Below are 57671 nucleotides of genomic sequence, written 5' to 3' on the forward strand. Positions count from 1 at the left end.
TCTTGTTTCTCGTATCAATTAACACTCATTAAAGTGTTTCTCGAAGCGGGTGCAAAAGTACAACTTCTTTTTTCAACTGGCAAGAAAATTTTGAAGTTTTTTTGAGAAATATTTTATCTCTTTTTCTTCGCTTTTTCTTATCAATTTGTCAAGGAACGTTGCGCGTTTTGCGGGGTGCAAATGTAACATCCGTTTTCTATTCTCACAAGCTTTATCGAATCTTTTTTTGAAAATAAATTTTCTCTTTTGATTCCTATTACTTGCCAGTCTTTTAAAGAACGTCTGCGTCATTGCGGGTGCAAAACTACACCCTTTATTCGCTTTTACAAGCTTTTTTAAACCTTTTTTTTAACCTTTTATTGTCTTTTTCTTTAACTCACTGATATCACGTTTTTTGAAGGAAGAAGTTTTTTATACAAAACTACAATCCAGTACCCATTACACTCGTTTTCTTGTCGAAATCCCCTATTCCAATAACGGAAGAGTACCTTCACCAGCATTTTTTCGTTTAGTACATCTTTCGAAATTCAAACACTATTGCATTATTTGTAGCTCATCAGTACGCTTTGCTTCTTCATATGGTACTTCCGTGCCATTATTCGAGTACAAGATTAAACCAACTAAAGGTTTTTGACGTTTACATTAAATCATACTAATTCTCTTTTCTATTCTCTCCTATATATAAGGGGCCAAAATATTCGTCGAAATAACTAAAAACGCTGGCTTACCAAAGTTCGCGTTAGGGATAGCAGCGGAAAGCCCACAGGAAAACGAAATGAAATGGAGTTTTGCGAGGACTTATAGCGAATAGCCCGACCGTTTATAAAAAAGAGGCTATTATCGATATCGATAATAGCCTCTTTTTTATAAACGGTAACGCCCAAATGAAAATCTAATCGAAACGTATGGCTTTAACCGGTGAAATTTTGGTTATTATATAGGAAGGAATTAATAAAACCAAAAAACAAATCGTCACGGTAAGCAGGTTTAATAAAAGTATGTATCCCCAATTTAAGTATACCGGCGCTTCATTGACGTAATAGTTCTCAGGAGGAAGTTGAATTATACCAAATTGTTGTTGGATTAGCAATAATGAGATACCTACTAAATTCCCCCAGAAAAGTCCCCTTACTATAAGATAGAAGGCGTTGTATAGAAATACTTTTCGTACTGACCAATTATTAGCTCCTAACGCTTTTAGAATTCCTATCATTTGGGTTCGCTCGAGAATCAGCACCAATAAAGCTACTACCATATTGATTGTGGCGACAAGAATCATAACTACTAATATAACGATGATGTTGAAATCAAATAGTTGAAGCCATTCGAATATGTAGCTGTATTTCTCGATTATCGTTTTAGAATCTAAAGTAGAGGCTGTTTGAGCATAGACCTGTTCTCCGGTCGATTCGATAGCATCAAAATCATTAACAAAAACTTCGAAAGCTCCGATTTGATCTGGAGCCCATTTATTAATACGCTGTATATGGCGAATATCTCCTATTATATAGGTAGCATCAAATTCTTGAAAACCTGAATTAAAAATCCCAACAACATCAAAATTCCTCAAGTTATACCCTTTTTCCTTCATGAAAAAAGTATTGAATGCATCGCCTACTTTTAAATTTAATCTATTTGCAATAAACTGCGAAATCACAACTTCTTCATTTAACTTCCCTTTGTCATTTGGAATTCTCCCTTCAACAATATATTCCTTGATATTATCCCACCTATAGTCACTCCCAACTCCTTTAAAGATAATTCCTTCAAAAGCATTTTCAGTTCTAATCATTCCGGCCTTGCTGGCAATGGCCTGAATATGCGCCACTCCAGGAACCGATTTAAATTTTGGATAAAAATCTTGTTTTTTAGAAATGGGTGTCAGCGTAACTTCGGATTGATTATTGTCATAATTTGAAATAATGATGTGTCCATTAAAGGCTGAAACTTTTTCACGGATTTTTTGCTGCAGTCCAATTCCGGTTGCTACTGAAACAATCATCATAATCATACCGATGGCAATTGCCGAGATTGCAATTTTTATAATTGGCGCAGATATGCTACTTTTATAATCTTTAGCAGTTATAAGTCGTTTGGCTATGAAATATTCTAAATTCAACTTGATTGTGTTTCTAATTTGGATTTGCTTCGCCAGTTTGCGTTGCTAAAGCCAAAAATACAGCTAAAACACGAATTACACTAATTGACCTTAATTTTATTTGAACCTACAGATGAACTCATTTTTTAAAATATCGTTTCGTTTTATATTTCTAATAATCATTTCGACTTCCTGTTCTGCCAGAAAAACAAATATAACGGGAAATATAAAATCAGATTTAGAAAAAGCTAATACCAATTTAAAGATAGGGATAAAAACCGGAGCAGATAATTACGGTACCTATTTACCATTGTTAAAAAACAAGAAGATTGGAATTGTAACCAATCAAACTGGCATTCTTTCCAATAAAATGCATTTAGTAGATTTTCTATTAGAAAAAAACGTGTCTATCCAAAAAATATTTGCCCCTGAGCATGGTTTTCGTGGCACTGCCGATGCGGGTGAACATGTTGTAGATGGAGGAGATTCCAAAACAGGATTGCCGATTATTTCACTTTATGGTGACAATAAAAAACCAAAACCAGAACAACTCGCAGGAATTGACATTATGGTTTTTGATTTACAAGATGTAGGCGCTCGATTTTACACCTATATCTCTTCGTTGCATTATATAATGGAAGCCTGTGCCGAAAATAAAATTCCACTTTTAATTCTTGATCGACCAAATCCTAACGGAAGCATTGTTGACGGTCCAATTCTTGAGTCAGCATTCACCAGTTTTGTGGGCATGCATCCCGTTCCTTTACTTCATGGGATGACAATTGGAGAATATGCAAAAATGATTAATGGCCAGAAATGGCTAAAGAATAAAGTCTCATGCAAATTGACCGTTATTCCCTGTCTAAACTACAACCGAAAGATGAGCTATAGTTTACCTGTAAAACCTTCACCGAATCTGCCGAATGATCAAGCCGTGAATCTTTATGCAAGCTTATGTCTTTTTGAAGGTACAAATGTAAGCGTAGGACGAGGAACTGAAAAACAATTTCAAATTTATGGTTCTCCTTATTTACCTAAAAGTGATTTTAGTTTTATTCCAAAACCTAATTTCGGCGCGCAAAATCCTATTTACATTGGAATACAATGTTATGGAGAAGATTTATCTGCAGCTCCAAAAGTGAATAAAATGGAATTAAAATGGTTGATTAAAGCCTATCAGAACACAACAGACAAATCAAAATTCTTCAATCCTTTTTTTACTAAACTTTCAGGAACTAAAAAATTACAACAGCAAATAGAAGCCGGGACTTCAGAAGATCTAATCAGAGAAGGCTGGAAAAAAGGGTTACTTGAGTTTAAGGAAATGAGATTAAATTATTTGATATATTAATCCTCACCCCAGCCCTCTCCAAAGGAGAGGGAGACGAAATGGAAATTTTTAAAGAGGCAATTTCTTTTTCATTTCTTCAACAATATTAAAAGCTGCCGGACAAATAGCTACGTTTTTCAACGTTAAGTCCGTGATTTGTTGAAACTTTTTCCGATCGGTATGTGGAAATTCTCTACATGCTTTTGGACGTACATCATAAATCATGCATGCATTTTCAGTATCCAGAAAAGTACATGGCACACTTTGCAACACATAATCCCTGTCTTCATCAATGCGAAGATATTGCTCGATAAATTGTTGTGGTTTTTGACGTAAATATTTTGAAACACGCTCAATATCCGCATCCGTAAATAATGGACCAGTAGTTTTACAGCAGTTCGCACACTTTAAACAATTCGTTTTCTTAAATTCAGCATCATGCAAATCCTGCATCACGTAATCCAAATTCTTTGGCGTCTTCTTTTTCAGCTTATCGAAATACTTTTTATTTTCGATATGCTTATCTTTGGCTTCTTTAGGAAGATTGTCTAAAATAGTGTTCATTCGTAGCTTTGTTTTTTCGTTTATTCGATAAAACATTTCGCGAAATTACTTAAAACAAATCAACAAATAACTAAATTAACACATCAACTATAATGAAAGACCTTTTTGGCAAAGCCATACTTGATTTTCAAACTAATAATTCCCCAGAAGATTTAATCACGGAAACCTCTATTTCTGAAGAAGATGAAATGAGTGTTGAATATTTATTTCGTTCCTATGAAGAAATGCCAAAACTGGAGCAGAAAGCCTTACAAATTGCGAATGGAAAAATTTTGGATGTAGGTTGCGGCGCAGGAAGTCATAGTTTGTATTTACAAAACGAAAAAAATCTTGCTGTTCATTCGATTGACATTTCTCAAAATGCAGTTGAAGCCTGCAAACTTCGTGGATTGAAAAATGTTCAAGTTCAAAATATTCTTGCAATGGATTCTAATAATCCTGAAAATAAATTTGACACCATTTTATTATTAATGAACGGTACTGGTATATTTGGAACACTAAAAGATACCACAAAATTTTTACAGAAACTAAGAAGCTTGCTAAACGCGAACGGACAAATTCTAATTGATTCGTCCGATATAATTTACATGTTTGATAATGACGAAGATGGCGGAAAATGGATTCCCAGCAGTGGTTATTATGGCGAATTGACTTTTACAATACGTTATAAAAACGAAAAAGAGGACCAATTTCCTTGGCTTTACTTGGATTATAACACTTTGCAAAATGCGGCTTTCGCCAATGGATTACAAAGCGAGTTAATTCTTGAAGGGGAGCATTATGACTATTTAGCGCGACTTTCGATTAAAACCACTATTTTATAGTATGGAAAATATCACATTAGAGAAATTACGATATCCAATCGGAAAATTTATCGTATCGGAAAGCTACTCCACCGCATATCTTACTGCTAAAATAACTGAAATTGCAAGTTTTCCCGAACGACTTAAAAAAGAAGTGATTTATTTAACCGAGGAACAACTTGAAACACCCTATCGTCAGAATGGCTGGACAGTTCGCCAAGTGATTCATCATTGCGCGGACAGTCACATGAATTGTTTCATTAGAATCAAATGGGCGCTGACCGAGGATCAACCAACAATAAAATTTTATCATGAAGATCGTTGGGCTGAATTAGATGATAATGTAGCAATGCCTATCCAACCTACTCTTTCTTTTCTGGAAGGCTTACACTTTCGCTTGGCTTATTTAATGAATGGGTTATCAGAAGCTGATTTACAAAAATCTTTTATTCACCCTGAAGCAAACGCGGTATTTCAAATAAAGGAAATAATTGGAACCTATGCGTGGCATGGAAACCATCATTTAGCACACATCACGGAATTAAAAAAACACAAAGGCTGGTAATACTCGTGTGAACTTTTTTGCTATAAATGAAAAATCCCAAATACAGTTTTAAACAGCATTTGGGAATTTTTATTTTTTAAGGAATATTCAAATATTTATGAGTCTGTAACGAAACGCGCCATTTCGGATTGTTCATTACATAATCAACAATTTGCGGTGTCATTTCTTCTTTTTTACTCCATTCTGGCTGCAAAAATAAAATCGCATTATTATTCACTTTTTCAGCTTGCTCTTCGGCAAAAATAAAGTCATGCTTGTTGTAAATGATAACTTTTAACTCATGTGCATTATCATAAACAGTCTGTGTTGGTAATTTATTTTTCTTTGGAGATAGACAAATCCAATCCCAAGCTCCCGTAAGCGGATAAGCACCTGAAGTTTCGATATGAACCTTTCTATCATTCTCTTTTAACTTTTGCGTCAGCAAAGACATGTCCCACATTAATGGTTCACCGCCAGTTACCACAACAGTTTCAGAGTATTTACTTGCATTTGCTACAATTAAGTCAATTGCCGTAGGTGGGTGTAATTCAGCATTCCAGCTTTCTTTCACATCACACCAGTGGCAACCTACGTCACATCCACCAATTCTAATAAAATATGCGGCTGTCCCAGTATGATATCCTTCCCCTTGAATAGTGTAGAACTCCTCCATTAGTGGAAGCATGGCACCTCTATTAACTTCTAATTGAATTTCTTTTGATAACATTTTTTTATTTTAAAGTGCAAAGATAGTTAATTTGAAAATGAGTTAATTTGAAAACCGAGACTAAAGTAAATTTTCAACGGTTTAAAAATGTAAAAATGAATTCTATAAAAATAAATGCAAAAACGGTCGTAAATAGTACTCATAAAAAAAACCGATAGCCAAATAGGCTACCGGTTTTTGACATTAAAAACTTTAATTATTTTAAAATCTTAACAGATTCCAAAGCATAATTATTTGCTGGATCCAAAGCTAATGTTTTATTAAAATACTCAATAGCTTTAGGTTTATCTGTATTAGCAAAGCTTGCTGCCATATTATTATAGCTTTCAATAAATTTAGTTTTTACTGCTGGTTTAGCAAGTTCCTCTGCTCCTAACTCTGTTGTTTTTGCAACATAATCTTCATAATTCTTAACCATAACGTCATCTTTTTCAAGCAATCTATTAGTTCTTGCTCTGTAAAGATATGCTTCTAGATAAGTTGGAGAGGCTATCAATACTTTTTGGAAAGCTGCATCAGCTTTTTGCAATGCCACTACATCCACTTTTATATCTGTCTCTCTATTGATATTAGCATAATAATGCGCTAAACCATAATATATATTATCATCTAGAAAATTTGTTGATTCTGTAGTGTTCGCTCCAAATTCAAATATTGCAGCTGATTCGCTGTATAATTTTTGTGCAAATAATTTTTTACCAACTTCACTTAATTCCTGTACTGCCAAAGGTTCCATTTCTATTGCCTTTTTAATGTCAACCATACCAGAACTAAATGCAGTAGGGTCAATTGACAAACCATCAGCGCTGGTTCCTTTGTTGATTTTAGTCAACCCTAAATATAAATAATCTAATGCTATTGCTTTGTTCCCTGGAGAATTGATAAAACTTTCTAAAGATTTAATCGCTACATCAGCATTTCCATTTTTATAAGCGGCATATCCTAAATAACGAAAGATTCTTGGATTAACTTTGTCTAATTCACTCATTTTATTAGCTTCTGCTTCAAGCGCAACGTAATCCTCTATTAAGATTAGAAAATCAGCACGTCGCATTCTAGAGTTAAGCGAATAATCGGTTAAAGACATGTATTTATCATAATATCCTAATGCCGTTTTATAACTTGCGGCAGCTTGAGAAGGTTTATTACGTGCCATTTTATAATAAGTCTCTGCTAATTCTCTGTAAACTGGTCCATAATTAGGGTTTATCGCTATAACTTCATTATAAGCTTTTAAAGCTTCATCATAAGATTTAGCTCCTTTCAACAAAACCCCCAATTGCATTTTGGCTCTTAACAAAGTATTATCTGCTTGAAAAGCAGCTCTATAAGCTACATAAGCTTCATTTTGTTTACCATCACCATAGTAAGCGTCTCCTAATGCTAATTGTAGTTGAGCATCTTGAGGATTATTGATCACAGCACGATTCAAAACTGCAATTGCCTTTTTGTAATCAGGCTTTTCAGCATTCATATATGCTCTTGCTTGGTAAACATACTCTTCAAAATCTTTTCTACGCATGTCTTTAGTTGCCAGCACAAATTTTGCTTCAGCAGCCGTTACATCGTTTTTATCTAAATCCATTTGGCCTAAACCGATGTGATTTAAATTAGCATCATCCGAAGCTTTTAATCCATTTTGGAAATAAATTTTAGCGGAATCTTGCACATTTTGAGTAAGATATATATTCCCTAAAGTAAAGAAAGCTTCTCCATTAGATGGCTTCTCTTTAATAATTGATTTTAAAATCGATTTGGCGCTTTCGAACTGCTCAGCATCGATCGCTTTCTTAGCTTGATTAATATCTTGAGCTTGAGTCGAAAAAGCTGTGGCCAATATGGCAACGCTTAAGGTCGTTAATTTATTCATTTTCATCGTAGTTAATTTATTTTTTATTATTTTGGTTTTTTGTTATTGTCAATTTCCTACCAGGAATACGTACAGGTAACAAACCAGATTTTAAAATTATTCTTTGCCCGATATCACCACCTACAAATGAAGCAAAACCCATTCCTAGTCCAGAATATCCTTGACAATTAATGATATACAAATCACGTGCCAAAGGATATTTTTTTTCTGCTATATTATTTTGGGTAGGCAAAAAGTACTCATTCCCCGTTAGCCCTTTTACGCGTAATGTAGTTACATTATTTACAAACTTCTGCATCGCCGGCTTAGGCTGTGAAAGCCAGTTAACTCCAACAACTCCAATCAAACCCTTGTTTTCTGAAACATGTTTAATAACTTGGTCATTGGTTTTAAATGAGAAAATACCTTTCTGAGATATCGCATTTATACCTGCCAAAGAATTCATGTAGCGTACCGTACTTGAGTTTAAGTTATCAAAAACTAGTCCCTTAATTGATGCGACAGGCTTCCCCTGCATAAAATTAATGACATCTTTTAGCGATACGACGGTATCTTTATTACTTTTATTAGCGATAAAAGCTATAGCATCGGTAGCAAATACAGTTATTTTAGGATTAATTTTTCTTTGTTCAAAGATCTTCCGTTCTTCGGTTGTCAATGTTCTAGATAAAATAGCTATAGCACCTTTTTCATTAAACAAAGAATTTACAGTTTCAGATTCTGATTTTGAAATAATTTTTATTTTAGCCTCGTATTTATTTTCAAAAACAGCTACCTGATCTTCAATAATGGGAGTCAAAGTTTCATCTATAAAAATAGAAGCTGAACCTTTTAAAATGGTTTCGGCGTTTTCTGATTTATTCGTTTGATTGCATGCGATCAACAACATACTTACTAAGAAAAGAAAAACGTAGGGAATTTTGGCAAAATTTTTCATAACCTAGTTGTTATTATCATTAATTATTCGAAAAAATCTAAAAGAAGCATAGACAATTAGTAAAACTCCAAAAGCAATTCTATAAATAGGCTCCATTGCAAGCGGAAAATTATTCATAAAGATAATGAATAGACCTGCAACAAGATAGACCAGAAAAAACAAAATTCCTAAAACAAGAAGAAATCGCTCTTTAAGCGATTTCTTCTTAATATTATTAAGTATGTTATTTAACATTACTCTGCAGATTGAATGGTTATTGGTAACGAATAAAGCACTCGAACCGGTTTACCATTTTGTACCCCAGGAGACCATCTTGGTGATTTTTTCAAAACACGAATCGCTTCTTTCCCTGTACCATAACCAATATCTCTAATTACCTTAATATCAGTTAGAGAACCGTCTTTTTCAACAACAAAAGTAACGTAAACTTTACCTTTTAATCCATCTTCTTCTGGAGTTTGATAATTATCACCAACGAATTTATAAAATTTATTGATTCCTCCTGGAAAATCAGGTTTAACTTCAATACCAGCAGTATTATAAATTTGGTTATCAACTTCTTCTACAACAGCAGCTGTTCCTGTACCTACGGGCTCAACAGTTAAGACCGCATCTGGATCCCCTTTAATCGTTACCGCACCTAATTTTTTGTCTTTAATTTCAACAATTTTCGGCGGTTCCTCAGTAACTTCTTCTGCTTTAGCCACAACAGGTTTCACAAATTTAACCTGATCCACTTTTGGTGGTGGTGGTGGTGGTGGTGGAAGGTTTTTAATTGGCTCTTCTTTCTTAGGTGGCAATTTTATAGCAGTGATTTTTATATCCCTGTCAATCTCTTGTTCTTCACCTTTAGGAATTAAGTTTAGAATAAGAGGAGCTGCAACAGCAACACTAAAAAAGAGAGCTCCAAGAATAAGCGCTTTTATCGTCGTTTTTCTGTTTGACTTTCTTAACTCATAAGCTCCGTAAGTTTTGTTACGTCCTTCGAATACGATATCAAGCCATTGGTTTTTTAATATGTCTAATTTCATTTTTCTTAATTATTAGGTTATTGGGGAATAAGAATAAACTTATTTTCCTTCTAACAATTTTTGTTCTTCAGCAGAAAATTCAGGAACGATAGCGTAATTACCAAAATCGCCTATCCCAACAATTGCCATTTCATCAAGTATATCAATTAAATTTTTGTAATTTGATTTCTTACTTGGTTTGATGATAACAATTAATCCGTTTTTAGGTTTACCTTTAGCTGCCGAGTAAGCCAAAACTGATTTCTGTCTAGACAATAGCTCTTTACGGATACCATCTTTTCCAAAAGGCAAATCTTTAGGTCCACCTATTGGTGTAGCTAGCAAACCCACATAATAAACTAACTTATTATCATCACCTAACAAGATTGTCATCGTACGATTTTCATCAACTTTCATGTCGATATTATCTTTGTTAGGATCTTTATCTGGCAACCCCAAGCTCATTGATTGTGGTTTTGACAACGTTGTAGTCAGCATGAAAAATGTGATTAATAAGAAAGCCAAGTCCACCATAGCAGTTAAATCTACTTTCGCGTTCATTTTTTTACTTCTTACTTTACCACCTTTTCCGCCTCCACCGTCGCCGGTATTTAATTCAGCCATTATAGTGTATGTTTTTTAATTAAAAATCTTCTCCTCTTAAACCAGTAACTAAACTAAAGCTATTGATTTTTTGCTCTTGCAAAATATCCATCACTTTTCTAATGGCTGGATATTCTTCTTTTGCATCCCCTTTAATGGCTATTTGCAATTCTTTATCGTTAACCTCTATATTTGCCTTTCGCGCATTGTAAACCCATTCTTTCAACTGATTATCTAGTGAATCAATAGGAATGCCGGGTTGTCCTGCTTTACTCCTATCCGCTGCTTTCATTTCAATGATTTGCTTAAGACTTTGAATTGGTACTCCGAAATCATCCATCATAGAAAAAATCTTTTTGTCATCATCAGTAAAACTAACACTGTATTTTTCTGACATCAACTCTAACGTTCTCATTCTGACGTCTCTTCCTTTCAAATCAAAGAAAACTTTCCCTTTTCCTACAGTCAATGTAGCCAAATCCGTTTCCGGCAATTTAGTCTGAACTGTTGAAGTAGGAGTATCTACAGGCAATGCTTCTGGTATTTTGGCTGTTGAAGTCATTACAAAGAAGGTAAGCAAAAGGAATGCGACATCACACATCGCAGTCATATCTGTAGACCCCGGATTTTTATTTATTTTTATTTTAGCCATTCTTTTTGTTTTTTATTTGATATAAAAATCAACCTAATATTATTGCTTCAAACTTCCTCTGAATCCTCTGTAAGAATTTACAATTGAAACAGCAGCTTCATCAATTGAATATGTTAAATCATCAATTTTTGAAGTAAAGAAATTGTAAGAGATAATTGCTACAGCTGAAGTTCCAATACCTGTTGCTGTATTAATAAGCGCTTCGGAAATACCACTTGCAAGAGCTGCTTGATCTGGAGTTCCAGCAGAAGCCAATGCTCCAAACGCTTTAATCATACCTGATACAGTTCCTAACAAACCAATAAGTGTCCCTAAAGAAACCAAAGACGAAATAATTGTCATGTTTTTTTGCAACATTGGCATTTCAAGTGAAGTAGCTTCTTCAATTTCTTTGTGAATAGTCTCTGATGCTTCCTCGCTATTAAATCCTTCTTTTTTAACTTCTTGATATTTTACTAAAGCGGATTTAATTGCATTAGCCACAGAACCTTGTTGTTTATCACAAGAAGCTATTGCTTCTTCGATTTCACCTGATTTTATACTCGCTTGTATTTTTGTCATAAAGGTATCTAACTTACCTTTACCAGCTGCTTTTGATATTACAAAATATCTTTCAATAGAGAAAACGAGAACCATCAATAACATTCCTAATAATACCGGTACAATTGCTCCTCCGTGATAAACTTGCCCCAAAGCGTTCAATGGAACCCCTGTTTCAGGATTTCCTCCCTCAAAATTCGAAGGAGAACCCATGATGAATTTCCAGATCAAGATACCAACAAATACACATGCAATAATAATGATACCTGAAACCATTCCTCCACCGTTTGAACTGCTTTCTTTTTTAACGTTTGCCATTTTTTTTAATTTAATAGTTTTAAATAATTTATTTTAGTTGTAATAAACTTGTATTGGAGCAAATTTATATTTTTAGTTTAAATAAAAAAACTTTTTTTAATTTTATTATAGTTAAATTTATTTCAAAAACACATTTGTAATTTAGCACTTTGCATTTATATCAATATACTCAAACAAATCTACTCTTTTACGAAAAATAACGTATTTTTTTATGACTTATTAACACAATATTTCAATAACAAGCAAACTTTTACTAAAACCAGTATTTTATGTTATTAACAATAAAAAAGCAGGAAAACAGCGGTATGCACTAAAATATAAGGTTTTTTAAAAAATATAGCCCCTTAAAAATGATTTAAATCTAAACTTATTATGAGCAGAAATGAAGATTTTATACAACATATCACAGACGGATATCGTTGTCACGGAGAAAGCATTACTCTTGGCGGAGCCATATTAGACGGTGAAGCTTTACCCAATACACTTGTGAAAATACCATTAAAAACATTAAACCGTCATGGATTAATTGCAGGGGCAACTGGAACCGGAAAGACTAAAACCATACAAGTATTGTCGGAATAATTATCAACTTTTGGAATACCAGTACTGATGATGGATATAAAAGGTGATTTTAGTGGTATTGCTATGGAAGGTCAGGAGAAACCTTTTATTACCGAACGTCATACTAAAATAAACATACCTTATCACACAGCAAGTTTTCCAGTCGAGTTATTGAGTTTATCGGAACAAAATGGAATCCGTCTTCGCGCTACCATATCTGAGTTTGGACCGATTTTATTTTCTCGAATTTTAAATTTAAATGACACTCAAGCTAGTGTTGTTTCTGTTATCTTCAAATATTGTGACGATCATAAAATGCCTTTACTGGATTTAAAAGATATTAAAAAAGTAATCCATTATATCACTGAAGAAGGAAAAGACGAAATTGAAGAAAGCTATGGCAAAATTTCCACCTCGACAACAGGCACTATTCTTAGAAAAATAATACAATTAGAGCAACAAAGTGCTGCCCTTTTTTTTGGAGAAATGTCTTTTGATGTGACCGATTTAATGCGCATTGATGAAAATGGAAAAGGGTACATTAATATCGTAAGACTGACTGACATTCAAGATAAACCAAAATTATTTTCGACATTTATGCTTAGCTTATTAGCTGAAATTTACCAGCAAATGCCTGAAAAAGGAGATTCAGATCAACCCGAATTAATTGTTTTTATTGATGAAGCTCATTTAATTTTCAATGAAGCAAGCAAAGTATTGTTAGAACAACTAGAAGTTATTGTAAAACTTATTCGCTCGAAGGGCATTGGGATTTACTTTATTACTCAAAATCCAATGGACATTCCGAGCGGCATTTTGGCGCAATTGGGTTTAAAAATCCAGCACGCTTTAAGGGCTTTTACAGCAAATGACCGAAAAGCTATTAAACAAACGGCAGACAATTATCCAACATCCGAATACTACAAAACCGATGAGATTTTAACCAGCCTTGGGATTGGAGAAGCATTCGTTACGGCGCTAAACGAAAAAGGAATTCCAACACCACTTGCAGCAACGATGATGCGTGCTCCGATGAGCAGAATGGATATTTTAACCGAAAGTGAAATTCAAGAAATTAATGCCAAATCCAAACTGGTAAAAAAATATAGCGAACTTATTGACCGCGAAAGCGCTTACGAAATGCTGAACCAAAAAATCACCATTGTTGAAGAAGAAGCTGCCGATCAACAACAGCAAAAAAAATCTGAACAAGAAGCAAGTAAACGTCCGAGTACCGAGAGTGCACTAGGAAAATCGGTTATAAAAGTATTGACAAGTGCAACTTTTATAAGAGGTGCTTTTGGTATTCTAACAAAAATGTTTAAAAAATAAAGTTGATTATTACGCTCCTAAAACCAAATTTCCTAAATAGAAATTTTAAAAAAAATGAAAAATGAAAAAATATTTTATTCAAAAAACACCTTTTGTAGTTCCAACAACAGATGGCAAATTAATAGAAGAACATCACGGAATTGCAGCAACTAACAATCCTGAAATTTCAGTTGCACACATGATCGCCCCACCTAAATGGCGCGAACCCTTTCAAACACCAGAATTTGAAGAATACACCTATATCATAAAAGGAAAAAAGCAATTTATCATCGAAGATGAAATTGTAATTCTAGAAGCGGGTCAATCAATAAAAATTGAAAAAAATACTCGGGTGCAATATTCTAATCCCTTTGACAAACCCTGTGAATATATTGCGATTTGCAAACCCGCTTTCGATTTTACTAAAGTTCATCGTGAGGAATAAATAGTTAAAATGAACGAATAAACGATCGTGAATATACTCAAGTGAGCAGTTTTAAAAAACTATTGCAACAACTCTAAAATTTTATTTTCTACCATTTCGGTATTCCAAATATTCTCGATGTTCTCCATTTTTAAAACTTCTTCCATAATAGCATTTTGATATTCTCCGATAGCCAAAGCTTCTGCATAAGGACGATCACTGAAGGTAACTCTACTGTAAAGCGGAATCCATTTTTCGGGATATTTGTCGGAGAATGATTTTTCGATTTTCTTTTGTAGCAGAAATTTTTCATCTGCTGTTTTAGAACTCATTTCCATAAAATTACGATACGAAAGTTCCGCAATTGCATCTGCATTGGGTTTACGCGATTTTTCATATTCCGAGAAAATCATTTTCCAGTCGTCTCCATACGTTTCAATCATTTCATAAAGAATAGAAATATCCTCAAAACCCGCATTCATTCCTTGTCCGTAAAAAGGAACTATGGCATGACAAGCGTCACCAATTAAAGCAATTTTATCTTCGTACGTCCAAGGGAAACATTTCATGGTCACTAAAGTACTTGTTGGATTTTTAAAAAAATCCTCAGTCAATTTAGGAATAACATCAATAGTGTCTGGTAAGTTTTTCTCAAAAAAAGCTTCAACCTCTTTTTGATCTTTCAAAGAAGCAAAAGAGTTCTCTCCTTCAAAGGGCATAAAAAGCGTACAGGTAAAACTACCATCTAAATTGGGCAATGCAATCAACATATATTCTCCTCGAGGCCAAATATGAAACGAATTCTTGTCTAATTTATGGGTTGCATCGGGGTTTGCAGGAATGTTTAATTCCTTATATCCAATAGGCAAAAATTCTTGTGAATAATCAAACATGCTTTGGCGCTGCATGCGATGGCGGATTCTAGAAAAAGCGCCATCTGCACCAAAAACCATATCATATTTCTTTTCTTCCCAAGCGCCTCTTTCGGTTTCGCCAATATGCAAAGTAGCATCATCTAAAGTGACATCCCAAATTTTATGTTCGAAAAAGAATTCAGCTCCTGCAGCTTCCGCCAAGTCGATCATTTTCCGATTCAAACTTCCTCTGGATATCGAGTAAATAGATTCGCCTTCCTGTCCGTAATTTTGAAAATTAATTTTGTCAACAAGATGAATGGCTCGTTTATCCATCGGGATGGCAATCTCTCGCACAGCATCACCCACTCCCACAGCATCTAGTGCTTTCCATCCTCGGTTAGACATGGCTAAATTAATAGAACGTCCAGAAAACTGAATTTGCCTGATATCCGGGCTTCTGTCAAAAACATGAACTGTATGACCTGCTTTGCGAAGGTAAATAGCTAATAATGATCCAACTAATCCAGAACCTACAACTGCTATTTTTAAGGGAATTTGCATTAATTTTTTATAAAAAGTTAAGCAAAATTACTAATTTTATTAGACTAAGAACTTTAAAATGATCACTTTTTATATGGAATAAACACCAATTTTGTTGAAGTTCTCACAATCTCATTCTTATTCAGCATCATTCGCCTAAATTTTCCCATATTATAGAGCTCTGCTTGATCACTGTAATGTTCACTCAACGGATTCCCTGATTGCCCTGTTGGCAGGATGCTCCAGCTATTTTCTATGTCGGAAAAATCAATAATCCTCCGTGTTGACGGCCCTCCTTTCACCTGATAAATTCCATCATTCGTAAAATCAAAAAACAAATTATTAATGACTTCCGCGGAACCCGAAACTTCAAATGGACCAACATTGAAAATTCTTCGTAACGCGGCCACTTTCCCTAATGGATGTTGATGTTCTACAGTATGAACTTTATTCCAAGTCCAATCAGAAACCGACGTTCCTAATTGTTTTTCTAACGCTACAACCGACTCATTAAACGATTGTGAAATGATTTTACTTCGGGTTTCTTTTTCATTTTTAGTCTTTATATTATCCCACCAAAGCGACTCTTTATTCTTAATTTGTTTTGCAATAATCTGCTTCATAATATGTGTTCCTAAAAACTGTTTGAAATTACTGGCACCCAGTTCATCCTCAAACGTATTTCTCAATAAATTAAAAATCCATTTATTGTAAATTGTTGGCGCGACATCAGTAAGATTATTGGAGCCTTTCCATTCTTTCAAAACGGACAACGCTTCTTTCTCATTTTCAGTAAGTGATTTCTGGTCCACTGCCAAAATTAACTGCTTTACCACTCCTGGCGCAACAGATGACGTATTATCAAAAATCATTTCCCCGACCGAGGTTATATCCCAATTTGATTTTGGCGCCAACAATTGAGTAATTCTTTTTGCTCGATCTTCGGGAAGATAATAACCTGGGTATAAAAATCCATCGATGGGTTCTGGCTGATTATTCGCTGAATATACATAATTCCATTTTGGATTTACTGCCGACGGGTTTTTGGAAAAATCCAAATATTCGATAATATCATCCGTACCACTTGCTCCATCCAAAATAAAATTAGGGTTTACACCCGCATTATGCTTGTATAATTTTCCCGTTGCCCACCAAGCCACATTTCCTTTGGCATCGCCATACATTACATTCAAACCTGGTGCCGCTATTAAACTAACCCCTTTTTGGAAATCCGCTTTACTTTTGGCATGCGAAAGTGTATAAACAGCATCTAAAATTTGGATCGGCTGCTGTGTATAAATCCACGACATTGCAACAGGTTTATCTTGCCGCAGACCATCAATCAAGTCGTTTACCACTGGACCGTGTCGCGTAATTTTCACATTCAAAACCACATTCGCACCATCTTTTACTTTTATAATTTTTTTTCTAATTTCATATGCACTGAAACCACTTGGTGTCTTGTACGTATTTGGATCCATTGGATTATTCTGCTCTTGATAAAAGTCAATATCATCGTTCTCAAACATTGTTAAACCATAGGCATACTCGCGATTATGTCCCAATAAAGGAAACGGAGTTCCAGCCAAATAACAACCGTACAATTCAAAATCTGGTGTTACTAAATGTGCCTCATACCACGTTCCCGGTTGTGAAAATCCAATGTGCGGATCATTTGCAAAAATGACTTTACCATTCTTTGTTTTCTTAGGGGCAATAACCCAGCTGTTACTTCCTATAAAAGGCGCAATTGGAGATTGTTCCAATAGTGACGCCACCGACGTTGAAATAGCGCTATAATCTTGAGATTTATCTTTGGCATTTTTAATTCTAGTGGTGTTAAAGGAACCATCAATCCCAAAATCTTTGAGATACGCCATTCCGTATTTATTTCGAATATCAGTCAATAAAGGATCTGATTTTTGAGCCATCGCAAAACTAAAAGACATGTACCCAAAAATATTATACACATCTTTGATAGTAAATTTCTCTTTCTTAACCCCAATTAAGCTGAATTCTATTGGCGTTGTTCCTTCTTCTAAATATTGATTAATTCCATCCAAATAAGCTAGAGTCATTTGATAACTTGGACTGTTTTTATCCAATGTTGCAATCGCTTTTAAAGATGCTTCTTCGATTCCAAGTCCTGCAAAAAATGTATCATTTTTTAATGCTACTGAACCAAAAATTTCTGATAATCGTCCCGGCGCAATGCGACGCATCAATTCCATCTGCCACAATCGATCTTGTGCATGAACATAACCTAACGCCATCATCGCGTCCGTTGAATTAGTCGCATAAATGTGGGGAACTCCAAATTCATCAAAATATACGGTGGTTTCCTTCTGAATGTTTTTCAGTTTTAATTTGCCCTCGTATTTTGGTTTCAGATAAAACCCATAAATAATTAAAACCATTGCTAAAACTACTACTCCCGAAAGTAAAACCAGAAAGACTATTTTAAGTTTTTTCATTTTTAAATAAATTGATAAACAAATATATAGGATTTAGAAGTTAATTAAAACAATTTATTTATACGAGAGTGATTCAGGAGAATCGAATAAATATACTTATTTTGTTTAATTAATTTTAAAAGTGATTAAACAAAATAAGTATCTTTGTTTTAAATTTAAAAGATATGAAACACATTTCTAGAGATGACATTTCTCAAATGGAAAAAATCGAAAGATTGAATTTGATTAATTCTTGCACAGGTTATAAGTCAGCTAATTTACTTGCCACAAAATCCCTTGATGGAAAATCTAATGTAGCTATTTTTAGCAGCGTGACCCATTTAGGGAGCAATCCGGCGCTGATAGGATTTATCATGAGACCTACCACCGTTCCCAGAGATACATATAAAAACATCCGAGAAACTGGTTATTTTACCGTAAATCATATTACTGTAGACATGATTGAAGATGCGCACCATACCTCTGCTAATTATGATCTAGGAATTTCTGAATTTGATAAAACAAATTTAGAAGAAGAATATAAACCTAATATTGAAATCCCCTTTGTACAAGGAAGTCCCGTTCATCTGTATTGCAAATATGTAAATGAATATTATATCAAGGAAAATGATACGATTCACATTATTGCCTCTATTGAAAATATATTTTTCAAAGAAGAGTTAGAACATAAAGATGGTTGGCTGCAAATCGACAGAGGGAATGTTGTGGCCTTAAATGGTCTTGACGGATATTGCTTACCCAAACTAGTAAATCGTTTTCAATATGCTCGAAAAGAACTTCCAACTACTTCATTTCTTAAAAAATAAAAAATGAAAAAACTGCGACTAATCCTTGGTGATCAATTGAATTTAAAGCACTCTTGGCTTCAGGAAAATGATGACAATATTATTTATGTCCTTGCCGAAATGCGTCAAGAAACCGACTACGTGAAACATCACATCCAAAAAGTCGTGGCGTTTTTTCTATCAATGCGAAATTTTTACACCGAAATACAATCTCTGGGTCACCAAGGAGTCTATTTTCAAATTACCGATGCCGACAATCCACAGGATTTAAAAAAAATAATCGCCGCTTGTATCAAAAAACACAAAATAGAAAAATTTGAATATCAATTACCCGATGAATTCCGTCTGGACCAACAATTAAAAACAATTTGTTCCGAGTTAAAAATAACCTCAGAAGCTTTCGACTCGGAACATTTCTACACCACGCGTTACGAACTCACCGATTTTTTTGAAGGCAAGAAGTCGTTGTTAATGGAAAATTTTTACCGCCACATGCGTAAAAAACATCATGTGCTAATGAATGGAGGAACGCCATTGGGCAACCAATGGAATTTTGATGCCAATAACCGCAAAAAATACAAAGGGGAAGTTCCTGTCCCGACGGAAAAAAATTTCCATGCCAATGTCTCTGAAGTTGTTGCCCAAATAAATAAAGCTGATATCGTTACTTTTGGCAACATCGATTTGCAAAACTTTAACTGGCCCACTTCTCGTGAGCAATCGCTGCAAGTTTTAGATTATTTTTGTAAAAATCTGCTGCAACATTTTGGTGATTATGAAGATGCAATGCACACCGATGAAAAATTCCTTTTCCATTCTCGTTTGTCCTTTGCCATGAACAGTAAAATGCTTTCGCCAAAAGAAGTAATCGAAACCGTTATCTCTTTTTACCATGCGAATGACGCTGAAATAACGCTCTCACAAGTAGAAGGTTTTGTACGCCAAATTTTGGGTTGGCGCGAATACATGCGGGGAATATATTGGAAAGAAATGCCTAATTATGCCCAAAAGAATGTCTTGCAAAACACAAACAAATTACCGGATTTTTTCTGGACCGGTAAAACCAAAATGAATTGCATGAGCCACGCAATCAATCAAAGTTTAGACGAAGCTTATGCACATCATATTCAAAGGCTCATGGTGATAGGGAATTTTACGCTGTTGACACAAATTCATCCTGATGAAGTAGACGCCTGGTATCTTGGCGTTTACATAGATGCTATCGAATGGGTCGAAATGCCCAACACCCGCGGGATGTCACAATATGCGGATGGCGGAATTATTGCCACAAAACCCTATGTTTCCTCCGGAAGTTACATTAATAAAATGAGTAATAATTGTGCCAAATGTCAGTATAATGTCAAAGAGAAATTTGGAGATAAAGCCTGTCCTTTCAATACGCTGTACTGGAATTTCCTAGATGAAAAAAAAGAATATTTTAAAGGAAACCAACGTATGGGAATGATGCTGAAATTATTAAATAAAATAAATCCTGAAGAATTATATAAAATCAAAGTTAAGGCCAGTGCTATCATTGACGATATGGACTCTTATTAAAGGGAAACAGGTATAAATAAAAAGAGTGTTTAAATTCTTCGCGAACTTAAACACTCTTCATTATGTAAAAGAATAAATTTATTCCTTTTTGCTTCCGTCTATAATAGCACCTGTTCCTGCACCAACTCCAGCACCTGCAATTCCGCCAATTATAGCTCCTTGCACTTTTTTCTTACTTATGATTGCACCTGTTGCAGCACCAACTCCTGCTCCAATTACAGCACCTTTAGCAGTACTGCTCCAACCTTTCTTTTTGGCAGTCGTAGTCGTAGTAGTGGTGGTAGCTGCGGGTTGATTTACAATTACAACTTCTTTTTGGGTTTCAATTTTGGCTTCTTCAATTTTAGCCATTTCAACTTGCATTGAATCAATAACTCGTTGTTTTTCAATTTCTACTTTCATCGAGTCAACAGTCGCTAGTTTCGCTTTTTCAATTTCCATTTTTCCTTGATTTTGACAAGAAACGACAATTAAAGAAACTAGTATAAAATATAATGCTTTCATAATTTTAAATTTTGCAATTAATAATAAGACAAAGAAACATTTAAACTTAGTAATAAGCATTACACTATTTAAACTATTTTTTATATAATTCTGTGTCTACATTATTTTAGAATCCCTGCTTTCAATATTTGTCCAAAGTGAAACATGTCTTCAAAAGAACAATACAATGGAACTGGCGCCAATCGAATAACATTAGGTTCGCGCCAATCCGTGATCACACCATTTTTCATAAGGTAATCAAACAAACTACGGCCTTCCCCATGAAGCAACACTGATAATTGTGACGCTCTTTCTGATGGATTTGACGGTGTAATAATTTCGAAACTACTATCCACCTCTTGGTCTATTTCGTGCAGAATAAATTCTAAATAAGAAGTAATTAAATCTCTTTTTTGAATCAAAGCGTCCATCCCAATTTCATCAAACATTTCTACCGATGCTAAATAAGGAGCCAGCGACAGCACTGGTAGGTTGCTTATTTGCCAACCATCAGCACCACGAATAGGATCAAAAGTCTGTTCCATTTTAAAACGGCGCTCTTTATTATGTCCCCACCAACCAGCCAATCTTGGCAACTCCAAATTGTTGTGGTGTTTTTCATGAATAAAACATCCGGAAGCATTTCCAGGACCAGAATTCATGTATTTATAACTACACCAAGCTGCAAAATCCACATTCCAGTCGTGTAATTCCAGTTTTATATTTCCTGCAGCATGGGCTAAATCCCAACCTACATAGGCACCCGCGTTATGACCAGCGGCAGTAATGGTTTTCATATCAAATACTTGTCCCGTATAATAATTGACACCGCCTATTAGAATCAAAGCCAACTCATCACCTATTTCTACAATTTTCTCCAAAATATCTTCTAAGCGAATGTTGTGTTCGCCATCGCGACGCTTGATTTCAACAATAGCATCATCGGGACTGTATCCGTGAAAATGAACCTGACTTTGAAACATATATTGATCCGAAGGAAATGCTTTTTCTTCGCAAATGATTTTATATCTGGTTTTTGTAGGTCTATAAAACGAAACCATCAGCAAATGAAGATTGACCGTTAACGTATTCATCACGGTAACTTCACTAGGTAAAGCACCCACAATTTTACTCAACGGATTAGCAAATCGTTCGTGGTAATCCCACCATGGTTTTTCACTGTAAAAATGGCCTTCAACAGCAAGATTAGCCCAATCATTCATCACTTCATCTACATATTTTTTTGTTCGTTTGGGCTGTAATCCTAAGGAGTTTCCAGTGAAATAAAGTACCTTTTTTCCATTGACTTGTGGAAATAGAAATTCATCCTGATATTTATATAATTGATCTTGTGAATCGAGTTTTTTTGCAAATTCAAGGGTGTTTTCGAATGTCATGATTTGTATTTTGTTTTGTAAAAGTAGTAAAAAAAGACTGATAGACAGTAGACTTTTAACCGATTGACGACACTTAAAATAGTTAAAATTCCGAATAAGGAAAGATAGTTCCCTAATATTCTACGGAATTAAATTACAGCTCGTTATTAAATTATATCAGACTGAATTGTAAATCCATAGCTAAGCTTTAAAACTTTGTTTAAGAAAATAAAGGTACAGCGTGCAGGCCGACCCGCTTTTTCAGCGGGACACACCCTCCAAAAAAAATCTCGCCATTGCTGACGAGATTTACTATTTAAATTCTGAATGAATTCAGATTAGATGATTAACATTGCATCCCCATAAGAATAGAATTTGTATTCTTTTTCGATCGCTTCTGCGTATGCTTTTTTCATTAAGTCATGACCGCAAAATGCGGAAACCATCATTAATAAAGTAGATTTTGGAGTGTGGAAATTGGTAATCATACAGGTTGGAATCGTAAATTCATGAGGAGGAAAAACGAATTTATTTGTCCATCCATCAAAAGGATTCAATGTGTTATGTGAAGATACTGAACTTTCTACCGCACGCATAGAAGTTGTCCCTACGGTACAAATACGTTTCTTTTTAGCTTTGGCGTCATTCACAATATCACACGCTTCTTGAGTTATTTTTAATTCCTCAGAATCCATTTTGTGTTTTGATAAATCTTCAACCTCAACCGGATTAAAAGTTCCTAAACCTACGTGAAGTGTAACCTCAGCAAATTTTATTCCTTTGATTTCTAATTTTTTCAATAGATTTTTAGAAAAGTGCAAACCTGCTGTTGGCGCGGCTACTGCTCCTTCTTCTTTCGCATATATCGTTTGGTAACGTTCTGCATCTTCGGGAGTTACATCTCTCGAAATATATTTTGGAATTGGAGTTTCTCCAAGTTCTGTTAATTTATTTCTGAATTCTTCATAAGAACCGTCGTAAAGGAACCGCAATGTTCTTCCACGAGAAGTGGTATTATCAATAACCTCAGCCACTAACGAGTCATCATCGCCAAAATATAATTTATTACCAATTCGGATTTTACGAGCTGGATCAACCAAAACATCCCAAAGTCTTTGCTCAGAATTTAATTCTCTAAGTAAAAAAACTTCGATTCTTGCTCCTGTTTTTTCCTTGTTTCCATACAAACGCGCTGGAAAAACTTTGGTATTATTCAGAATTAAAACATCTCCGTCATCAAAATAATCGATAACATCTTTGAACATTTTATGGTCTATAGTCCCTTTCTTACGATCAATAACCATTAGACGTGCTTCGTCTCTGTTTTCAGCTGGATATTCGGCAAGAAGTTCTTTTGGTAAATCGAATTGAAAATGTGATAATTTCATTTGATAAAGTTATGAGTTATAGATTATGAAGTCTGAGTTTTGAGGTCATAATTCTAAATCGTGTGCAAATATACGATTGTGAGATAGGCGTTGTCAAGTGTTTTGCTGTTTATTTTCAAAAGTCCAATGCTACAAAGGCACAAAGGCACGGCGCAACATTTCATTTATAAAATTTCAGACACAATAAAATCCAATTTCTTCATGTCCTCCCAAAAATCAGGATATGATTTAGAAACTACTTCTGCATTTTCAATAATTATCGGCACTTTCAAAGCTAATGGTGCAAATGCCATCGCCATCCTATGGTCGTTATAGGTGGCAATTTTAATATTATAATTGATTTTCTCCGTAGCCAAAAGCGTCAAGCTATCATTGGTCACCGATATTTTTGCTCCTAGTTTTGTTAGTTCAGTTTTTAGCGCTTCTAATCTGTCCGTTTCTTTAATCTTCAAGGTATGAAGTCCTGTTAAATGACATCCAATACCTAATCCAAGGCACGTAACTACAATTGTTTGGGCGATATCTGGCGTGTTATTTAATTCTAAATTTAAATTTTCTGGTTTAAAGTTAGGCCGTTTAACCAAAGTCATTCTATTATCTTCGAAATGTGTATCGATGCCCATCTGCTTATAGATTTCAACCAAAGCCGAATCGCCTTGCAAACTACTTTGTTTATAACTGTTTAGTGAAATATTAGTATTTTCAGCTAAAGCAGCTAAGCTAAAAAAGTACGAAGCCGAACTCCAATCGGATTCTACGGTCATTACTTTTGATTTCACTTCATGTTTTGGATAAACCGTAATTATATTTCCTTCAAAACTGGTTTTAATATCCAAATCATTTAATAAAGCCAATGTCATTTTGATATAAGGAACCGAAGTGATTTCGCCCACCAAGGTGATCTCTATACCGTTTTCCAGTTTTGGCGCCACTAATAATAATGCTGATATGTATTGACTGCTTACATTTGCAGGGATAGAAACTTTAGAAGCCGTGATTTTTTGCCCTGTGATTCGAATAGGCGGATAACCTACTTCTTTCTCGTACGCTATTTTTGCACCCAATTGTTCCAAGGCTTCCACCAAAACTTTTATTGGACGCTCTGTCATTCGTTGAGATCCAGTCAAGACCACTTCACGACCTTCATTCACAGCAAAAAAAGCCGTTAGAAATCGCATCGCCGTTCCTGCATGATGAATATCAACTATTTCCTCTCTTCCTTTCAACGCTTTTTGCATGACTTCACTATCATCTGAATTCGAAGTATTGGACAACGTAATATTTGGAAACAAGGCTTGTAACAATAATAGTCGGTTGGTTTCGCTTTTTGAACCGGTAACTGCAATTTGAGCTTGTAAATTGGAATGGGAAGTTTGTAACAGTAAATTCATGTTTTTAATTATAAGTTAGAATTATGAGTTTTAGCGTCAGCTTTCTACTCAAATACTTTGAGGCGCAATTTACCACTCCTCCTTTATAATTCATAATTTATACTTCACAAATTATTTGAGTTTTTCGTTGTTTTTGTGGCGGTCTTTATCTCGAATAGATTTTAAATCCATCTTTTTATCGAAAGCCGCCTGCAAATCGATTCCAGTTTGATTTGCCAGACACAACACCACAAAAACCACATCGGCTAATTCTTCGCCCAAATCTTTATTTTTGTCGCTTTCTTTTTCGGATTGTTCTCCGTAACGGCGTGCAATTATGCGGGCTACTTCCCCTACTTCTTCAGTAAGTTGCGCCATATTGGTCAATTCATTAAAGTACCGAACACCGTGTTCTTTGATCCAAGTATCAACGTCTAGTTGGGAATTTTTTAAGTTCATTTTTTTTCTGTTTTGCCACAAAGGCACGGAGGCACAAAGGGATTATTATTTTAAGTCTTTTCTATCTCTATTTTTTCTATTTCTTTCATTAATCTGTCCGTTTCAGCTAACGCCACGATGATTTTTTGATAATGCGCAATATCGTCAAATTCCAGTTTACGTCCCTTGCGGTCTTTGAGCCATTTTTGCGCCGGTTGATACCCGCCAATGAAAAAATTCCAAGCTACTTCAGGAACATTGTCGAAATATTGGGTTTCGTTGATCCACACTTTACCTTCAACCCCCTCAGGGTTTGAAACCCTGAGAGGGTTACTTTCGTAACTTGTTTTTGCAACCACACAATCGCCGTTAATATTAAATTCTGTAATAAATTCTTCCTCTGTTGCGCTTTCCAGCAAATGAATTTTTCGTATTTGCGAACCTAATTCAACCAATTCCCAGAAGGTTTTTATGTCTTTAGGATATGGAATTTTAGGAAAATCTATTTTCAGAAATTCTATGTATTTCTCTCGGTACGTGGGCGAATGTAACACCGTATAAATATAATCTAGCATATCGATTGGTGCAAACGTTTCTCTGAATTCTGGACGAACTTCGGAATTGTTTGCCATACAAACATTGCCTTCGGGTTCTTTTTCAGTAACAAAAGTCATTCCTAATTGCTTGGCGATTTGATTGATGATTTCTGCATCAAGATTGGGGTTTCTTTTTAAAACTTCATTAGGTTTGTTCAACCTTGTCAGGGTTTCGAACCCTGACAGGGATTGTTGTTGTCCGTTCGTTTCGGGATAAAGGTAGAGTGGGAAAGAATAACTTCCATCATAAGGTGTTGCAATTCTATGCTGACCTAATGGTATATTTGTGATAAAAGCAGAATATGATTCTTTAGTTTGTTTTGTATCTTTTTTAGTTATGATACAATCCGGAGCTCCGCATTGTTGTCTTTTGGGTTCATTAGTTGCGGCAACATTTGCTACAATACTTTCAATGAGTTGCTTCAAATCACCACGATCGATGTGTTCTGTTGCATTTCCTCTTTTGTATGCGGAATTTATATTTTGAATATATTGTTCTAAAGTCATCTCAATTATATTTGAACAAATGTAAAGAATTGGAACATAAAAAAACACCTTCAGTGAGGTGTTTAATATAACAATTTCCGGTATTTGCTTTTAATGTTTGGAGAATTCTACCAAAACTTAATCTCGATTTTTACTATCAATTACTATTGTTACAGGTCCATCGTTTAGTAAAAGCACTTTCATATCCGCACCAAAAACGCCAGTCTGTACTTTTTTACCAGTTTCTTTCTCCACCTGAACTACAAAATTCTCGTACAATGGAATGGCTACTTCTGGTTTTGAAGCTTTTATATACGACGGGCGATTTCCTTTTTTGGTAGCAGCATGCAACGTAAATTGACTTACCACAATGATATCGCCATCAATATCTTTGACAGATAAATTCATCACGTCATTCTCATCTCCAAAAATACGTATATTGGCAATTTTTGAAGCTAACCAATTACTATCTTCTAGATTATCTAAATCTTCAATTCCAACCAAAACCAATAAGCCTTTCTGGATATCGGCTACAATTTTTTCATCTATCGTTACGGAAGCAGAGGAAACTCTTTGAATTACAACTTTCATTTAATACGTCTTAACGTCAAAAGTTTTAACGTCATAAAGTGAAAAAATCGTCTTTAGATATTCGTCCCGACTGACTTTATGACTTTCGACCTTATGACTTTCGGCTAATTTCTATTCCCTTGTTTTATCACTGATTATTCTATCTTCATTATGAATATCCGTACGGTAATTTTCATCGTCACCTTCCAGAATTTTCAGATAACTTCTGTAACGGGACCAGGCGATTTCGTCTTTTTCCAAAGCGGCTTTAATTGCGCAATGCGGCTCGTCTTTATGCAAACAATTATTGAATTTACATTGTTCTTTCAATTTGAAAAATTCAGGAAAATAACCACTGATTTCTTCTTTTTCCATGTCAACAATTCCAAAACCTTTGATACCTGGCGTATCAATAATTCTGGCATCAAATGACAAATCGTACATTTCTGCAAAAGTCGTCGTGTGTTGCCCTTGTTTACTTGCTTCAGAAATAGTCTTTGTTTTCAGGTGCAACGAAGGTTCCATAGCATTTACCAAAGTCGATTTCCCAACTCCAGAATGCCCAGAGAACATGCTCACTTTACCAATCATCATTTCTTTCAATTCTTCAATTCCTTTCATTTCAGTCGAAGAAACGCGCAAACATTTATACCCTATTTCCTGATACACATGTTGCATGTACAATTGTTCATCCAGCGTGGCATCATCAAAAGTGTCAATTTTATTAAAAACCAGTATCGTTTCAATTCCATACGCTTCGGCAGTCACCAGAAAACGGTCAATAAAGTTAAAAGTCGTTGGCGGATTATTTATGGTAACTAACAAGAAAACCCTATCAATATTAGACGCAATAATATGCATCTGGTGTGATAAGTTCACTGATTTCCGAACAATATAGTTCTTCCTGTCATGAATGTTATGAATGGTTCCCGTAACGGTATCGGATGATTCTTCCAGTTCATAATCAACAATGTCGCCCACAGCAATAGGATTGGTGCTTTTGATTCCTTTAATTCGGAATTTCCCTTTCATACGGCATTCGATAAAATCCCCTTGTTCAGATTTTACGGTGTACCAACTTCCAGTAGATTTGTATACTAGTCCTGTCATTTTTTAATTTACAATTTACGAATTCAGTTTTTTAATTTAAAACCTTAGACTTTGCAAAGATAATTCTTTGTTTTAGGTTTAAAGTTTAAAGTTTAAAGTTTTTCACTTTGAACAACTTTACATACAATTAAAAATAGAAAATGCCCACAACTTTTAAGAAAAGCTGTAGGGATTTGTTTTTTAAAAATACGGACTAAGCGTTCAATACTTTTTCCTGGTGACCAATACTTTGTTGGAGAATTGTGTTGAATAGTTTGAGAATGGCATTCGCAATTGTCCTGACTATTCATAAGCAACTTTTCTTATTTTCCCATTCCCGGCAATATATATATTCCCATTATTATCTATTGCAACACCAAAAGGTCTATCAAACGTCGCAGTAGCAAGTAATCCATCAAGACTACCTGCTATTCCAGTACCAGCAAACGTAGTTACAACTCCATTAGGAGTAATTTTACGAATTTTATTAGAATGAATATCCGCAACATATAAATTCCCTAAAGCATCAATTGTAATGCCGCTAGGAAGACCAAAACTTGCACTACTACCAGTACCATCAACACCAAAATTGCCGCCACCGGCTAAAGTAGTCACTACCCCTGCAGGGCTAATTTTTCGAATTTTATGACTACCCCATTCTGATACATACAAATTCCCATCATCTATGGTGATATTGCGCGGATGATGGAAACTAGCCAAAACACCTACTCCATCCATACTACCCTCGATTCCACTACCTGCAAAAGTACTCACGGTACCTGATGGATTAATTTTGCGAATCTTATTATTTGAAATATCAGCTACATATAGATTTCCTGAAGCATCTACAGCAACATCAGTAGGGGCAAGAAAACTTGCTTGACTTCTATCTCCATCAACACCACCACCAACTCCTGTGCCTGCTACAGTAGTTACCACACCCGTTGGAGAAATTTTGCGAATCTTATTATTACCCGTATCAGCTATATATAGATTACCAGAAGCATCAATTGTGAGCCCTGAAGGCCCTACAAAACTTGCTTTTGTACCTACACCATCAATGCTTCCAGGAATGATATTACCAGCAAAAGTAGTTACTACTCCTGCAGGACTAATTTTCCGAATCTTGCTAGCACCTGCTTCTACCACATACAAATTACCTCCTGCGTCTGCCACAAGATCTTCTGGTCTCCAAAAAGTAGCTTGAGTTCCTACACCATCTTCACTAGCGTTAGTTAAACCAGATCCAGCGAAAGTAGTCACCATATTATAACTCTTGTTAGAAGGTGGAGTTACATCGTCATTAGAATTACATGAGATAAAGAGAAGCCCTAAAAAAATCATATTTAATACTGCCAACGATAATTTTCTCATAAATTTTGATTATTAAAACTACGCAATATTACAAAAAAAACCTACAAACTTTTGTAGGCTTTAATAAATAATTATTCGTACAATTAATTATGCATTCAATACTTTTTCTTGGTGACCAATACTTTCCTGGTGAATCGCTTTGAACATTTTTAGTACAAACTCTTCAGTCAATCCTTTTTTCTCTCCTTCAAGAATCATTTTTCCAAGGATTTCATTCCAACGAGTATTTTGAAGAATGGCAACGTTAGCGTCTTTCTTCACTTTGCCAATTTCATCCGCTACTTTCATCCGTTTTCCTAGCAAGTCTAATAAATTTTCATCTAAGATGTCGATATTCGTTCTCAATTTTGTCATTTTTTGAGTAAATTCTACAGATGCATCATTTACTTTTCTTACTTTCAAATCAATAAAAATTTGTTTCAAAGCATCAGGTGTAACTTGTTGTGCAGCATCACTCCAGGCATTGTCCGGATCATAATGCGTTTCGATAATCATACCATCATAGTTTAAATCCAACGCTTCTTGAGTCACTTCAAGAATCATCTTACGATCTCCCGTAATGTGAGATGGATCGATGATTAAAGGTAGATCAGGGAATTTATTTTGCAATTCAATAGGGATTTGCCATTCTGGAATGTTTCTGTATTTTGTTTTTTCGTAGGTAGAGAAACCTCTGTGAATCACTCCTAATTTTTCTATTCCTGCCATGTATAAACGCTCTACACCGCCCAACCATAAAGACAAATCTGGATTTACCGGATTTTTAACCAATACGATTTTTTTAGTTCCTGCTAAAGCATCTGCAATTTCCTGCATTGCAAATGGATTTACAGTCGTTCTGGCACCAATCCACAATACATCAATATCATATTCCAAAGCTAATTTTACGTGAGCAGCGTTTGCCACTTCCGTACCCATTAGCAATCCGGTTTGTTCTTTTGCTTTATTCAACCATTTCAACCCTATTTCTCCTACTCCTTCAAATCCTCCCGGACGCGTTCTAGGTTTCCAAATTCCTGCTCTAAAAACACTCACATCTGAGTCTTTCAATTCATGTGCAATTTTTAATACTTGCTCTTCTGTTTCAGCACTACAAGGTCCTGCGATCACAAATGGATGATTCAAATTGAATTCATTCAACCAATTTCTCATTTCTTTCTTGTTTTCCATTTTTTCTAATTTTATTTTATTTTGTTGTTCTTTTTTACTGTAAACTGTGACTGATTACTGATCACTTTTCTACATTAATTCCGTTTAATATTTCTTTTATTTTATTGACACTTTGCATTTCATTGTAGATTGCGTCGTAATCTTCTTTTTCTAATAATTCTTTAAATTTTGATAAATTCGAAATGTATTCCTCCAATGTTTTTACTACCTGCTTCCTATTTTGCTTAAAAATAGGCGTCCACATTGCCGGAGAACTTTTGGCCAATCGAACGGTGCTTTCAAAACCGGAACCGGCCATATCAAAAATATCCTGCTCGTCTTTCTCTTTATCGATTACCGTTTTTCCAAGCATAAAGGCACTTATATGTGACAAATGCGATACATAAGCAATGTGTTTATCATGTGATTTTGGATCCATGTAGCGAATTCGCATTCCCATTTTTTTAAACAAATCCAAGGCTCTTTCCTGTAACTTGAAAGTTGTTTTCTCTACCTCACAAATAATATTCGTTTTCCCTTGAAACAATCCTTTTATTGCCGCCGACGGTCCTGAGAACTCCGTTCCTGCTATAGGATGAGTGGCTATGAAATTCCTTCTTTTGGGATGATTGGCAACCGCTTCGCAAATGGGCATTTTAGTAGAGCCCACTTCAAAAACAATCGTATTATCCCCAATAACATCCAAAACTTTAGGCAAAACTAGCAATGCGACATCCACAGGAACCGAAACAATTACAAAATCTGCGTCCGACAAATCTTCAAATGTAGCGCCACCATCAACAACCCCTATAGCTATGGCTTCCACCAAATGACTTTCGTTGTTGTCAATCCCGTAAATTTTCGCTTCCGGATGCAGCCTTCTAATCTCCAATACCATCGAACCGCCTATCAATCCTATTCCTATTACGTATACTTTCATTTCTTACTTTTTTTTGTAGCTAATCCTGCTATCCGTTTCAATCTTTCTAGTCCTGAACTTGTTTCAGGATCGTGAAACAAGTCCAGAACTAGAAAGGATTTTCACTACTATCAGGGCTAAAGCATCTCGTTATTCAGACGCTTATTTGTCCTAAAACAGCTGTTTTTCAAGCAAATCTGTCTATAGCTTCCTGTACTTTTTCTTCTTTTACACACAATGCAAATCGAATATATCCTTCTCCATTAGAACCAAAAATGGTTCCCGGAGTAATAAAAATTGATTTATCATATAAAATTTCATCTATGAATTTCTCCGCCGATGAGATTCCGTCCGGCAATTTTGCCCAAACAAATAATCCAACTCCTTCCTTGTATACTTTACAACCCAATTTTTCTGCCAGTTGTTCGGTAAGGATTCTGCGTTTTTTATAAATTGTGTTCATCGATTCAAACCAGGCCTTGTCACTTTTCAAAGCTTCAATTGCCCCTTTTTGAATTCCGTAAAACATCCCGCTATCCATGTTGCTTTTTACTTTTAGTACAGCATCAATACAAGCTGCATTTCCTAAAACCATTCCAACTCTCCAGCCGGCCATATTAAACGTTTTGCTCAAAGAATTTAATTCTAAAGCCACTTCTTTGGCGCCTTCCACTTGCAACAAACTCATCGGATTGTCGTTCAAAACAAAACTATACGGATTATCATTCACTAACAAGATCTGATGTTTTTTGGCAAAAGCCACCAATTTTTCAAATAACTGTAAACTTCCTCTTGCTCCTGTTGGCATGTGCGGATAGCCCATCCACATGATTTTGACTTTCGATAAATCTAATTTCTCTAAAGCTTCAAAATCGGGCTCCCAGTTGTTCCCCTCTTTTAAATCATAATAAACTGGAACAGCTCCCACAAGATTCGTCACCGAAGTGTACGTTGGATACCCTGGATTAGGAATCAACACCTGATCTCCTTCATTCAAGAAGGCCAGTGAAATATGCATAATTCCTTCTTTTGAACCCATCAAAGGCAAAATTTCGTTAGCTGAATTTAATTCAACATTGAAATTGTTTTTATAAAAATCAGCTATTCCCTGTCGCAATTCCGGCAACCCTTGATAACTTTGGTATTGATGCGCATTTTCATCTTGCATGGCCAAAACCATTGCATCAATAACTGCTTGTGAAGGTTGTAAATCTGGACTTCCAATTCCCATATTGATAATTGGTTTCCCCTCAGAAGCCAGTTGTCTCACTTCTCTTAGTTTTGAGGAGAAATAATATTCCTCAATTATATCCAAACGGTTTGCTGTACTAATCATGTGTAAATTTTAAAATTCTCTTGACTTTTTAACTTTATAACTTTCGACTAATTATTGTTTCGTATTTTTATATTCGCCTAATACTTTGAAATATTCCGCCATGATTAGCAACAGTGACTTTGCTTTTGCATAATCTTCGTATTTCTCGAAAGTAATATCCACAAAAAAGGAATATTTCCACGGTGTTTCTATTTTTGGTAACGACTGAATTTTAGTTAAATTCAGCTTACAGTCGCTCATTACATTCAAAACTGCTGCTAAACTTCCGCGTTTGTGATCCAATTCAAATTTAATGGACGCTCTGTTAATTTCGTTTTCCGGAACAAATGAATTCTCCTTTTTGATAATGACAAACCGAGTCATGTTATTTTTAATGGTTTGAATCTCCGGAGCCAAAATTTCTAAATCATACATTTTCGACGCCGTTACACTGGCAATTGCTGCAATTCCTTTCAACTGCTTTTCCTGAATTCTACGAGCCGTTTCGGCAGTGTCTTTATCTTCGACTAATTTTATATTTGGATATTTTTTTAGGAATTCCATACATTGTAAAATGGCCATGGGATGCGAATGTACTTCCTGAATATCTTCCATTTTTTGACCTTTTAAGGCCATCAAATTTTGATGAATTATTAAATAATGTTCCCCTATAATGTGCAAATTATTTTTGTCAATCAAAGCATAATTGGGAATAATGGGGCCCGCAATAGAATTCTCTATCGCCATAACCGCCTGATTGGATTTCCCTGAAAGCAGATTATCCACTAACTCGTCAAAGGACAAACATTCGTCAACAACAACATCCTGATTGAAATATTCTTGTGCCACCTGATGGTGAAAAGAACCCGTTATGCCTTGTATTCCAATTATTTCATTCATTTTATAAACTTTTAAGCAAAAAAAAATCCCGATTTTCATCGGGATTGTATATTTATAGTATCAATTTAATTTTATAATTAAATAACCACACAACAATCCCTTTCCACCTTCCAGAAGAAATAATAAGAGTTGCTAAAATAAAATCGGTTATTCAACATGCTGTTCCTTTTTTTGTATTAATTACTCTGCGAATGTATACATAATTTCCAGCTATCCAACAAAAAAAGCTGATTTTATTGAACAAAAAAAGGATTCGCTATAAAATGGGTTATTAATTGTGTAATAGTTAAAAAAAGGCGATTTAATTATTTTTTAGTTAGTCAGCATTTACCTTTTTTGAAATTGAAACAGTCTTTCTCGAAGATTTCCTATTTAAAATTAAACGCGAACTAAGCTACTGTTTTTTTCGAAAGCCATTTTTTCCCTTCAGAAATACGGGTTATTAACATGGCTGAAACCAAATCGCCATTCGCATTCAACAAAGTGGCCATTGGATCTACCAAAGTTCCTATAATCATTGCCGCTGGAAGTGCCTGTTCCATTGGAAATCCATACACGGTTATCGCCAGAATTTCTCCGATGTAACCTCCATTTGGAATACCGCCTTCGACTACCGAAACAATTACCGTAATTCCCAACGCCATCAGTAACGTATTTGGATCTGTTAAATCTTTGCCAAACATAGCAAAAATAACCGCAATTTTTATAATTGACGACATACTCGAACCGTCTTTATGCAAAGGTGCCCCAAGAGGAATTACGACATTCCTGATATGACTGGGGATGTTCATTTGTTGCGCTCCTTCCAGATTAGCAGGAATTGTCGCAATGCTGCTACAAGTTCCTACTGCTGTTAAGGATGGCGTAATATTATTTTTCCAAAACACTTTAAACCCTACTTTGCCACCAGCGATAAAAGCATACAAACTAAAAAATATGACAAAGTAGAATGCACATACCGCATAATATAGCCCTAAAGGTTTAGCGTAAGCGCCAAATAATTGGGGTCCAAAATTCCAACCTGATACGCAAAATAAGCACCAAGACCTATTGGAGCCGTTTTCATAATGATATGTAACAACTGTTTCATCACTTCATTCCCTGATTGTAAAAACCGACTGAAATCCTTTCCTTTTTCACCTGAACGCAAACTGGCAAAACCTATTAAAAATGAAAATATAATCAGCGCTAACATATTCTTGCGGGACAACAGTTCAAAAAAGTCACTTGCAGTAAGCAATTGTGTAATCTGGGAACCCGACGCACTTTCCTGAATAGATTCTAACGGAATTTTGGAAATGATTATGTCTTGCTGTATGGGGAATAGCATTACACCAACAATCATCAAAATGGCAGAAATCAATACTGTACCTAAAAAAACACCAATGACAATTACAAACAACTTCCCCAGTTTCTCTGATTTTTCTAAATTGGAAATCGAAGATGCAATCGTAAAAAATATCAATGGAATGATTGCTGTAAACAATAAATTCAGAAATATATCACCTAACGGCTTAATTACTTCTACTCCCTTTCCAAAAACCAACCCCAATATACTTCCTGCGAGAATCCCGCCGAGAAGCAATAAAATACTTTTGTAGTTTTTGAAGAAACTGCCTGATTGTGTATTTTTTAAATTCATATTTATATAGTTTAAGGTAAATATATAAATCTAAAATAGAATTTCCTCTTGCTTAGTAAACTTTGACGAAGGTCTTTTATTTATTGAGATACAAAACAATAAATCAATGATTATTCTGTTTACTTTTGCAATAAATAAAATTCCATGTCAATAGAAGTTACTAACATATCTAAAAGTTACGGTTCCCAAAAAGCGCTGGATAACATTTCATTCTCGATTAATAAAGGAGAAATTGTTGGTTTTCTGGGTCCAAATGGAGCTGGAAAATCTACTTTAATGAAGATATTGACCACGTATATTAATGCCGATGAAGGTTCAGCAATCGTAAATGGAAACGATGTAAACAGCCAACAAAAAGCCGTTCAGCTTTCCATTGGTTATCTTCCGGAACACAATCCGCTGTATTTGGATTTGTATGTGAAAGAATATTTGGCTTTCAATGCTGATGTCTATAAAGTAGCCAAATCCCGTATTGAAGAAGTGATTCAATTGACTGGTTTAACCACCGAAAGCCATAAAAAAATAGGACAATTGTCTAAAGGTTACCGTCAACGTGTGGGACTTGCCAATGCGTTATTACACAATCCCGATGTTTTAATTTTGGATGAACCAACAACCGGTTTAGATCCAAACCAATTAATTGAAATTCGTAATGTGATTAAAAATGTGGGAAAAGACAAAACCGTTTTCCTCTCGACACACATTATGCAGGAAGTCGAAGCGATTTGTGACCGCGTAATTATCATCAATAACGGAAAAATTGTTGCCGATAAAAAACTGGATAACTTAATTTCCGAGGACAACGAGCAAGTTATCGAAGTAGAATTTGACTATAAAATAGAAGAACAAGCCATTGCTAAAATCGAAAATCTTGTTTCTTACAAGAATACGCACGACATGATTTGGGAACTGACTTTCAAAGCGGATAAAGACATGCGTCCAGCCGTTTTTGATTTTGCTACTGCAAATGGCTTGAAAACGCTACAACTGAATCAGAAGAATAAAAACCTAGAGACTGTTTTTAGAGAGATTACGAAAAAATAGTATCAGTGTTCAGTCGCACTTTGCAGATGAAAAATACTAGCCATTTATACCGTTTGATTTGTCATTCTGACGAAGGAGGAATCTACGGAATGAATTTCTTTCTTCGCCCGAGCGACAAAATTAAGAATTTGGAATAAATAACGATATTGATAACCGTCAAATCCCTAGCCCAGATAGCAGTGAAAATCCTTTTCTTGTCTCATTTTTTGAGACAAGAAAAGATTGTAACGAATAGCTGGAAATAGCTCCTAAAAAACCTTACTCGCTATTTGACGAATATTTTCTGATTTTCCCATAGAATAATAATGCAAAACGGGAACACCCGCAGCTTTCAATTCTAATGATTGTTGAATAGCCCATTCGATCCCTACTTGTCTGATATCAGCATTATTTTTGCATTGATCTATTGCATGAATCAAATCCTCCGGCAAATCAATTCTGAAAATTTGTGGCAATACTTGTAAGTGTCTTTGCACTGCAATAGGTTTGATTCCAGGAATAATAGGAACCATAATGCCCATTTCTCTGGCTTTGGCAACAAACTCGAAGTATTTGGAATTGTCAAAAAACATTTGGGTTACCACATAGTCGGCTCCGGCATCCACTTTTGCTTTCAACCTTTTTAAATCAGATTGCAAAGACGGAGATTCCAAATGTTTCTCCGGATAACCTGCGACTCCAATGCAGAAATTGGATTTATTATCGACTTCCATTACATCATGTAAATATTTTCCTTGATTCAGTTGATTGATTTGTTTAACCAGATCGACTGCAAAATCATTCCCGCCCTGTTTCGGAATAAAATATTGTTCATCTTTCATGGCATCGCCACGCAACGCCATTACGTTATCTAAACCCAAATAATGGCAATCGACCAACAGATACTCGGTTTCTTCTTTGGTAAAACCACCGCAAAGTACATGCGGGATCGTATCAACATTGTACTTGTGTTTTATGGAAGCGCAAATCCCCAGCGTTCCCGGGCGCATTCTGGTCAGTCTTTTGTCTAATAAGCCGTTGCCTTTGTCGATATAAATAAATTCTTCTCGCGAAGTCGTTACATCTATAAAAGGAGGTTTAAACTCCATCAACGGATCAATATTGTCGTATAACTCCTGAATACTTTTTCCCTTTTGTGGCGGAATAATTTCAAAGGAGAATAATGTTTTCTTTTTTGCGTCTTCTATATGTTGTGTTACTTTCATTTTTTTTAAGTCTAAAGTCTAAAGTCTAAAGTCGTAAGGTCCATTATAGACCTTAAGACTTTTGACTTTATGACTGTGTTTTTAATCTGCAATATTTGGGCTTAACCATTTCATGGCTACTTCGGTTGGAATGCTTCTTCGTTTCGCGTAATCAATGACTTGGTCTTCTTTTATTTTTCCGAGTCCAAAATACTTACTTTGTGGATTTCCAAAGTAATATCCAGAAACCGATGAAGCGGGCCACATTGCCATACTTTCAGTCAAGGTCACTCCAATTTCTTGTTCGACATTTAGTAATTTCCAAATCGTTGGTTTTTCTAAATGGTCTGGACAAGCCGGATATCCTGGTGCCGGACGAATTCCTTTGTAATCTTCAGCAATCATTGACTCTGTACTTAAAACTTCATCAGATGAATAGCCCCAAATTTCTTTTCGTACTTTCTCATGTAAATATTCCGCAAAAGCTTCTGCAAAACGATCCGCCAATGCTTTCACCATAATCGAATTGTAATCGTCAAAATCTCTTTCAAATTCAGCCGCCCATTCATCGACACCAAAACCGGTCGTGACACAAAATGCGCCCATATAATCCGTTTTTCCACTATCTTTTGGAGCAATAAAATCAGCTAAAGCAATATTTGGAGCCCCTTTTGTTTTTTGTGATTGTTGACGTAACGTCAAGAACTTCTCTAACACTTTTCCGTTTTCATCGCTTAACTCAATGTCATCATCATTCACTTGATTCGCTGGAAAAATTCCGTAAATACCTTTAGCAGTCAGTTTCTTTTCTTTTAAAATGACTTGCAAAATTTCATTGGCATCCGCAAAAACAGAAGTAGCTTGTTCACCAACAACAGTATCCGTTAAAATTGCCGGATATTTTCCAAACAATTCCCATGTTCTAAAAAACGGCGTCCAATCAATATAAGGAACCAACACATCCAGATCAACTTCGATTGTTTTTACGCCAATAAAATTGGGCTTTATTGGGGTGTAATTTTCCCAATCTAATTGTAGTTTATTGACACGCGCTTGCTCAATCGTCAAGAAATTTTTGTCTCGCGAGCGGCTTAAAAACGTCTCTCTAAAAGCGTCATACTCTGCCCTGATGTCACTTGCATATATTTTTTTATCATTGTTTAATAAACGTCCGGCAACCGTTACAGCTCTAGAAGCATCATTAACATGAATCACTGTTTCTCTATATTGTGGCGCAATTTTCACGGCAGTGTGCGCTCGTGAAGTGGTTGCTCCACCAATCATTATAGGAATTTTTATGTTTTTTTTGTCTAATTCCTTGGCCAAATAAACCATTTCGTCAAGCGAAGGTGTTATTAAACCGCTTAATCCAATAATATCAACATTGTGCTCAATCGCTGCTGCAATAATTTTCTCTGGCGTAACCATCACCCCTAAATCAATGATTTCGTAATTATTACAAGCCAAAACAACCGATACAATATTTTTTCCAATATCATGTACATCTCCTTTGACAGTTGCCATTAATATACGACCTGCAAAACTGGAGACTCCATCTTTTTCCGCTTCAATAAAAGGCAGTAAATAAGCCACCGCTTTTTTCATTACTCGGGCTGATTTCACCACTTGCGGCAAAAACATTTTACCCGACCCAAATAAATCCCCAACGACATTCATTCCCATCATCAAGTTGATTTCGATAACTTCGATAGGTTTTGTTGCTGCCAATCGGGCTTCTTCCACATCAATTTCAATGAATTCATCAACTCCTTTTACTAACGAATGTGTCAGTCGTTCCTGAACAGTACCGGAACGCCATTCTTGAATCGCTTTTTCATTGCTTTTTACATCGCCTTTCACATTTTCGGCAAAATCCAACAATCTTTCGGTGGCATCATCCCGACGGTTTAGAATTACATCTTCAACGCGTTCCAAAAGTTCCTTTGGAATTTCGTCGTAAATAGAAAGCATCTCCGGATTTACAATTCCCATCGTCATACCATGTTGAATAGCATGGTATAAAAATACGGAGTGCATCGCTTCCCGAACCGTGTCATTTCCTCTAAAAGAAAACGAAACATTACTTACTCCACCGCTAATATGCGCATGTGGAAGATTCTCTCTAACCCATTTGGTTCCTCTAAAGAAATCCAAGGCGTTCTCTCGGTGTTCTTCCATTCCTGTTGCCACAGGAAATATATTCAAATCGAAAATAATATCCTGCGCCGGAAAACCAACTTTATTTACCAAAATATCATACGATCGCTGGCATATTTCTACCCGACGATCGTAATTATCAGCTTGTCCCGTTTCGTCAAAAGCCATAATAATTGCAGCAGCACCGTAGCGCTTAATCAATTTAGCGTGATGAATAAATTGTTCTTCGCCTTCTTTCAAAGAAATCGAATTTACCACACTCTTTCCTTGCACCACTTTTAAACCCGCTTCGATAATATCCCATTTTGAGCTATCAATCATAATCGGAACTCTCGAAATATCCGGTTCAGCAGCGATTAAATTCAGGAATTTTGTCATGGCATATTCGCCATCCAGCATTCCTTCATCCATATTAATATCGATGATTTGCGCGCCACCTTCCACTTGTTCTTTAGCAATGCTCAATGCCTCTTCGTATTTTTCTTCCTTGATTAACCGAAGGAATTTTCTAGAACCAGTAACATTCGTTCGTTCACCAATATTTACAAAAACGCTTTTCGGCGTAATGATTAAAGGCTCTAATCCTGATAATACAAGGTTTCTTCTTTTTTCTGCGTGTGCCATTTTGTTTTATTTAATCCTGCAAGGTTACAAAAACCGTGTAAGTCTAGCTTTTTTGTTTATTTCTACCTTTTTAAAACGTGTAGTTCGTTTTGTTTCTTATTATTTTGGGCGTGACCCAAGGGTCGGGCTATTCGTTGCAAGTCCTCGACTAATTCCACTTCGCTTCATTGGTCTGTGGGCTTTTCACTGCTATCCCTCACGCAGTATTGTATTTTCTATGTCATTGCGAGGAACAAAGTAATCTCATTCAGTAAGTCCTTTAACATCATTCTCATTTTTGTTATGCCGCTCATGATAGCCAGATTTAACGAATTTAACATGTCAAAAAAATCAATTTTCAGACATACCTACAAGGTTTGAAAAAAACCTTGCAGGAAATTTAACTACATCGTTGCTGTAGAAACTCTAGGTTTATACTCCTTTGCGATATCAGCAATCAACTTGATATGTTCTGGCGTTGTTCCGCAACAACCTCCTATGATATTTACTAAATTATCGTCTAAATATTCTTTGATGAAGGCTTGCATCTGTTCCGGTGTTTCATCATACTCTCCAAAAGCGTTAGGCAGTCCAGCATTAGGATGTGCCGACACGTTGAAAGAAGTGTTTTGTGATAAGGTTTGTAGATACGGTTTCAATAAATCGGCTCCTAAAGCACAATTAAAACCTACGCTCAACAATGGAATGTGCGAAACCGAAACTAAGAAAGCTTCTACCGTTTGTCCTGAAAGTGTTCGTCCTGATGCATCAGTAATGGTTCCCGAAACCATGATAGGAATATCGATATTGCGTTCGTCTTTGACTTCTTCAATGGCGAAAAGTGCTGCTTTGGCATTTAAAGTGTCGAAAATAGTTTCTACCAAAAGCAAATCACTACCTCCGTCTATCAAGGCTTCGACTTGTTGTTTGTAAGCAATGCGCAAATCATCAAAAGTTACCGCTCTATATCCTGGATCATTTACATCTGGTGACATACTTGCCGTTCTGTTTGTTGGTCCAATTGAACCTGCTACAAAACGAGGTTTATCTGGATTTTTTGCCGTAAATTCATCGGCTACTTCACGGGCAATTCGTGCCGATTCGTAGTTGAGTTCATATACCAAATCTTCGAGATGGTAATCAGCCATTCCGATGGTGGTTCCTGAGAAAGTATTAGTTTCAACAATATCCGCTCCTGCTTCAAAATAAGCGGCGTGAACTGCTCGAATCGCTTGTGGCTGCGTCAATGACAATAAATCGTTGTTTCCTTTTAAGGAATGTGGAAAATCTTTGAAACGTTCTCCTCGGAAATCTTCTTCGGAGAAATTGTAACGTTGCAACATGGTTCCCATAGCTCCATCGAGTATGAGTATGTTTTTTTTAATGGCTTCTTGAATGCTTGACATAACTTTTTATTTCTTGTAAATCGCGATCCATTTCGGGATTTATACTTTTGATTAATAATTACAAAAGCTCACTATTTTAGTTCTTTAGCCCCGATTACTTCACTTGATTTCTATTTTCATAGGAGTTCAGTGAACTACGTTTGCAGCGGTATCCTTTTTTTATTTTACCCTGTCAGGGTTTAAAACCCTGACAGGGTAAAATAAAAAAAGATATAGCGTAAAGCGGGAACGGTATTGGTAAAAAAACGCCAATTGTTCGCTCCTGATACTGAAAATAATTCAGCAGGCTAAAAATATATGTTGTCAAGAAAAGGTTTGAGAAATACTAAGTGAGTATTTGTGTGTTATCTATCTTAAATACTGAAACTGGTTCTGTATAAAGTAGAATGTAGCACCTTCTTTAAAGATAAAGGGTTGCTAAGGTTTCATTGGGTCTTTCCCTCCGCCTTTCGTGATAACTTTCAATAAATGTAGGAACAGTGCAAAGTAAAGACATAGCGCCAATACTTGCAAGTATTAGCGCTATATTTTTTAACTAGTTTGTATTAAGTTGTTAAACTATGGCTTTCACCACAGCTTTTGGAGCCTCTTTACGGGTACCGTCAAATCCGTCAACACCAGAAACTGTAGTATATTTCAATACATATTTCTTACCCGGGTTGATGATTTGGTAGGCTGCCTGACACATTAAAGTCGCTTCGTGGAATCCACAAAGAATCAATTTTAATTTTCCTGGATAGGTATTTACGTCACCTATGGCAAAAATTCCCGGAATATTCGTTTGGTAATCCAAGGCATTATTTACTTTGATGGCATTTTTTTCAATGTCTAATCCCCAGTCTCCGATAGGGCCTAATTTTGGAGTTAATCCAAAAAGCGGAATGAAATAATCAGTAGGAATGGTTCTATGGGCTCCATTTTCTTCAATATCAATTGATTCTAAATGTTCGGCTCCGTTTAAACCAACAACTTCTGCCGGCGTGATCATTTTTATTTTTCCTAAATCTTTTAATTCTTGCACTTTTTCGACCGAATCTAACGCTCCTCTAAATTCGTTTCTACGGTGAATTAAAGTCACTTCGGAAGCAATATTCGACAAGAAAATACTCCAATCTAAAGCCGAGTCACCACCACCTGCAATCACCACTCTTTTGTCTCTAAATTTTTCCGGGTTTTTAATGAAATACTTGATTCCTTTATCTTCGTAAAATTCGATATCTTCGATCAATGGTTTTCTGGGTTCAAAACTTCCTAATCCACCCGCAATAGCCACAACTGGAGCATGGAATTTTTTTCCTTTATTGGAGGTTACAATGAAACTTCCGTCTTCTTGTTTTTCAATCGTTTCTGCACGTTCTCCAAGCGTGAATCCTGGTTCGAACTGCTTGATTTGTTCCATTAAATTATCCACCAAATCGCCTGCTAATACTTCCGGAAATCCTGGAATATCATAAATTGGTTTTTTTGGATATAATTCAGATAATTGCCCTCCTGCTTGTGGCAAAGCATCCAGAATATGGCATTTTAGTTTCAATAATCCTGCTTCAAAAACGGCAAATAAACCTGTTGGCCCGGCTCCTATTATAAGTATGTCTGTTTTAATCATTTTTTTATTCTTTATGTAATGTAAATGTGCTAAACTATTTAATACAAATTAACAATTGATTTTTACTATTTTAAATGATAAATATCATTCGTTATTTCGCGATGCTTTTATTCTTTGTTTTTTAATGCCTCTGTTATTTCGTTCATTTTTTGAACTTTTTCTTCGAAATTTCCTTTCAACGTCTTTCGATATTCATTGAGGTTTTCGACCATTGCATTAATATCATCTGGAATTATTTCTTCGAAAAATTCCCGTAATCTTTTGGCTGTTGTCGGCGATTTACCATTGGTTGAAATGGCTATTTTTACATTTCCTTTGGTTACAATTCCCCCCAAATAATAATCACATAAATTGGGCGTATCGGCAATATTACAAATCAAGTATCTTTTTCTTGACAAGTCGAATACTCGTTTATTCACTTTCAAATCATCGGTGCAGGCAATAACCATGTGCCTTTTCTTCAACATTTTTTTCTTGAACTTAGCTTTCGTCAATTTCACGGAAGGATGCCTTTCAACCAACGCTTCCAGTTCAGGCAAAAACCTTGGAGCCACCACCTCAACATTGGCGTTTGGACTGGATTTTAGCATAAACGACAACTTTTCTAAACCCACATTTCCTCCACCTACAATTAGTACATTGAGGTTGTGTAATTTTAAAAAAACAGGATATAATTCATTTTTTTCCATTGTTCTCTTATTTTCCTTTCTCCTCCTAAAACCTCTGGCGGTGAGGCCACATGGGCTGGAATAATTTATATTTATTTTTTATGCAATTTTACTTAAAACAAATTCTTCGTAAAATCCTTTTAACTTGTTGCTTTCTTTGACCACTTCTCCAATTACAATAATTGCCGGTGAACTTAGATTCTTTTCGGCAACCACTTCTTGAATGGTATCAATTGTACCAACACCTATTTTTTCTTGTGGAGTTGTTCCGTTTTGAATAATCGCAACAGGAGTTTCTCCTTTGGACTCCGTTTGAAATAAAGAAACAATTTGTGATAGTTTACTCATTCCCATCAAAATTACAACTGTTGCCGATGATTGGGCTGCAAGCGCTACATCATTTGACAAATTCCTGTTGGAAGTTGTGCCTGTAATGACCCAAAAACTTTCAGAGACCCCTCTTTTTGTCAAAGAAATCCCTTGATAAGCAGGAACCGCGATTGCCGATGAAATTCCAGGCACTACAAATGTAGGAATTCCAAAGCTTTCGGCGAATTCAATTTCTTCGCTTCCACGACCAAAAATAAATGGATCCCCACCTTTTAACCGAACGACATTTCCATAGGTAAGCGCATTATCAACAATTAACTGATTGATTTGGTCTTGCGTATATTCATGACAGCCTTTTCGTTTCCCTACAAATATTTTTATAGCATTTTTTGGTGCATGAATCATTATTTCATTATTGGCTAGAGCATCATACAAAACCACATTCGCTTCAGCCAGCGCCTTCACTCCTTTTAACGTAAGCAAATCCGGATCACCAGGACCTGCGCCTACTAAAGTTACTTTGGGTTGTATTGTATTATGCATCAGCTAAATCTTTGGCTCTATATTTCTCTATTATATCAAAAAACGCAACTCCTTGTTGGATGTATTTTTGTGCAAATTCTGCCGAAGGCTCATTCGATTTAATTTGATAAACCAAATCTTTAAAGCTTGAGTCCAATTCTATTTTTTTGCTTTCGACAAAAACAGTATCAAATAAATCGATAATCCCAGCGTGGTGATTTGTTTTTTCGTTTTCAGCCAATAATATTGCTTTGGCACCGTTTACAAAACCAGCATACGCCAAATAAATCGCATCCGCCCATTTTTTATCCTCGAAAGCTTCTTGTGCGAAAGTCAATTTGTCTTTGGCTTCCAATATTAAAGTAGCCACTAAATCAATAACAACGCCAGCACATTCTCCTACTCCAACTGCTTTTACGTAATTATCGGCATTTCCCCAATCTACAAAATCAGCCTCGGTAAGGTTTGTTATATCCGCCAATGGCTTCAAAAATTCATAGAAATATTTCTCTCCTTTCGCATCATAATAATTCAAGAACGATTGTCCGTTTCCGTTTGCTTCAAAATCATTTAAAATATAACGCAACGCATCGGGTCCTCTTCTGCTTGGAATTTTGATTACTTTATCAGAAAATCTTCCGTTTCCGTTTCCTAAATTACCCCCACCTAATAAAACTTGAAGAGCCGGAGCTACCAACTTTCCTGCATTAATGGACATTCCTTGGAAACCTATTTCAGACATATTATGCTGTCCACAAGCATTCATACAACCACTAATTTTTATGGCGATTTGTTGATTGTTGCTGTATTGTGGGTATTCTGTTTTTAATACTCTTTCTAATTCATCCGCGATACCGGTACTGCTTGCGATACCTAAATTACAAGTATCGGTACCCGGACAAGCCGTAATGTCTCCGATAGTTTGATATCCTAAAGTAACAAAATCCAATTTGGCTAATTCTTGGTAAAAGAACGCTAGATTTTCTTCTTTAATATTACGTAAAACGATATTTTGTCGTAAAGAAAAACGCAATTCATTGGCACCATAATTTTTAATCAAATCGGCTAACAATCTTGCTTTGTCTGTATAAAAATCTCCTAAATGTACTTTAATGCCAATAGCTACATATCCTGCCTGTTTTTGTACAATCACATTCGATTTTTTCCACGCTTCAAAAGCTTCAACATCATCAATTGTTACTGCTGGCACTACCAATAAAGGTTCTGTTATTGGACCTTCAAAAGCGGTAGTATCGATTTCGTAAGAATGAAAAGGCAATGCTTTTTTCTCTTCGTCAACCAAACGCAACAACTCATCACGACCCAAGTCTTTGATTAAGAATTTCATACGTGCTTTCAAACGTTTTGTTCTTTCTCCATATCGGTCAAAAACCCTGATTATCCCTTCGGCAGTTGGAATAATTTGATTAACCGGAACAAACTCCGAAAGCAATTCCGCATGACTTGGTTGAGAACCTAAACCTCCGGCAAACATTATTTTGAATCCTTTTTCGCCATTTACAATTTTTGGAATAAATCCTAAATCGTGCAAATAACTTAAAGCAGTATCTTCATCAGAAGAGGAGAATGATATTTTGAATTTACGTCCCATTTCCTGACAAATTGGGTTGCGCAATAAATATTGGAACATCGCGTGTGCATAAGGCGTTACATCAAAAGGTTCGTCAACATCTACACCTGCTAATTCACTTGCTGTAATATTACGCACTGTGTTTCCACAAGCTTCTCTCAGCGTGATATCATCTTTGGCCAGCTCAGACCAAAGCTCAGGTGTTCTGTCTAGACTCACATAGTGAATCTGAATATCCTGACGGGTTGTAATGTGCAAACGTCCTGTTGAATATTTATCGGACACTTCAGTAATACGCTTCAATTGCTCGCTAGTCACTTTTCCGTAGGGCAATTTAATACGAATCATTTGCACGCCTTCTTGACGTTGACCGTAAATACCACGGGCCAAACGAAGACTGCGAAAACGCTCATCGTCAATTTGTCCACTTCGGAAGGAATGAATTTTTTTCTCTAAATCGATAATCTCTTTTTGGACAATCGGATCTTCTATTTCGGTTCTAAAACTTTGCATCTGTGTTATGTTTATTCCTCCCCCCAGCCCCCCTCCGAAGGAGGGGGAGACGAAACGGGGAATGTTATTACATTTTTAATTAACTCAATTATTATTTTATTCTTACTTTAAAAAGTAAAACCCTTACTACTGGATAACTTTTATCCAGTATGTCTCCCTCCCCTTCGGGGAGGGCTGGGGTGGGGATTTAGTTTATAAAACCAACTCCTGCAGTTGTATTGGTTGCGGCATCTATTAAAATAAAAGCACCGTTTGACTTGTTGTCGTTGTAGGCATCAAAATATATAGCTTTACTCAACTTAATATTCACTTCTCCTATTTCATTAATTGCTAACTGAGTTGCCGGAGTTGAACCCGAATAATCCGTTGCAATGACATTTTTAATACTTTCAATTTTTGCTAAAACTCGATTCGTATTGTGCTGAATAAAATATTTTGTTCCTGGAACTAACTTTTTGCTGTCCATCCAACATATTGTAGTATTGATATCTTTTTCGATTCTTGGAAGCTCACTCGATTTTACAATCATATCCCCTCTAGTCACATTTATATCATTTTCTAATTCAAGAGTAATAGAAGAACCTACAGTTGCTTCATTAAACTGTTTATCGAAAAAATGGATATTTGTCACTTTAGATTCGGTTAACGATGGAAGAACAGTTACCGCGTCACCTACTTTAATATTGTCTCCGTATAATTTTCCTGCGTATCCTCTAAAATCATGATACTCCTCCGTTTTTGGCCGAATTACTGTTTGAACAGGGAAACGCGCTTGTCCTTTTTCGTACACATCTTTCGGCTCTAAAGCTTCTAAATGTTCCAAAACCGTTTGCCCATCATACCAAGGCATGTTTTCTGATTTGTTAACGACATTCCCACCATTAATAGCACTTAACGGAATGTAACTAACTGTTTGTTCTTTAAAAGTACTTTTTGCATTTAACGCTTGAAAATCAGATTTGATTTTATTGTATACTTCTTCCGAATAATCAACCAAATCCATTTTATTTACCGCAACAATTACTTCTTTTACTCGCAATAAATTATTGATAAAAAAGTGTCTGTACGTTTGTTCAATAACGCCTTTACGGGCATCAATTAATATAATCGAAACCTGTGAAGTCGAAGCGCCGGTAACCATATTACGCGTATATTCTACGTGACCCGGTGTATCGGCAATAATGTAACTTTTTTTGGCCGTCGAAAAATAAATATGCGCCACATCAATCGTGATTCCTTGTTCTCGCTCAGCAACTAAACCGTCGGTAGCCAATGAAAAATCTAAATAATCGTATCCTTTTTGCTTGCTGCTTTTTTCGATTGCTTCAATCTTATCTGTAGTCAACGATTTTGTATCGTACAATAATCGTCCGATTAAAGTACTTTTTCCGTCATCTACACTTCCTGCTGTTGCTATTTTTAAAACTTCCATATTACCGTTATATTTTCCCCTCCCCGACCCTCCCCGAAGGGAGACGAGTCTGGTATATTTTTATATATTACTATTTTACTTTTTATTCCATTTTTATCCTCCAAACAATTAACCATTAGATAATTTTATCAAGCTATGGCTCCCTTCCCTTCGGGGAGGGCTGGGGTGGGGATTTTAAAAGTACCCTTGTTGTTTTCTTTTCTCCATTGCGGCTTCCGAACGTTTGTCATCAATTCTGGCTCCTCGCTCGGAAATCGTTGAAGATCTTATTTCGCCAACCACTTCTTGAATCGTTGCGGCAAAAGAATCAACTGCTGCAGTACAACTCATATCTCCCACGGTTCTAAAACGAACAATTCTTTCTTCAATTTCCTCATCTTCTTCTTGGTAAACAAATGGAGAATGCGACCAGATCATACCGTCTCTCAAGAATACTTTACGTTTGTGTGAAAAGTAAATCGATGGGATTTCGATTTGCTCTTCTTCGATATAGCTCCAAACATCTAGCTCTGTCCAATTTGAAATTGGGAATACACGTACGTTTTGACCGTTTTCAATTTTTCCATTCAAAATATCAAACAATTCCGGACGCTGATTTTTTTCGTCCCATTGACCAAAATCATCACGAACAGAGAAAATACGTTCCTTAGCCCGTGCTTTTTCTTCATCACGACGAGCGCCACCAATACAAGCATCAAATTTAAATTCTTCGATAGCATCCAAAAGTGTAGTCGTTTGCAAACTATTTCTGCTGGAGTATTTCCCTGATTCTTCCACTACTTTACCTTCGTCAATAGCATCTTGCACATTCCGAACGATTAATTCCAAACCTAATTCAGCAACTAGTTTATCTCTGAAAGCAATAGTTTCGGGAAAGTTATGTCCCGTGTCTACATGCAACAACGGAAAAGGAATTTTTGCAGGGAAAAATGCCTTTTGCGCTAAACGCACCAATGTAATGCTATCTTTACCTCCAGAAAAAAGTAAAACCGGCTTGTCAAATTGAGAAATAACTTCTCTAAATATGTATATGGCTTCGCTTTCTAACGCGTTTGTTTTTAATATTGAACTCATCATTCTTTGTTTATTTGGTTATTCGTTTATTTGGATATTCGCTAAAACGATTAAACAAAAAAACAGTTAAGCTATTATTTTTGGTGCAAACCACACTCTTTATGACTGGATTCCCACCACCATCTGCCTGCTCGTATATCTTCATCAGGAGTAATAGCTCTAGTACATGGAGCGCATCCTATACTTACAAATCCTTGTTTGTGCAATGCATTTTGTGGCACATTATTGTCATCAATATATTTTTGAACTTCGGCTAAAGTCCATTTTAATAATGGATTGAATTTGATAATATTAAAATGGGCATCGTATTCAAAGGCTGCCAAATCATTTCTATTTTCTGATTGTTCCGCACGTAAACCGGTAATCCAAATCGAATTCCCTTTTAATGCCTTAGTCAGCGGAGCTACTTTACGAATAAAACAACATTCTTTTCTGTTCTCAACTGATTCGTAGAAACTGTTTGGACCTTTTTTATTTAACAACGCTTCCACCGCAGTTGTTTCTGGAAAATAAGTTTTTATATCTATCTTATACTTTTTCAATGTCTTGTGAAAAACATCATACGTTTGTTGAAATAGTCTCCCTGTATCCAATGTAAAAATGGTAATTGGCACATTATTTTTGGCAATTAAAGCCGTAATCACTTGATCTTCCTGCCCAAAAGAAGTAGAAAAAACAATTTTATTTTGGTATTGATCGGCTAAAAAAGTAAGCGTTTCCTCGATGGAAAAATTCTTTGTTTTATCTAATAAAGCTTGCGCTATTTCTATACTCATAATTTCGTTTCTCTTTTATAACAATTTCGATAACGTTCTTAAACTTAAAATTATAATTAAGACACCCACCAAAATCATCATTGGTTTTCTTTTGATTTTATTGACTAACAAAGCAGCAATTGGCGCAGCAATAACGCCTCCTAAAATCAAACCTATAATAACCTGCCATCCTTGAATTCCTCCAAAAATCATGAACGTTATTCCACTCGCGAAAGAAACCGCAAATTCTGCTGCATTCACGGAACCAATAGTATATCTCGGATTTCTACCGTTACCAAGTAAAGTTGACGTAACAATTGGTCCCCAGCCGCCACCGCCCACTGAATCCATAAATCCTCCAAAAGAAGCTAAAATATTCAATCGTTTTGTTTTCTTTTTAATGATGTCTTTTTGCATTGCTTTTTTGATGATTATAACCGCCAAAGCGATCATGTACACCGCAATAAACGGCTTTATCGCATCACCGTCAATTACATCCGACAATAAATAAGCCCCAGTTATAGAACCTAAAACACCAGGAATTAACAAATGTCTGACCAGTTTTTTATTGATATTCCCAAATCGATGATGAGAAATCGCCGAAGCTCCGGTTGTAAACATTTCAGCAACATGAACCCCTGTACTACTGATTGCGGGCGGAATTCCATACGCCAATAAAAAAGAAGTCGAAGTCGCTCCATAGCCCATTCCTAAAGTTCCATCTACTAATTGTGCAAAAACACCGATACAGAAAAAAATTAAAAATTCCTGATTAAATCCAGCTAGAAAACCCTCCCAAGAAAACTCCGCATGATGATTGAATACCAATGTAGAAATTAAACCTACCAATAAAACAACCGGAATTACAACCCATAAACGCTCCGCGAAAGTAGTTCCCGCTTTTATATTGACATTAATCTCTTTCAACTCTTTGCTCATGCCTTTACAATTCAACGGTTTTTAATTATTTAAATCTATTACCCCATCGGAATAGTAGATTACTGTGCAAAAATAAAACTTTTTAGTTAACTACAAAACTTATTTTGTGATTAATTCTTTAAAACGCAATATCAGCTAATGTGTTATTTTCTAATATGATCAGCGTATTGTCACGAACTTCGGTCATTAGTATATGAACCGAACAATTGGCTTCGTCAACACAATCATCACATTTTTCGTAAAAATTATGGCTTACGCACGGCATCAATGCAATTGGGCCTTCAAGAATGCGATACACATGGGCCATATTAATGTCTCTTGGTTCTTTTATCAGATAATATCCGCCACCTTTTCCCTTTTTGGCTCCCAAAAAACCGGAATGACGCAGTAACAATAAAATACTTTCCAAAAACTTAATCGAAATGTTTTCACTTTTTGCAATATCCGCAATTGGAACCGGGATTTGATTCTCTTGACGAGCCAAAAATGACAAAGCTTTTATTCCGTATTTTGTTTTTTTAGACAGCATTTTATAGGATTTTTGATTGTAGAGTAACGATTGCAGATTTTTGATAGTTTAAAAATCTGCATATCTATACCTTTTTTACAACAACAAAAATATACTTTTTGAATGAAGTATGGTGAATGTAAATTAATGATTGTTTTTAAATTGGAAATCTGAAATCTAAAATCGTTAATCTACATTCAAAAATCGTTATGAAAGTGCCTGCTCCAAATCGGCAATTACATCTTTCACGGTTTCCAATCCTATAGAAACTCGAACTAAACCATCTGTTATACTGACCGCTAAACGTTCTTCAACAGATAATTTACTGTGTGTTGTTGATGCCGGATGGGTTACAATTGTTCTGGTATCTCCCAAATTTGGAGATAAAGAGCATAGTTTTAATTTATCCAAAAAATTTCTGCCGGCTTCAAGACCGCCTTTTATTTCAAAAGCAACAATGTTTCCACCTAACTTCATTTGCTTTTGAGCAATTTCGTACTGTGGATGCGATTTTAAAAACGGATACTTTACTTTATTAATCTGAGGATGGCTTTCCAGAAACTCCGCTACTTTCAAGGCATTTTCACAATGTCTGTCTAAACGAATCGCCAGCGTTTCTAAACTTTTTGATAACACCCAAGCGTTAAAAGGCGATAAAGAAGGCCCAGTAAGTCGCGAAAATAAATAGATTTTTTGAATTAATTCAGCATCACCAACTGTTATTCCTCCCAAGACTCTACCTTGACCGTCCATCAACTTTGTAGCGGAATGTACCACTAAGTGTGCCCCCCATTTTATCGGTTGTTGCAGATAAGGTGTTGCAAAACAATTGTCAATTATTAAAATTAAATTGTGTTTTTTGGCAATCGTCCCTAAAAGTTCCAAATCGATAATATCAACAGCCGGATTGGTAGGTGATTCAGCGAAAAGAATCCTTGTGTTTGGTGTGATGAAACTTTCAATTGTTTCTGGCTTATTAATATCAAAATAGGAGGTTTCAATATTCCATTTTGGAAAATAATTGATAAATAAAGAGTGTGTCGCTCCAAAAACACTACTGGAAGATACAATATGATCTCCAGATTTCAATAAAGCTGCCAAGGTTGAATATACTGCTGCCATTCCGGATGCGAAGGCAAAACCTGCTGAAGCACCTTCCATTTTACACACTTTCTCAACAAATTCGTTCGTGTTTGGGTTGCTGTAACGGCTGTAAATATTCCTGTCTTTCTCTTCGGCAAAAGAAGCGCGCATATCTTCGGCATCCTCAAATACAAAACTAGAAGTTAAGTATAAAGGAACCGAGTGCTCTAAATATTGCGTTCTTTCTAATTGGGTACGGATGGCTGATGTTTCAAAACCAAATTCTTGTTCGTTCATTCTTTTTTAGTTTAAAGTTTAAGGTTTAGAGTTGTTGGAACATTAAATCCAATCACTTTGCTTAAACTACAATGGTTTATTATTCAAAACTACTTTGTAATGTATGGTTGCTGTTGGCTCTAATGTTTTAGAGACCGAACAGTATTTTTCGAAAGAAAGTTGTGCGGCTCTCGCTGCTTTTTCTTCATTGATAGGTCCTTCCAAAAAGAATACCACTGTAATATCCTTGAATGGTTTTGCTTCTCCTACTTGGACCCGTTCTCCTTCAACCTCAGCTTTGAAAGAGGTGATTTCTTGACGTTGTTTTTTCAAAATCGAAATCATATCAATGGCGCTACAACCCGCAACACCCATCAATACTAATTCCATTGGACTTGCTCCCATATCGTCTCCGCCAAATTCTGGTCGGCTATCTACATTTACTAAGTGACCACGCTCGTTTTTTAATTCAAAGTGGAAATTGTCGTTTACTCTGTTTAATGTTATTTTCATGTTAATCCCCTCCCCAACCCTCCCCGAAGGGAAGGGAGCCAAGACTGGAGGCAGTCCCTTTTTAATTACTTATATTTGTTTGGACGCGGATAAAACGAATTTTCAAACGCGAATTTTACTTTTATATATCTTAAATCAAAAATCGTCAATCTGCAATCTTAAATTCATTACCCTTTATCCGATAATCTCAAAATATCCCCAAAAACTCCTCTCGCTGTTACTGCTGATCCTGCGCCTGCGCCTTGAATTACAATGGGTCTGTCGCCATACGATTCTGTGTAAATTTCGAAGAAAGAGTCAGAGCCTTTCAAACCGCCCAAAGCCGTATCTGATGGTACGGAAACTAATTTCACTTCCAGGTTTCCTTTGTCGTTTTGCAAATCCCCTGATAATTCACCTATGTATCGCAACACGTGGTTTGGCTTTTGTTCTGCTTTTATTTTAGCATAAACAGGATCAAATTCTTTTAATTTATTTAGAAAATCAGAAACATCACCTTCACGTAAATGCTCTGGAATTAAATTCTGAATATTGATTTCTTCAAATTCATTTTGCAAGTCTAATTCTCTTGCCAAAATCAATAATTTCCGACCTACATCATTTCCACACAAATCTTCCCTTGGATCTGGTTCCGTGTATCCATTTTCAATTGCTTCTTTCAATATTTCACTAAATGGAGCCTCTTTTGCAGAAAAATTATTGAACAAATAACTTAATGTTCCGGAGAAAACACCTTTAATCTTCGTTATGTTTTCTCCCGAAAGGTGCAATAATTTAATCGTATCAATCAACGGCAATCCCGCTCCAACATTGGTTTCATAAAGATAACTTTTTTGATTGTCGGCCAATACTTTTCGCAATGTTTTATAAAAATTATAACTTAATGTATTGGCAACTTTATTAGAAGAAATTAAATCGAAACTGCTTTCTGCCAAAGGAATGTAATTTTCAACAAATGTCGCACTTGCCGTGTTATCGATCGCAATCAAATTCTCCAAATGATGCTCATTTGCGTACGCAATTACATCGTCGATTGTATAAGAGAGACCATTTTTTTGAATTTCGTTTTTCCAATTTGGAGTAACACCATTTTTATTCAGCAACACATTTGTTGAATTCGCTATTGCAAAAACATTCAATTTAATGTCTTTTCTTTTTTCAATGGCTGCGGCTGATTCTAATATTTGGTTAATCAGCGTTCCGCCCACTAAACCATGTCCGAAAATAGCAATATTGATTTTCTTTGAAACTCCAAAAATCTCTCCATGGATTACGTTTAAAGCTTTGTTTAGTTGCGATTTTTTGACAACTAAACTCACATTTTTACCTGTAACGGTATTGTTGAAAAGTATTGGGACTATTTTATTTTTTATCAACGCCGTGTAAGGCTTGTGAAACGTACTCAAATCCTGACCAATTATAGAAATCACCGACACATTATCCGTAACCGTGATTTTATTCACATCTTTTGAATAGAAATCATTTTCAAATTCTTTTTCTAATTCAATCATTGCTTTTGTCGCTTTATCAGCAGCAACTACTAAACCAATTCCTCTTTCTGAAGAACCTTGAGAAATGATACTCACACTGATATCATTGTCTCCCATAACTCTAAAAATACGGGCGTCGACTCCAGTTTTTCCAAGTAATCCTCGTCCTTCTAGATTCACTAAGGAAACATTTTCAAGAACCGAAAGTGTTTTAATTCCTTCATTGTTAGAATTTGAGGTGATTAATGTGCCTTTGTTTTCATGGTTGAAAGTATTCAAAATACGAAGCGGAATGTTTTTTTCCAACAAAGGAATAATGGTCTTAGCATGAAGAATGGTCGCACCAAAATTAGCCAACTCATTCGCCTCGTTAAAAGTCAAATGGTCAATTTTTTTCGCATCAAGCACTAATTCAGGATTTGCGGTATAAATTCCGTCAACGTGTGTATAATTCTGTAGTTCCTCAGCATTTAAATAATTCGCAAGTAAAGAAGCCGTGTAATTACTGCCGTTTCTCCCTAATGTAGTGGTGTCATTATTGTTATTTGAACCAATGAAACCCGTAACAATATTGACGATTGTTCCATTATTTTGTTTAAAATAATTGACAACATTTTTCTTCGAAATTTGCTCCAAAGGTTGCGCATCACCAAATTTCGAATCAGTTTTAATCAATTCTCGAGTATCAGCAAAACGGGCATTTATTCCCTTTTTAACCAGAATGGCCGTCAATAATTTTGCCGAAAGCAATTCCCCTTTTGATAAAATTTGGTCTTTAATTTTATTGCTGTAATCGCCAATTAGACTTACGCCCTCGAATAATTTCTCTAGAATATTGAACTCCTCTGACAAATCGACCTCTTGGTACTCATCATGTTGGTATTTTTTAAAATCCTCAAAAAGCGGTTTATACTCTCCATTTTTAGAGGCAATATTTAAAAGCTCTTCTAATTCATTCGTCGCATTTCCTCTTGCTGAAACCACAATAGCAATTTCTTCTCCTTGATTTACCTTATCGGCAATAATAGCAACCACTTTATTTAATCCGTCGCCATTCGATAAAGATTTACCTCCAAATTTTAATATTTTCATTGTGTTGTGTTTTTTGGCTTAGAATATATCCTGAAGCAATTTGTCTAATTGTTTGTATTCTATCAAAAAAGCATCGTGACCGTGGATGGAAATAATTTCCTGATAGCTGACATTATTTTTATATTTCTTTAATTCCTCGAAGGTTGCTTTATTTTCATTAGCCGTAAAAAACAAGTCCGAATTGATTCCGATGATATGAATATCAGCTTCAATTTTTGAGGTTATTATTTCAAATGAATCGCTGTTTCTGGTTATATCTATGGTCTTCAATAATTGGTTCATCATTTTATAAGACGAAATTTGAAAACGTTTTTGAAGCTTTCTGCCATGATGATTCAGCCAGCTTTCTACATTGAAAATGGCTAATTCCGCATCAGTGGTTCGCTGAAATTTTGCAGCAAAAGATTCCGGAGTACGGTAACAAAGCATGGCATGAATTCGAGCATCTTCAATAGGTTTTGAAGAGTTTTTCAGGATTTGCTCCTGCAAAAAGCAATTGGCAATTAACCAATCCGTCGATTTCCAGTCGGTTGCAATAGGAATTAAATGCTGCGTGATTTTTGGTTCTAAAGCCGCCATTTCCCATGCGATTCCTCCACCAACAGAACCACCAATAATAGCATAAATCTTTTTGATTTCAAGAAAATGAATGCCTTCAATAAAAATTCTGGCAGTATCTCTGGCATTAAAATCCAAATAATTTTCAATGACAGCATCATCAAACCCATTTCCCGGAACATTAAAAGCCAGTATCGTATATTTATTAGTATCGATGGTTTTGTGCGCACCAATTAAATCATTCCACCATCCTTTGTCTCCCACAACTTGGGAATTTCCAGTCAATGCATGATTTACCAAAACGATTGGAGCTGTGTGTAAAGCCGGTCCAAAAACTTGAAAACTTAAGTTTAAGGCAGCATAAAAAGCCCCACTTTCGGTGGTGAAATTTTGTAATGTTATAGATGTTGGTTTATTTTCCAATTTCAAATCTTTTATGATTTTTGATTTGTGTCTGGAAATATTAGAAAGAAAGCTAGAAGTGAACTAGAAGAATTCTTTGTGTTATCTTTCCTTTAGATTCTGAAATAATTCAGAATAAAGGTAGAATGCAGCACCTTCTTCGATAAATCGAAGGGTTGCTAAGGCTTCATCGGGTCTAATCCCTCTGCCTTTCTTTATAACATTTCAATACAGTTTTGAACTTAATGGCACAAATTAACCACTATTTTTTTAAACAACCAAATTTTTATCCAATTGGTTATAATCGACTTATTGCTCACTG

Annotated in this window: 47 protein-coding genes, 2 pseudogenes and 2 riboswitches; of the genes and pseudogenes, 8 read left to right on the plus strand and 41 right to left on the minus strand. The window is 35.7% G+C overall.

Going from position 1 to position 57671, the window contains the following annotated elements; genetic code table 11:
- Positions 1–892 precede the first annotated feature (892 nt).
- Positions 893–2119: an ABC transporter permease gene (locus ACNQGJ_RS12850; protein WP_417973636.1), complete on the minus strand. Its 1227-nt coding sequence runs from the start codon at positions 2117–2119 to the stop codon at positions 893–895.
- Positions 2120–2231: 112 nt separating this feature from the next.
- Between ACNQGJ_RS12850 and ACNQGJ_RS12855 the strand changes: the two genes are divergently transcribed.
- Positions 2232–3449 carry an exo-beta-N-acetylmuramidase NamZ family protein gene (locus tag ACNQGJ_RS12855; protein WP_417973635.1) on the plus strand — a complete coding sequence of 406 codons (1218 nt, stop codon included), beginning with the start codon at positions 2232–2234 and terminating at the stop codon, positions 3447–3449.
- 48 nt (positions 3450–3497) lie between these two features.
- Here ACNQGJ_RS12855 and ACNQGJ_RS12860 read toward each other — a convergent pair whose 3' ends face one another.
- A complete protein-coding gene (locus ACNQGJ_RS12860) occupies positions 3498–3992 on the minus strand; it encodes a YkgJ family cysteine cluster protein (protein ID WP_417973633.1) in 495 nt (164 codons plus the stop codon).
- 92 nt (positions 3993–4084) lie between these two features.
- Here ACNQGJ_RS12860 and ACNQGJ_RS12865 point away from each other — a divergent pair, with 92 nt between their 5' ends.
- Together ACNQGJ_RS12865 and ACNQGJ_RS12870 are read left to right on the plus strand one after the other, a co-directional pair.
- Positions 4085–4816, plus strand: a complete 732-nt coding sequence (locus ACNQGJ_RS12865; RefSeq protein WP_417973631.1) for a class I SAM-dependent methyltransferase — start codon at positions 4085–4087, stop codon at positions 4814–4816.
- Position 4817: 1 nt separating this feature from the next.
- On the plus strand, positions 4818–5360 hold the full coding sequence (locus ACNQGJ_RS12870) for a YfiT family bacillithiol transferase (protein ID WP_417973629.1): 543 nt from the start codon (positions 4818–4820) through the stop codon (positions 5358–5360).
- A 76-nt stretch (positions 5361–5436) separates the two neighbouring features.
- On the opposite strand, the gene ACNQGJ_RS12875 is transcribed toward ACNQGJ_RS12870, so the two are convergent.
- The 7 genes from ACNQGJ_RS12875 to ACNQGJ_RS12905 all read right to left on the minus strand — a co-directional run bounded on the left by ACNQGJ_RS12875 (position 5437) and on the right by ACNQGJ_RS12905 (position 11999).
- On the minus strand, positions 5437–6069 hold the full coding sequence (locus ACNQGJ_RS12875; protein ID WP_417973627.1) for a 7-carboxy-7-deazaguanine synthase QueE: 633 nt from the start codon (positions 6067–6069) through the stop codon (positions 5437–5439).
- A 196-nt stretch (positions 6070–6265) separates the two neighbouring features.
- Positions 6266–7945, minus strand: a complete 1680-nt coding sequence (locus ACNQGJ_RS12880; protein ID WP_417973625.1) for a tetratricopeptide repeat protein — start codon at positions 7943–7945, stop codon at positions 6266–6268.
- A 10-nt stretch (positions 7946–7955) separates the two neighbouring features.
- Positions 7956–8876, minus strand: a complete 921-nt coding sequence (locus tag ACNQGJ_RS12885) for a PstS family phosphate ABC transporter substrate-binding protein (RefSeq protein ID WP_417973623.1) — start codon at positions 8874–8876, stop codon at positions 7956–7958.
- Between the two features lie 233 nt (positions 8877–9109).
- On the minus strand, positions 9110–9907 hold the full coding sequence (locus tag ACNQGJ_RS12890; protein ID WP_417973621.1) for an energy transducer TonB: 798 nt from the start codon (positions 9905–9907) through the stop codon (positions 9110–9112).
- Positions 9908–9946: 39 nt separating this feature from the next.
- Complete coding sequence (locus ACNQGJ_RS12895; protein WP_417973619.1) at positions 9947–10510, minus strand: ExbD/TolR family protein; 564 nt, start codon at positions 10508–10510, stop codon at positions 9947–9949.
- 19 nt (positions 10511–10529) lie between these two features.
- A complete protein-coding gene (locus tag ACNQGJ_RS12900) occupies positions 10530–11141 on the minus strand; it encodes an ExbD/TolR family protein (protein WP_417973617.1) in 612 nt (203 codons plus the stop codon).
- 39 nt (positions 11142–11180) lie between these two features.
- Positions 11181–11999, minus strand: a complete 819-nt coding sequence (locus tag ACNQGJ_RS12905; protein ID WP_417973615.1) for a MotA/TolQ/ExbB proton channel family protein — start codon at positions 11997–11999, stop codon at positions 11181–11183.
- 372 nt (positions 12000–12371) lie between these two features.
- Here ACNQGJ_RS12905 and ACNQGJ_RS12910 point away from each other — a divergent pair.
- Positions 12372–13892 (plus strand): annotated as a pseudogene (locus ACNQGJ_RS12910) (helicase HerA-like domain-containing protein).
- A gap of 61 nt (positions 13893–13953) precedes the next feature.
- Positions 13954–14316: a cupin domain-containing protein gene (locus tag ACNQGJ_RS12915; RefSeq protein ID WP_417973613.1), complete on the plus strand. Its 363-nt coding sequence runs from the start codon at positions 13954–13956 to the stop codon at positions 14314–14316.
- Between the two features lie 59 nt (positions 14317–14375).
- Here ACNQGJ_RS12915 and ACNQGJ_RS12920 read toward each other — a convergent pair whose 3' ends face one another.
- A complete protein-coding gene (locus ACNQGJ_RS12920; protein ID WP_417973611.1) occupies positions 14376–15713 on the minus strand; it encodes an FAD-dependent oxidoreductase in 1338 nt (445 codons plus the stop codon).
- A 62-nt stretch (positions 15714–15775) separates the two neighbouring features.
- Positions 15776–18166, minus strand: coding sequence for a penicillin acylase family protein (locus ACNQGJ_RS12925; protein ID WP_417973609.1), 2391 nt, complete (start codon positions 18164–18166; stop codon positions 15776–15778).
- 164 nt (positions 18167–18330) lie between these two features.
- Between ACNQGJ_RS12925 and ACNQGJ_RS12930 the strand changes: the two genes are divergently transcribed.
- Positions 18331–18972 carry a flavin reductase family protein gene (locus ACNQGJ_RS12930; RefSeq protein WP_417973608.1) on the plus strand — a complete coding sequence of 214 codons (642 nt, stop codon included), beginning with the start codon at positions 18331–18333 and terminating at the stop codon, positions 18970–18972.
- 3 nt (positions 18973–18975) lie between these two features.
- Positions 18976–20508, plus strand: a complete 1533-nt coding sequence (locus tag ACNQGJ_RS12935) for a cryptochrome/photolyase family protein (RefSeq protein ID WP_417973606.1) — start codon at positions 18976–18978, stop codon at positions 20506–20508.
- Between the two features lie 78 nt (positions 20509–20586).
- Here ACNQGJ_RS12935 and ACNQGJ_RS12940 read toward each other — a convergent pair whose 3' ends face one another.
- The 14 genes and pseudogenes from ACNQGJ_RS12940 to ACNQGJ_RS13005 form a co-directional block, all read right to left on the minus strand.
- Entirely contained in the window at positions 20587–21012 is a 426-nt protein-coding gene (locus ACNQGJ_RS12940) for a YMGG-like glycine zipper-containing protein (protein WP_417973604.1), read from the minus strand.
- A 101-nt stretch (positions 21013–21113) separates the two neighbouring features.
- Complete coding sequence (kynU, locus tag ACNQGJ_RS12945) at positions 21114–22388, minus strand: kynureninase (RefSeq protein ID WP_417973602.1); 1275 nt, start codon at positions 22386–22388, stop codon at positions 21114–21116.
- A gap of 317 nt (positions 22389–22705) precedes the next feature.
- Positions 22706–23755: a tRNA preQ1(34) S-adenosylmethionine ribosyltransferase-isomerase QueA gene (gene queA, locus ACNQGJ_RS12950; RefSeq protein ID WP_417973600.1), complete on the minus strand. Its 1050-nt coding sequence runs from the start codon at positions 23753–23755 to the stop codon at positions 22706–22708.
- Positions 23756–23919: 164 nt separating this feature from the next.
- Positions 23920–25146, minus strand: a complete 1227-nt coding sequence (aroA, locus tag ACNQGJ_RS12955) for a 3-phosphoshikimate 1-carboxyvinyltransferase (RefSeq protein ID WP_417973598.1) — start codon at positions 25144–25146, stop codon at positions 23920–23922.
- Between the two features lie 111 nt (positions 25147–25257).
- A complete protein-coding gene (locus ACNQGJ_RS12960) occupies positions 25258–25584 on the minus strand; it encodes a nucleotide pyrophosphohydrolase (protein WP_035668323.1) in 327 nt (108 codons plus the stop codon).
- Positions 25585–25634: 50 nt separating this feature from the next.
- Complete coding sequence (locus ACNQGJ_RS12965; protein ID WP_417973596.1) at positions 25635–26666, minus strand: type ISP restriction/modification enzyme; 1032 nt, start codon at positions 26664–26666, stop codon at positions 25635–25637.
- A 117-nt stretch (positions 26667–26783) separates the two neighbouring features.
- A complete protein-coding gene (gene dtd, locus ACNQGJ_RS12970) occupies positions 26784–27236 on the minus strand; it encodes a D-aminoacyl-tRNA deacylase (RefSeq protein ID WP_417973594.1) in 453 nt (150 codons plus the stop codon).
- Between the two features lie 111 nt (positions 27237–27347).
- Positions 27348–28325, minus strand: coding sequence for a ribosome small subunit-dependent GTPase A (gene rsgA / locus ACNQGJ_RS12975; RefSeq protein ID WP_417973592.1), 978 nt, complete (start codon positions 28323–28325; stop codon positions 27348–27350).
- Between the two features lie 282 nt (positions 28326–28607).
- Positions 28608–29678: an NHL repeat-containing protein gene (locus ACNQGJ_RS12980; RefSeq protein WP_417973590.1), complete on the minus strand. Its 1071-nt coding sequence runs from the start codon at positions 29676–29678 to the stop codon at positions 28608–28610.
- 87 nt (positions 29679–29765) lie between these two features.
- Entirely contained in the window at positions 29766–30848 is a 1083-nt protein-coding gene (locus ACNQGJ_RS12985) for a chorismate mutase (RefSeq protein ID WP_417973588.1), read from the minus strand.
- A gap of 61 nt (positions 30849–30909) precedes the next feature.
- Positions 30910–31767 (minus strand): prephenate dehydrogenase, encoded by an 858-nt coding sequence (locus tag ACNQGJ_RS12990; protein WP_417973586.1) that lies wholly within the window; start codon positions 31765–31767, stop codon positions 30910–30912.
- Positions 31768–31933: 166 nt separating this feature from the next.
- On the minus strand, positions 31934–33082 hold the full coding sequence (locus ACNQGJ_RS12995) for a pyridoxal phosphate-dependent aminotransferase (protein ID WP_417973584.1): 1149 nt from the start codon (positions 33080–33082) through the stop codon (positions 31934–31936).
- A gap of 51 nt (positions 33083–33133) precedes the next feature.
- On the minus strand, positions 33134–33961 hold the full coding sequence (locus tag ACNQGJ_RS13000) for a prephenate dehydratase (protein WP_417973582.1): 828 nt from the start codon (positions 33959–33961) through the stop codon (positions 33134–33136).
- A gap of 389 nt (positions 33962–34350) precedes the next feature.
- Positions 34351–35603 (minus strand): annotated as a pseudogene (locus tag ACNQGJ_RS13005) (dicarboxylate/amino acid:cation symporter).
- 144 nt (positions 35604–35747) lie between these two features.
- Between ACNQGJ_RS13005 and gldA the strand changes: the two are divergent.
- Positions 35748–36647 (plus strand): gliding motility-associated ABC transporter ATP-binding subunit GldA, encoded by a 900-nt coding sequence (gldA, locus tag ACNQGJ_RS13010; protein WP_417973580.1) that lies wholly within the window; start codon positions 35748–35750, stop codon positions 36645–36647.
- A 248-nt stretch (positions 36648–36895) separates the two neighbouring features.
- On the opposite strand, the gene metF is transcribed toward gldA, so the two are convergent.
- The 16 genes from metF to ACNQGJ_RS13090 form a co-directional block, all read right to left on the minus strand.
- Positions 36896–37852 carry a methylenetetrahydrofolate reductase [NAD(P)H] gene (gene metF / locus ACNQGJ_RS13015; protein ID WP_417973578.1) on the minus strand — a complete coding sequence of 319 codons (957 nt, stop codon included), beginning with the start codon at positions 37850–37852 and terminating at the stop codon, positions 36896–36898.
- Positions 37853–37933: 81 nt separating this feature from the next.
- Positions 37934–40612, minus strand: coding sequence for a methionine synthase (gene metH, locus ACNQGJ_RS13020; protein ID WP_417973576.1), 2679 nt, complete (start codon positions 40610–40612; stop codon positions 37934–37936).
- Positions 40613–40995: 383 nt separating this feature from the next.
- Positions 40996–41997, minus strand: coding sequence for a homocysteine S-methyltransferase family protein (locus tag ACNQGJ_RS13025; protein WP_417973574.1), 1002 nt, complete (start codon positions 41995–41997; stop codon positions 40996–40998).
- Positions 41998–42338: 341 nt separating this feature from the next.
- Positions 42339–42458: riboswitch (SAM riboswitch) on the minus strand.
- Positions 42459–42550: 92 nt separating this feature from the next.
- A complete protein-coding gene (locus tag ACNQGJ_RS13030; protein WP_417973572.1) occupies positions 42551–43603 on the minus strand; it encodes an NAD(P)/FAD-dependent oxidoreductase in 1053 nt (350 codons plus the stop codon).
- Positions 43604–43710: 107 nt separating this feature from the next.
- Positions 43711–44292, minus strand: a complete 582-nt coding sequence (locus tag ACNQGJ_RS13035; protein ID WP_417973570.1) for a precorrin-2 dehydrogenase/sirohydrochlorin ferrochelatase family protein — start codon at positions 44290–44292, stop codon at positions 43711–43713.
- A gap of 78 nt (positions 44293–44370) precedes the next feature.
- A complete protein-coding gene (gene cobA, locus ACNQGJ_RS13040; protein ID WP_417973568.1) occupies positions 44371–45144 on the minus strand; it encodes a uroporphyrinogen-III C-methyltransferase in 774 nt (257 codons plus the stop codon).
- The gene (locus tag ACNQGJ_RS13045) at positions 45137–47227 is read right to left on the minus strand and encodes a nitrite reductase (RefSeq protein ID WP_417973566.1); all 2091 of its coding nucleotides are present in this window, start codon (positions 47225–47227) and stop codon (positions 45137–45139) included. Before ACNQGJ_RS13045 ends, cobA begins: the two co-directional genes overlap by 8 nt.
- 187 nt (positions 47228–47414) lie before the next feature.
- A complete protein-coding gene (locus ACNQGJ_RS13050) occupies positions 47415–48659 on the minus strand; it encodes a sulfate adenylyltransferase subunit 1 (RefSeq protein ID WP_417973564.1) in 1245 nt (414 codons plus the stop codon).
- 174 nt (positions 48660–48833) lie between these two features.
- Positions 48834–49733, minus strand: coding sequence for a sulfate adenylyltransferase subunit CysD (gene cysD, locus ACNQGJ_RS13055; RefSeq protein ID WP_417973562.1), 900 nt, complete (start codon positions 49731–49733; stop codon positions 48834–48836).
- 74 nt (positions 49734–49807) lie between these two features.
- A complete protein-coding gene (locus ACNQGJ_RS13060; protein WP_417973560.1) occupies positions 49808–50509 on the minus strand; it encodes a phosphoadenylyl-sulfate reductase in 702 nt (233 codons plus the stop codon).
- 15 nt (positions 50510–50524) lie between these two features.
- A complete protein-coding gene (locus ACNQGJ_RS13065; protein WP_417973558.1) occupies positions 50525–51427 on the minus strand; it encodes a sulfite exporter TauE/SafE family protein in 903 nt (300 codons plus the stop codon).
- Between the two features lie 118 nt (positions 51428–51545).
- On the minus strand, positions 51546–51956 hold the full coding sequence (locus ACNQGJ_RS13070; RefSeq protein WP_417973556.1) for an RrF2 family transcriptional regulator: 411 nt from the start codon (positions 51954–51956) through the stop codon (positions 51546–51548).
- Positions 51957–52142: 186 nt separating this feature from the next.
- Positions 52143–53315, minus strand: a complete 1173-nt coding sequence (locus tag ACNQGJ_RS13075) for a trans-sulfuration enzyme family protein (RefSeq protein ID WP_417973554.1) — start codon at positions 53313–53315, stop codon at positions 52143–52145.
- 66 nt (positions 53316–53381) lie between these two features.
- The gene (locus tag ACNQGJ_RS13080; RefSeq protein ID WP_417973552.1) at positions 53382–53807 is read right to left on the minus strand and encodes an OsmC family protein; all 426 of its coding nucleotides are present in this window, start codon (positions 53805–53807) and stop codon (positions 53382–53384) included.
- A 167-nt stretch (positions 53808–53974) separates the two neighbouring features.
- Entirely contained in the window at positions 53975–56389 is a 2415-nt protein-coding gene (thrA, locus tag ACNQGJ_RS13085) for a bifunctional aspartate kinase/homoserine dehydrogenase I (protein WP_417973550.1), read from the minus strand.
- Between the two features lie 18 nt (positions 56390–56407).
- Positions 56408–57370 (minus strand): alpha/beta fold hydrolase, encoded by a 963-nt coding sequence (locus ACNQGJ_RS13090; RefSeq protein WP_417973548.1) that lies wholly within the window; start codon positions 57368–57370, stop codon positions 56408–56410.
- 78 nt (positions 57371–57448) lie between these two features.
- Positions 57449–57573, minus strand: a riboswitch (SAM riboswitch).
- Between the last annotated feature and the right edge of the window lie 98 nt (positions 57574–57671).

Origin of the sequence: Flavobacterium cryophilum, from assembly GCF_048286555.1 — a bacterium.
Taxonomy (GTDB): Bacteria; Bacteroidota; Bacteroidia; order Flavobacteriales; family Flavobacteriaceae; genus Flavobacterium.

Bases quoted from the DNA above. Each gene is read 5' to 3' on its own strand.
- ACNQGJ_RS12855 (WP_417973635.1), top strand. From the start codon at position 2,232: ATGAACTCATTTTTTAAAATATCGTTTCGTTTTATATTTCTAATAATC.
- ACNQGJ_RS12860 (WP_417973633.1), bottom strand. From the start codon at position 3,992: ATGAACACTATTTTAGACAATCTTCCTAAAGAAGCCAAAGATAAGCAT.
- ACNQGJ_RS12865 (WP_417973631.1), top strand. From the start codon at position 4,085: ATGAAAGACCTTTTTGGCAAAGCCATACTTGATTTTCAAACTAATAAT.
- ACNQGJ_RS12870 (WP_417973629.1), top strand. From the start codon at position 4,818: ATGGAAAATATCACATTAGAGAAATTACGATATCCAATCGGAAAATTT.
- ACNQGJ_RS12875 (WP_417973627.1), bottom strand. From the start codon at position 6,069: ATGTTATCAAAAGAAATTCAATTAGAAGTTAATAGAGGTGCCATGCTT.
- ACNQGJ_RS12880 (WP_417973625.1), bottom strand. From the start codon at position 7,945: ATGAAAATGAATAAATTAACGACCTTAAGCGTTGCCATATTGGCCACA.
- ACNQGJ_RS12885 (WP_417973623.1), bottom strand. From the start codon at position 8,876: ATGAAAAATTTTGCCAAAATTCCCTACGTTTTTCTTTTCTTAGTAAGT.
- ACNQGJ_RS12890 (WP_417973621.1), bottom strand. From the start codon at position 9,907: ATGAAATTAGACATATTAAAAAACCAATGGCTTGATATCGTATTCGAA.
- ACNQGJ_RS12895 (WP_417973619.1), bottom strand. From the start codon at position 10,510: ATGGCTGAATTAAATACCGGCGACGGTGGAGGCGGAAAAGGTGGTAAA.
- ACNQGJ_RS12900 (WP_417973617.1), bottom strand. From the start codon at position 11,141: ATGGCTAAAATAAAAATAAATAAAAATCCGGGGTCTACAGATATGACT.
- ACNQGJ_RS12905 (WP_417973615.1), bottom strand. From the start codon at position 11,999: ATGGCAAACGTTAAAAAAGAAAGCAGTTCAAACGGTGGAGGAATGGTT.
- ACNQGJ_RS12915 (WP_417973613.1), top strand. From the start codon at position 13,954: ATGAAAAAATATTTTATTCAAAAAACACCTTTTGTAGTTCCAACAACA.
- ACNQGJ_RS12920 (WP_417973611.1), bottom strand. From the start codon at position 15,713: ATGCAAATTCCCTTAAAAATAGCAGTTGTAGGTTCTGGATTAGTTGGA.
- ACNQGJ_RS12925 (WP_417973609.1), bottom strand. From the start codon at position 18,166: ATGAAAAAACTTAAAATAGTCTTTCTGGTTTTACTTTCGGGAGTAGTA.
- ACNQGJ_RS12930 (WP_417973608.1), top strand. From the start codon at position 18,331: ATGAAACACATTTCTAGAGATGACATTTCTCAAATGGAAAAAATCGAA.
- ACNQGJ_RS12935 (WP_417973606.1), top strand. From the start codon at position 18,976: ATGAAAAAACTGCGACTAATCCTTGGTGATCAATTGAATTTAAAGCAC.
- ACNQGJ_RS12940 (WP_417973604.1), bottom strand. From the start codon at position 21,012: ATGAAAGCATTATATTTTATACTAGTTTCTTTAATTGTCGTTTCTTGT.
- kynU (WP_417973602.1), bottom strand. From the start codon at position 22,388: ATGACATTCGAAAACACCCTTGAATTTGCAAAAAAACTCGATTCACAA.
- queA (WP_417973600.1), bottom strand. From the start codon at position 23,755: ATGAAATTATCACATTTTCAATTCGATTTACCAAAAGAACTTCTTGCC.
- aroA (WP_417973598.1), bottom strand. From the start codon at position 25,146: ATGAATTTACTGTTACAAACTTCCCATTCCAATTTACAAGCTCAAATT.
- ACNQGJ_RS12960 (WP_035668323.1), bottom strand. From the start codon at position 25,584: ATGAACTTAAAAAATTCCCAACTAGACGTTGATACTTGGATCAAAGAA.
- ACNQGJ_RS12965 (WP_417973596.1), bottom strand. From the start codon at position 26,666: ATGACTTTAGAACAATATATTCAAAATATAAATTCCGCATACAAAAGA.
- dtd (WP_417973594.1), bottom strand. From the start codon at position 27,236: ATGAAAGTTGTAATTCAAAGAGTTTCCTCTGCTTCCGTAACGATAGAT.
- rsgA (WP_417973592.1), bottom strand. From the start codon at position 28,325: ATGACAGGACTAGTATACAAATCTACTGGAAGTTGGTACACCGTAAAA.
- ACNQGJ_RS12980 (WP_417973590.1), bottom strand. From the start codon at position 29,678: ATGAGAAAATTATCGTTGGCAGTATTAAATATGATTTTTTTAGGGCTT.
- ACNQGJ_RS12985 (WP_417973588.1), bottom strand. From the start codon at position 30,848: ATGGAAAACAAGAAAGAAATGAGAAATTGGTTGAATGAATTCAATTTG.
- ACNQGJ_RS12990 (WP_417973586.1), bottom strand. From the start codon at position 31,767: ATGAAAGTATACGTAATAGGAATAGGATTGATAGGCGGTTCGATGGTA.
- ACNQGJ_RS12995 (WP_417973584.1), bottom strand. From the start codon at position 33,082: ATGATTAGTACAGCAAACCGTTTGGATATAATTGAGGAATATTATTTC.
- ACNQGJ_RS13000 (WP_417973582.1), bottom strand. From the start codon at position 33,961: ATGAATGAAATAATTGGAATACAAGGCATAACGGGTTCTTTTCACCAT.
- gldA (WP_417973580.1), top strand. From the start codon at position 35,748: ATGTCAATAGAAGTTACTAACATATCTAAAAGTTACGGTTCCCAAAAA.
- metF (WP_417973578.1), bottom strand. From the start codon at position 37,852: ATGAAAGTAACACAACATATAGAAGACGCAAAAAAGAAAACATTATTC.
- metH (WP_417973576.1), bottom strand. From the start codon at position 40,612: ATGGCACACGCAGAAAAAAGAAGAAACCTTGTATTATCAGGATTAGAG.
- ACNQGJ_RS13025 (WP_417973574.1), bottom strand. From the start codon at position 41,997: ATGTCAAGCATTCAAGAAGCCATTAAAAAAAACATACTCATACTCGAT.
- ACNQGJ_RS13030 (WP_417973572.1), bottom strand. From the start codon at position 43,603: ATGATTAAAACAGACATACTTATAATAGGAGCCGGGCCAACAGGTTTA.
- ACNQGJ_RS13035 (WP_417973570.1), bottom strand. From the start codon at position 44,292: ATGGAAAAAAATGAATTATATCCTGTTTTTTTAAAATTACACAACCTC.
- cobA (WP_417973568.1), bottom strand. From the start codon at position 45,144: ATGCATAATACAATACAACCCAAAGTAACTTTAGTAGGCGCAGGTCCT.
- ACNQGJ_RS13045 (WP_417973566.1), bottom strand. From the start codon at position 47,227: ATGCAAAGTTTTAGAACCGAAATAGAAGATCCGATTGTCCAAAAAGAG.
- ACNQGJ_RS13050 (WP_417973564.1), bottom strand. From the start codon at position 48,659: ATGGAAGTTTTAAAAATAGCAACAGCAGGAAGTGTAGATGACGGAAAA.
- cysD (WP_417973562.1), bottom strand. From the start codon at position 49,733: ATGAGTTCAATATTAAAAACAAACGCGTTAGAAAGCGAAGCCATATAC.
- ACNQGJ_RS13060 (WP_417973560.1), bottom strand. From the start codon at position 50,509: ATGAGTATAGAAATAGCGCAAGCTTTATTAGATAAAACAAAGAATTTT.
- ACNQGJ_RS13065 (WP_417973558.1), bottom strand. From the start codon at position 51,427: ATGAGCAAAGAGTTGAAAGAGATTAATGTCAATATAAAAGCGGGAACT.
- ACNQGJ_RS13070 (WP_417973556.1), bottom strand. From the start codon at position 51,956: ATGCTGTCTAAAAAAACAAAATACGGAATAAAAGCTTTGTCATTTTTG.
- ACNQGJ_RS13075 (WP_417973554.1), bottom strand. From the start codon at position 53,315: ATGAACGAACAAGAATTTGGTTTTGAAACATCAGCCATCCGTACCCAA.
- ACNQGJ_RS13080 (WP_417973552.1), bottom strand. From the start codon at position 53,807: ATGAAAATAACATTAAACAGAGTAAACGACAATTTCCACTTTGAATTA.
- thrA (WP_417973550.1), bottom strand. From the start codon at position 56,389: ATGAAAATATTAAAATTTGGAGGTAAATCTTTATCGAATGGCGACGGA.